This window comes from Hydrogenophilus thermoluteolus (genome assembly GCF_003574215.1).
GTDB classification, from domain to species: Bacteria; Pseudomonadota; Gammaproteobacteria; order Burkholderiales; family Rhodocyclaceae; genus Hydrogenophilus; species Hydrogenophilus thermoluteolus.
In genome coordinates this window covers 1-54404 of the sequence record NZ_AP018559.1, presented here as the reverse complement: position 1 = coordinate 54404, position 54404 = coordinate 1, and the positions used below count along the sequence as shown (strand labels likewise).

At 58.1% G+C, this 54404-nt stretch carries 61 protein-coding genes and 7 pseudogenes (1 of these 68 running past the window's edge); 45 read left to right on the top strand and 23 right to left on the bottom strand.

The window, feature by feature from the left end; translation table 11 throughout:
* The 5 genes from HPTL_RS11135 to HPTL_RS11110 all read left to right on the top strand — a co-directional run.
* Positions 1-629: the final stretch of a Piwi domain-containing protein gene (locus tag HPTL_RS11135; RefSeq protein WP_119336242.1), read on the top strand. 1639 nt of this gene lie to the left of the window's left edge; only the last 629 of its 2268 coding nucleotides appear in the window; its start codon lies beyond the left edge, outside the window; the stop codon is at positions 627-629.
* A gap of 256 nt (positions 630-885) precedes the next feature.
* Positions 886-1782, top strand: coding sequence for a plasmid replication initiator TrfA (trfA, locus tag HPTL_RS11130; RefSeq protein WP_217127043.1), 897 nt, complete (start codon positions 886-888; stop codon positions 1780-1782).
* 571 nt (positions 1783-2353) lie between these two features.
* Entirely contained in the window at positions 2354-2866 is a 513-nt protein-coding gene (locus HPTL_RS11120) for a hypothetical protein (RefSeq protein WP_119336240.1), read from the top strand.
* Positions 2863-3195, top strand: coding sequence for a hypothetical protein (locus tag HPTL_RS11115; protein WP_119336239.1), 333 nt, complete (start codon positions 2863-2865; stop codon positions 3193-3195). The genes HPTL_RS11120 and HPTL_RS11115 overlap by 4 nt, the downstream gene beginning before the upstream one ends.
* A gap of 131 nt (positions 3196-3326) precedes the next feature.
* Complete coding sequence (locus HPTL_RS11110) at positions 3327-4892, top strand: ATP-binding protein (RefSeq protein ID WP_119336256.1); 1566 nt, start codon at positions 3327-3329, stop codon at positions 4890-4892.
* 227 nt (positions 4893-5119) lie between these two features.
* Here the strand turns inward: HPTL_RS11110 and HPTL_RS11105 are convergent, their stop codons facing one another.
* Positions 5120-6070 carry a DNA-primase RepB domain-containing protein gene (locus tag HPTL_RS11105; RefSeq protein WP_170141370.1) on the bottom strand — a complete coding sequence of 317 codons (951 nt, stop codon included), beginning with the start codon at positions 6068-6070 and terminating at the stop codon, positions 5120-5122.
* 121 nt (positions 6071-6191) lie between these two features.
* Between HPTL_RS11105 and HPTL_RS11100 the strand changes: the two genes are divergently transcribed.
* The 16 genes from HPTL_RS11100 to HPTL_RS11315 all read left to right on the top strand — a co-directional run bounded on the left by HPTL_RS11100 (position 6192) and on the right by HPTL_RS11315 (position 19671).
* A complete protein-coding gene (locus HPTL_RS11100; protein WP_170141369.1) occupies positions 6192-7430 on the top strand; it encodes a tyrosine-type recombinase/integrase in 1239 nt (412 codons plus the stop codon).
* Positions 7431-7638: 208 nt separating this feature from the next.
* Positions 7639-8031, top strand: coding sequence for a hypothetical protein (locus HPTL_RS11235; protein ID WP_145981824.1), 393 nt, complete (start codon positions 7639-7641; stop codon positions 8029-8031).
* 122 nt (positions 8032-8153) lie between these two features.
* On the top strand, positions 8154-9419 hold the full coding sequence (urtA, locus tag HPTL_RS11095) for an urea ABC transporter substrate-binding protein (protein WP_119336237.1): 1266 nt from the start codon (positions 8154-8156) through the stop codon (positions 9417-9419).
* A gap of 115 nt (positions 9420-9534) precedes the next feature.
* Complete coding sequence (urtB, locus tag HPTL_RS11090) at positions 9535-11190, top strand: urea ABC transporter permease subunit UrtB (RefSeq protein ID WP_119336236.1); 1656 nt, start codon at positions 9535-9537, stop codon at positions 11188-11190.
* 1 nt (position 11191) lies between these two features.
* Entirely contained in the window at positions 11192-12325 is a 1134-nt protein-coding gene (urtC, locus tag HPTL_RS11085; protein WP_232000043.1) for an urea ABC transporter permease subunit UrtC, read from the top strand.
* Positions 12322-13164, top strand: a complete 843-nt coding sequence (urtD, locus tag HPTL_RS11080) for an urea ABC transporter ATP-binding protein UrtD (RefSeq protein WP_119336234.1) — start codon at positions 12322-12324, stop codon at positions 13162-13164. Before urtC ends, urtD begins: the two co-directional genes overlap by 4 nt.
* A 2-nt stretch (positions 13165-13166) precedes the next feature.
* On the top strand, positions 13167-13859 hold the full coding sequence (gene urtE / locus HPTL_RS11075; RefSeq protein WP_119336233.1) for an urea ABC transporter ATP-binding subunit UrtE: 693 nt from the start codon (positions 13167-13169) through the stop codon (positions 13857-13859).
* Between the two features lie 23 nt (positions 13860-13882).
* A complete protein-coding gene (locus HPTL_RS11070; protein WP_206202166.1) occupies positions 13883-14734 on the top strand; it encodes an urease accessory protein UreD in 852 nt (283 codons plus the stop codon).
* Between the two features lie 15 nt (positions 14735-14749).
* Positions 14750-15052: an urease subunit gamma gene (ureA, locus tag HPTL_RS11065; protein WP_119336232.1), complete on the top strand. Its 303-nt coding sequence runs from the start codon at positions 14750-14752 to the stop codon at positions 15050-15052.
* Between the two features lie 9 nt (positions 15053-15061).
* Positions 15062-15370: an urease subunit beta gene (locus tag HPTL_RS11060; protein ID WP_119336231.1), complete on the top strand. Its 309-nt coding sequence runs from the start codon at positions 15062-15064 to the stop codon at positions 15368-15370.
* Positions 15367-17067 (top strand): urease subunit alpha, encoded by a 1701-nt coding sequence (ureC, locus tag HPTL_RS11055; protein ID WP_119336230.1) that lies wholly within the window; start codon positions 15367-15369, stop codon positions 17065-17067. Before HPTL_RS11060 ends, ureC begins: the two co-directional genes overlap by 4 nt.
* A gap of 2 nt (positions 17068-17069) precedes the next feature.
* Positions 17070-17552 (top strand): urease accessory protein UreE, encoded by a 483-nt coding sequence (ureE, locus tag HPTL_RS11050; protein WP_119336229.1) that lies wholly within the window; start codon positions 17070-17072, stop codon positions 17550-17552.
* Positions 17549-18229, top strand: a complete 681-nt coding sequence (locus tag HPTL_RS11045; RefSeq protein ID WP_119336228.1) for an urease accessory protein UreF — start codon at positions 17549-17551, stop codon at positions 18227-18229. The genes ureE and HPTL_RS11045 overlap by 4 nt, the downstream gene beginning before the upstream one ends.
* 26 nt (positions 18230-18255) lie before the next feature.
* Positions 18256-18894 (top strand): urease accessory protein UreG, encoded by a 639-nt coding sequence (gene ureG, locus HPTL_RS11040; RefSeq protein WP_119336253.1) that lies wholly within the window; start codon positions 18256-18258, stop codon positions 18892-18894.
* Between the two features lie 21 nt (positions 18895-18915).
* Entirely contained in the window at positions 18916-19497 is a 582-nt protein-coding gene (locus HPTL_RS11035; RefSeq protein WP_119336227.1) for a HupE/UreJ family protein, read from the top strand.
* A 21-nt stretch (positions 19498-19518) separates the two neighbouring features.
* The gene (locus HPTL_RS11315; RefSeq protein WP_170141368.1) at positions 19519-19671 is read left to right on the top strand and encodes a hypothetical protein; all 153 of its coding nucleotides are present in this window, start codon (positions 19519-19521) and stop codon (positions 19669-19671) included.
* Between the two features lie 398 nt (positions 19672-20069).
* On the opposite strand, the pseudogene HPTL_RS11025 reads toward HPTL_RS11315, so the two are convergent.
* Positions 20070-20483, bottom strand: a pseudogene (locus HPTL_RS11025) (transposase); the annotation flags it as partial.
* A 268-nt stretch (positions 20484-20751) separates the two neighbouring features.
* Between HPTL_RS11025 and HPTL_RS11015 the strand changes: the two are divergent.
* Positions 20752-20931 (top strand): annotated as a pseudogene (locus HPTL_RS11015) (ATP-binding protein); the annotation flags it as partial.
* 95 nt (positions 20932-21026) lie between these two features.
* Positions 21027-22009: pseudogene (locus tag HPTL_RS11010) on the top strand (IS256 family transposase); the annotation flags it as partial.
* A gap of 187 nt (positions 22010-22196) precedes the next feature.
* Here HPTL_RS11010 and HPTL_RS11005 read toward each other — a convergent pair.
* Both HPTL_RS11005 and HPTL_RS11000 read right to left on the bottom strand, forming a co-directional pair.
* Positions 22197-24872: a restriction endonuclease gene (locus HPTL_RS11005; protein WP_119336224.1), complete on the bottom strand. Its 2676-nt coding sequence runs from the start codon at positions 24870-24872 to the stop codon at positions 22197-22199.
* Positions 24873-24874: 2 nt separating this feature from the next.
* Positions 24875-26764, bottom strand: coding sequence for a site-specific DNA-methyltransferase (locus HPTL_RS11000; RefSeq protein WP_119336223.1), 1890 nt, complete (start codon positions 26762-26764; stop codon positions 24875-24877).
* A 64-nt stretch (positions 26765-26828) separates the two neighbouring features.
* On the opposite strand from HPTL_RS11000, the pseudogene HPTL_RS10995 reads away from it, so the two are divergent.
* Positions 26829-27341: pseudogene (locus HPTL_RS10995) on the top strand (IS982 family transposase); the annotation flags it as partial.
* A 287-nt stretch (positions 27342-27628) separates the two neighbouring features.
* On the opposite strand, the gene HPTL_RS10990 reads toward HPTL_RS10995, so the two are convergent.
* The gene (locus HPTL_RS10990; RefSeq protein ID WP_119336222.1) at positions 27629-28612 is read right to left on the bottom strand and encodes an IS5 family transposase; all 984 of its coding nucleotides are present in this window, start codon (positions 28610-28612) and stop codon (positions 27629-27631) included.
* A gap of 157 nt (positions 28613-28769) precedes the next feature.
* Here HPTL_RS10990 and HPTL_RS10985 point away from each other — a divergent pair, with 157 nt between their 5' ends.
* The 7 genes from HPTL_RS10985 to HPTL_RS10955 all read left to right on the top strand — a co-directional run bounded on the left by HPTL_RS10985 (position 28770) and on the right by HPTL_RS10955 (position 32878).
* Positions 28770-30143, top strand: a complete 1374-nt coding sequence (locus HPTL_RS10985; protein WP_232000044.1) for an IS701 family transposase — start codon at positions 28770-28772, stop codon at positions 30141-30143.
* 73 nt (positions 30144-30216) lie between these two features.
* Positions 30217-30300 (top strand): helix-turn-helix domain-containing protein, encoded by an 84-nt coding sequence (locus HPTL_RS11685; protein ID WP_119336221.1) that lies wholly within the window; start codon positions 30217-30219, stop codon positions 30298-30300.
* A gap of 230 nt (positions 30301-30530) precedes the next feature.
* On the top strand, positions 30531-30788 hold the full coding sequence (locus HPTL_RS10975) for a cryptic plasmid protein A (RefSeq protein WP_145981823.1): 258 nt from the start codon (positions 30531-30533) through the stop codon (positions 30786-30788).
* 143 nt (positions 30789-30931) lie between these two features.
* Entirely contained in the window at positions 30932-31384 is a 453-nt protein-coding gene (parS, locus tag HPTL_RS10970; protein WP_119336219.1) for a type II RES/Xre toxin-antitoxin system antitoxin, read from the top strand.
* Positions 31384-31878 (top strand): RES family NAD+ phosphorylase, encoded by a 495-nt coding sequence (locus HPTL_RS10965; RefSeq protein WP_119336218.1) that lies wholly within the window; start codon positions 31384-31386, stop codon positions 31876-31878. The genes parS and HPTL_RS10965 overlap by 1 nt, the downstream gene beginning before the upstream one ends.
* Before the next feature lie 65 nt (positions 31879-31943).
* A complete protein-coding gene (locus HPTL_RS10960) occupies positions 31944-32600 on the top strand; it encodes an AAA family ATPase (protein WP_119336217.1) in 657 nt (218 codons plus the stop codon).
* 17 nt (positions 32601-32617) lie between these two features.
* Positions 32618-32878 carry a ribbon-helix-helix protein, CopG family gene (locus HPTL_RS10955; RefSeq protein ID WP_119336216.1) on the top strand — a complete coding sequence of 87 codons (261 nt, stop codon included), beginning with the start codon at positions 32618-32620 and terminating at the stop codon, positions 32876-32878.
* A 108-nt stretch (positions 32879-32986) separates the two neighbouring features.
* Here HPTL_RS10955 and HPTL_RS10950 read toward each other — a convergent pair whose 3' ends face one another.
* Together HPTL_RS10950 and HPTL_RS10945 are read right to left on the bottom strand one after the other, a co-directional pair.
* Complete coding sequence (locus tag HPTL_RS10950; protein ID WP_119336215.1) at positions 32987-33439, bottom strand: PIN domain-containing protein; 453 nt, start codon at positions 33437-33439, stop codon at positions 32987-32989.
* A 3-nt stretch (positions 33440-33442) separates the two neighbouring features.
* Positions 33443-33679 carry a type II toxin-antitoxin system Phd/YefM family antitoxin gene (locus tag HPTL_RS10945; protein WP_119336214.1) on the bottom strand — a complete coding sequence of 79 codons (237 nt, stop codon included), beginning with the start codon at positions 33677-33679 and terminating at the stop codon, positions 33443-33445.
* A 247-nt stretch (positions 33680-33926) separates the two neighbouring features.
* Between HPTL_RS10945 and HPTL_RS10940 the strand changes: the two genes are divergently transcribed.
* Complete coding sequence (locus HPTL_RS10940; RefSeq protein ID WP_119336213.1) at positions 33927-36218, top strand: Piwi domain-containing protein; 2292 nt, start codon at positions 33927-33929, stop codon at positions 36216-36218.
* Positions 36219-36582: 364 nt separating this feature from the next.
* Positions 36583-37710: an ISAs1 family transposase gene (locus tag HPTL_RS10930; protein WP_119334443.1), complete on the top strand. Its 1128-nt coding sequence runs from the start codon at positions 36583-36585 to the stop codon at positions 37708-37710.
* A 5-nt stretch (positions 37711-37715) separates the two neighbouring features.
* Here HPTL_RS10930 and HPTL_RS10925 read toward each other — a convergent pair whose 3' ends face one another.
* Complete coding sequence (locus HPTL_RS10925) at positions 37716-37922, bottom strand: RpnC/YadD family protein (RefSeq protein ID WP_119336211.1); 207 nt, start codon at positions 37920-37922, stop codon at positions 37716-37718.
* Positions 37923-38076: 154 nt separating this feature from the next.
* Here HPTL_RS10925 and HPTL_RS10920 point away from each other — a divergent pair, with 154 nt between their 5' ends.
* Both HPTL_RS10920 and HPTL_RS10915 read left to right on the top strand, forming a co-directional pair.
* On the top strand, positions 38077-38526 hold the full coding sequence (locus HPTL_RS10920) for a hypothetical protein (protein ID WP_119336210.1): 450 nt from the start codon (positions 38077-38079) through the stop codon (positions 38524-38526).
* Between the two features lie 158 nt (positions 38527-38684).
* On the top strand, positions 38685-39377 hold the full coding sequence (locus HPTL_RS10915) for a septum formation initiator family protein (protein ID WP_119336209.1): 693 nt from the start codon (positions 38685-38687) through the stop codon (positions 39375-39377).
* A 46-nt stretch (positions 39378-39423) separates the two neighbouring features.
* Here HPTL_RS10915 and HPTL_RS10910 read toward each other — a convergent pair whose 3' ends face one another.
* The 6 genes and pseudogenes from HPTL_RS10910 to HPTL_RS10885 all read right to left on the bottom strand — a co-directional run.
* On the bottom strand, positions 39424-40023 hold the full coding sequence (locus HPTL_RS10910) for a tyrosine-type recombinase/integrase (RefSeq protein ID WP_119336208.1): 600 nt from the start codon (positions 40021-40023) through the stop codon (positions 39424-39426).
* 9 nt (positions 40024-40032) lie between these two features.
* Positions 40033-40284, bottom strand: coding sequence for a hypothetical protein (locus tag HPTL_RS10905; RefSeq protein ID WP_119336207.1), 252 nt, complete (start codon positions 40282-40284; stop codon positions 40033-40035).
* Positions 40285-40293: 9 nt separating this feature from the next.
* Complete coding sequence (locus HPTL_RS10900; RefSeq protein WP_119336206.1) at positions 40294-40719, bottom strand: PIN domain-containing protein; 426 nt, start codon at positions 40717-40719, stop codon at positions 40294-40296.
* Between the two features lie 209 nt (positions 40720-40928).
* A complete protein-coding gene (locus tag HPTL_RS10895; RefSeq protein ID WP_119336205.1) occupies positions 40929-41360 on the bottom strand; it encodes a putative toxin-antitoxin system toxin component, PIN family in 432 nt (143 codons plus the stop codon).
* On the bottom strand, positions 41357-41593 hold the full coding sequence (locus tag HPTL_RS10890) for a ribbon-helix-helix protein, CopG family (RefSeq protein ID WP_119336204.1): 237 nt from the start codon (positions 41591-41593) through the stop codon (positions 41357-41359). Before HPTL_RS10890 ends, HPTL_RS10895 begins: the two co-directional genes overlap by 4 nt.
* A gap of 61 nt (positions 41594-41654) precedes the next feature.
* A pseudogene (locus tag HPTL_RS10885) lies at positions 41655-41799 on the bottom strand (IS256 family transposase); the annotation flags it as partial.
* 446 nt (positions 41800-42245) lie between these two features.
* On the opposite strand from HPTL_RS10885, the gene HPTL_RS11340 reads away from it, so the two are divergent.
* Positions 42246-42776: a hypothetical protein gene (locus HPTL_RS11340; protein WP_179949103.1), complete on the top strand. Its 531-nt coding sequence runs from the start codon at positions 42246-42248 to the stop codon at positions 42774-42776.
* A 112-nt stretch (positions 42777-42888) separates the two neighbouring features.
* Here HPTL_RS11340 and HPTL_RS10870 read toward each other — a convergent pair whose 3' ends face one another.
* Both HPTL_RS10870 and HPTL_RS10865 read right to left on the bottom strand, forming a co-directional pair.
* Positions 42889-43209 (bottom strand): helix-turn-helix domain-containing protein, encoded by a 321-nt coding sequence (locus HPTL_RS10870; RefSeq protein WP_119336203.1) that lies wholly within the window; start codon positions 43207-43209, stop codon positions 42889-42891.
* Complete coding sequence (locus HPTL_RS10865) at positions 43163-43576, bottom strand: type II toxin-antitoxin system RelE/ParE family toxin (RefSeq protein WP_119336202.1); 414 nt, start codon at positions 43574-43576, stop codon at positions 43163-43165. The genes HPTL_RS10870 and HPTL_RS10865 overlap by 47 nt, the downstream gene beginning before the upstream one ends.
* Positions 43577-43778: 202 nt before the next feature.
* Here HPTL_RS10865 and HPTL_RS10860 point away from each other — a divergent pair, with 202 nt between their 5' ends.
* The 5 genes and pseudogenes from HPTL_RS10860 to HPTL_RS10840 all read left to right on the top strand — a co-directional run.
* Positions 43779-44408: an IS607 family transposase gene (locus HPTL_RS10860; protein WP_119336201.1), complete on the top strand. Its 630-nt coding sequence runs from the start codon at positions 43779-43781 to the stop codon at positions 44406-44408.
* Entirely contained in the window at positions 44402-45676 is a 1275-nt protein-coding gene (locus HPTL_RS10855; protein WP_119336200.1) for an RNA-guided endonuclease InsQ/TnpB family protein, read from the top strand. The genes HPTL_RS10860 and HPTL_RS10855 overlap by 7 nt, the downstream gene beginning before the upstream one ends.
* Positions 45677-45832: 156 nt before the next feature.
* A complete protein-coding gene (locus tag HPTL_RS10850) occupies positions 45833-46054 on the top strand; it encodes an antitoxin MazE family protein (protein WP_119336199.1) in 222 nt (73 codons plus the stop codon).
* Entirely contained in the window at positions 46051-46377 is a 327-nt protein-coding gene (locus tag HPTL_RS10845) for a type II toxin-antitoxin system PemK/MazF family toxin (RefSeq protein ID WP_179949102.1), read from the top strand. The genes HPTL_RS10850 and HPTL_RS10845 overlap by 4 nt, the downstream gene beginning before the upstream one ends.
* Positions 46378-46483: 106 nt before the next feature.
* Positions 46484-46648: pseudogene (locus HPTL_RS10840) on the top strand (IS256 family transposase); the annotation flags it as partial.
* A gap of 94 nt (positions 46649-46742) precedes the next feature.
* Here the strand turns inward: HPTL_RS10840 and HPTL_RS11310 are convergent.
* Positions 46743-46886: pseudogene (locus HPTL_RS11310) on the bottom strand (ATP-binding protein); the annotation flags it as partial.
* 884 nt (positions 46887-47770) lie between these two features.
* On the opposite strand from HPTL_RS11310, the gene HPTL_RS10835 reads away from it, so the two are divergent.
* The 4 genes from HPTL_RS10835 to HPTL_RS10820 all read left to right on the top strand — a co-directional run bounded on the left by HPTL_RS10835 (position 47771) and on the right by HPTL_RS10820 (position 50425).
* A complete protein-coding gene (locus HPTL_RS10835; protein WP_119336197.1) occupies positions 47771-48154 on the top strand; it encodes a plasmid mobilization protein in 384 nt (127 codons plus the stop codon).
* Positions 48144-49808 (top strand): LPD7 domain-containing protein, encoded by a 1665-nt coding sequence (locus HPTL_RS10830; RefSeq protein ID WP_119336196.1) that lies wholly within the window; start codon positions 48144-48146, stop codon positions 49806-49808. Before HPTL_RS10835 ends, HPTL_RS10830 begins: the two co-directional genes overlap by 11 nt.
* A 73-nt stretch (positions 49809-49881) precedes the next feature.
* Complete coding sequence (locus tag HPTL_RS10825; RefSeq protein ID WP_119336195.1) at positions 49882-50112, top strand: addiction module antitoxin; 231 nt, start codon at positions 49882-49884, stop codon at positions 50110-50112.
* Positions 50099-50425: a type II toxin-antitoxin system PemK/MazF family toxin gene (locus HPTL_RS10820; protein WP_119336194.1), complete on the top strand. Its 327-nt coding sequence runs from the start codon at positions 50099-50101 to the stop codon at positions 50423-50425. Before HPTL_RS10825 ends, HPTL_RS10820 begins: the two co-directional genes overlap by 14 nt.
* Before the next feature lie 129 nt (positions 50426-50554).
* On the opposite strand, the gene HPTL_RS11225 is transcribed toward HPTL_RS10820, so the two are convergent.
* The 6 genes from HPTL_RS11225 to parA form a co-directional block, all read right to left on the bottom strand.
* The gene (locus HPTL_RS11225; RefSeq protein ID WP_145981821.1) at positions 50555-50794 is read right to left on the bottom strand and encodes a hypothetical protein; all 240 of its coding nucleotides are present in this window, start codon (positions 50792-50794) and stop codon (positions 50555-50557) included.
* 84 nt (positions 50795-50878) lie between these two features.
* Positions 50879-51409 (bottom strand): hypothetical protein, encoded by a 531-nt coding sequence (locus HPTL_RS10815; protein ID WP_145981820.1) that lies wholly within the window; start codon positions 51407-51409, stop codon positions 50879-50881.
* A 44-nt stretch (positions 51410-51453) separates the two neighbouring features.
* Entirely contained in the window at positions 51454-52620 is a 1167-nt protein-coding gene (locus HPTL_RS10810) for an IS256 family transposase (RefSeq protein WP_119334379.1), read from the bottom strand.
* A gap of 78 nt (positions 52621-52698) precedes the next feature.
* Entirely contained in the window at positions 52699-53082 is a 384-nt protein-coding gene (locus HPTL_RS10805; protein WP_145981819.1) for a hypothetical protein, read from the bottom strand.
* A 369-nt stretch (positions 53083-53451) separates the two neighbouring features.
* Entirely contained in the window at positions 53452-53667 is a 216-nt protein-coding gene (locus tag HPTL_RS10800) for a hypothetical protein (RefSeq protein WP_119336191.1), read from the bottom strand.
* The gene (gene parA, locus HPTL_RS10795; RefSeq protein WP_119336190.1) at positions 53664-54293 is read right to left on the bottom strand and encodes a ParA family partition ATPase; all 630 of its coding nucleotides are present in this window, start codon (positions 54291-54293) and stop codon (positions 53664-53666) included. The genes HPTL_RS10800 and parA overlap by 4 nt, the downstream gene beginning before the upstream one ends.
* Positions 54294-54404 lie beyond the last annotated feature (111 nt).

The window sequence follows — 54404 nt, the reverse complement described above, 5'->3', positions numbered from 1 at the left end:
CAGCGGCGTTCCTCTTTGCGCGCGACGGCGCACAACTCGGCTGGACACTCTGCGAACGGCAACGCGGCGAACGGCTCCAGGACGCCTCACTCGAACAACTGCTCGAACAGAGCATCGAAACCTACCGTAATGTGTTCGCCGACAAGCCGCAGCGGATTGTCCTCCACCGCGATGGAAAATGGCACGAGTCGTTCGATGTCATCACACGCTTTGAATCGCACCATGGCATTGCGATCGACATCCTGGAGGTAATCAAAAGTGGTTCCCCTCGTCTGTATCGGCGGTATCCTGGCAAAGAGCAAGGCAAATTTGCTTACACCAACCCCAAGGCAGGAGACGTCGTCTGGTTGCCCGACAGCGATACGGCAATTCTGGTCACCTACGGGCACGACGAATTCAATGAGGGATCGGTGCGACCGTTCAAGCTCCGCAAACGCTACGGAGAGACCGAATTCCCTGTGCTCGTAGAGCAGGCCTACCTGCTGAGCTACCTTCACGGTGCCTCACTTTTTCGCCACCCCCGCTTACCCATCACCGTGCATCACGCCGACCGCTTCGCCACTTTGCGACAAGAAAGCAATCTGAACGCGCTGGCGAAAATGGATCGGCGCTGCCCGGTCTACCTGTGAAGTTCGCGCAAACGTCCATCGAGACGTACATTGCCGTTGGCATCGATCTCGACGGCGATTTCCTCTGGCTACCGATCGCGCGCACCGCTTACGCGCCCTCGACGTACTCGAGAAAAGCGTGATTGCGTATGTTGCGCCAACTGAGCCCGTCGGTGCGTTGTGACCACTCGTTGTCGACCACGCCCAAAACCATCACCCCAAACGGTGCGGAAAGTGCTACTCTTTCGTCTTGCCACAACAAGAAGGAGGGCGGGTGGTGATCGAAACCGGTGCTTTGAGAGCCAAAGAAGACCCCATTGCCTGGGTCCAACAGAAAGCAGCCGAGGCGTTGCAACGCCTAGATCAAAAGATGGCCTCTCAGCCCGTGCAGATGTACCTACCGGGGTTCGATCTAGGGGCCTTTCCCAACCATGTGAACCGCTCCTCGCTCTTTGCGCCTATTGCGCGCGGCCGCCGCAAATTTCATCGACAAACGAAGATGGTCAGCCGCTCGGATGCTGTGATCGAATACACTGGAGAGCAGCTCGACGAAGCCGACTGCGACCTCATGATGGCGCTCATCTGGTTTGCCCAGAAAAAACCGTTAGGGGAGTGGGTGACATTGAACCGAGCGCAGCTGTTGCGGCGGATCGGGCGCGCGACGGGCAAGCAGAACTACGAGTGGCTCCATCGCAGAATGCGGGCGATGACCGAAGCGACACTCTACATCGAAGTGCGCAAATCCGACGGCAGCACACGCTACAAGATCGGCTACGCCGAGGCGTTTCACCTCATCAGCGGCTTTGCGTTCGATGAGAAAAGCGACGAGTACTGCTACCAACTCGATCCCCGCTGGGTACAGCTCTTCAGCAACCGCGAATACAGCCTGATCAACTTCGACTTGCGATTGCAGATCAAACGGGGTCAGGACATGGCGAAAACCCTGCAACGCCTCGTTGCTACTTCTTCCGACCCCATCCAGTCTTACGAACTCGAATGGCTCAAGAGCAAAATGGAATACACCGGAAGAATGCGCGATTTCAAAGAGTCGCTCTCCAAGGCATGCAATGAGCTGAAACGGTTGCACATCGTCAGTGAATACAAGATCACTCTGGACAAAAAGAAGCAACGGGAGCTGTTGAAGCTCTGGATCCCCAAAGCGATCACGGCATAAAAGCGGTGCGACACTGCACGATCAGAAAGTATTTTCAGTTACTCAAACACCGTTTTTTGTTGAAAAACAACGAATTGTCATCGGTATAGCGTCGCGCACCCGAGACGACCGACGGTGTCTGGCCATCGGTATAGCGTCGCGCTTTCTCCACCTCTTGAACAGTCGTTCGGCATCGGTATAGCGTCGCGCCTGCATCGGTATAGCGTCGCGCTTTTTCGGTATAGCGTCGCGCTTTTTCGGTATAGCGTCGCGCGGTTGTCAAAAAATCTATTATTATTCAATAAGTTACAAGCGGTTTTTGACCGTCTACTATATTTCTACTTATTTCTACTAGGAAGCGCCTGTGGATAACTTCGCTCTTTTCTACACAGCCCCTCAGCGGCGCAAGCGCGCCGCTGGGTAGAAAATTCCTATCGCAACGAACTGTCGTTCCTAAAAATAGGCTACTCGGTAAAACAACCGTATAAATGATGCCGCGTGCTCGGAGTCAACTCCAGAACGGCATCGGTATAGTGTCGCACTTAGCAATGTGCGAATATTTCATCGTTGAGCCGACTTTTGGAGATTGGTCATGGGAGATCCTCGGGTTGTCGAAGCGCAATTACGTGAAGGCCAGTTCGTTGGTGTCGGAGCTGGCGACCGATATCTGGGTGATCCGGACGTCGTCAATCGTTTGATCGCCAGCTACTGCACCGAGGTCGATACCGATCTGCGTCGGGTGCTTAGGGGCGAGCTGAGTCCGCGGGAGTCAGAGGCGCGCTACATGGAGCGTGCGAAACGGTACGCCGATATCATCGCGGGCCGGAACAAGGATTGGCAGATCGTCCGGGGTTATCACAACGTGACGCTCGATGGGAAGTTGCGCGCGGATCTTCGTGACTACTGGGCGAAGATCGATCATATTTCGGGCAACGATCCGCACCGCGTCTTTTTCCTGTGGCTGGGGGCGTTGATCGCCGACGCCTACAAGCGTTGGCCGACGGACGACATGCAGCACATGCGGACTGAGTTTTTGCGTCCGTTCATCCGCTACGCAGTCAAGGTACTGCTTGGCATCGAGGAACGCGCGAAGCCGGTGGAGTGAGTCGCGCACGTGCGGGACGACGACACCAAGCCGAAAGCCCGATCACCGTTGGACTTCGCTTGGTAAGCGCTGCCGCGCAGTTGTTGGTGTGTGCACGGCGCAAAAGCGACATCAAGCAGGTCTTTCCGGGCCACCCCATCAAAGAAACCCGCCACACCGATTACCGCTACCGCACGACGGTACCGCGCCACGTCGTAGCCGACACGATCGCCAACCGTATCCTTGCCATCGACTACGACAATTTCAAAAACAGTGTCGAAGATCATGACCTGCACGCAGCGTACGCGCGCGTCTGGGGGATCATGTACGCGTTGCAGCAAGGTTCATAAGTTCGATCTCATCATGCTCGCACTTACGTGGAGCGGCAAAGTATCGGAATGGAGTTGGCGACTTTGGCGCATGAAGGAAGTTTTCTATTTGTGCGAAAATGGTCGCAACAGGCGGCTTGCAGGAAACGACCATGACCAGCAGCGCGGCAAAGGCCGTGCGTCGCAAACTCCCGATCGGGATCCAAACCTTTCGCGAAATCCGCGAAGAGGGCTACTACTACGTCGACAAAACGGCGTACGCCTGGCGGCTTGTCAGTGAAGGGAAATACTACTTCCTCTCCCGTCCGCGGCGCTTCGGCAAAAGCCTCTTTCTCGACACGCTCGCCGAGCTGTTCGCCGGAAACGAGCCGCTCTTTCGCGGGCTCTTTGTTCATGACCGCTGGGATTGGAACGTCCGCTACCCGGTGGTGCGGCTGAGCTTCGCCGAAGGACGGCTGCAAACGGCCGCCGCGCTCGACGAACACATCCACGTGCTTTTGAGCGACAACGCCGAACGGCTGGGCGTAACCATCGAACCGCCCCCGACGGACACCCACCTGCGCTTCAAGCGGCTCATCGAACGCGTCGCGGAAAAAGCGGGCCGGCGCGTCGTGGTGCTTGTTGACGAATACGACAAACCGATTCTCGACAACCTCACCACGCCTGAGGTTGCGCGCGCGATGCGCGAAGGGTTGCGCAACCTCTACTCGGTGATCAAAGGGCAGGATGCGCATGTTCGCTTTGCGTTTCTCACCGGCGTATCCAAATTCAGCAAAGCCTCGATCTTCTCGGGCCTCAACAACCTCAACGACATCACCGTCGACGCCCAGTACTCGGCCATCTGCGGCTACACCGAGGAAGACCTCGACACCATCTTCGCCCCGGAGCTCGAAGGGCTCGATCGCGACCAGATCCGTCACTGGTACAACGGCTACAACTGGCTGGGGGAAGCGGTCTACAACCCTTTTGACCTGCTGCTCCTCTTTCAAAAGCGCGAATTTCGCCCCTACTGGTTCGAAACGGGCACACCCACCTTCCTGATCGATCTACTCAAAGCGCGGCGCTTTTTCACCCCACAATTGGAACGGCTCTATGCCACCGAGGAGCTCTTGTCGGCGTTCGACGTCGACGGGATCGAACCCGAAGCGATTCTGTGGCAGACGGGCTACCTGACGATTGGCGCGGTACACGTCAGCGCAGGCGTTACCGAATACGAACTGAGGCTACCCAACCGCGAAGTGCGCATGGCGTTGAATCGGGCGCTCACTGCGGCATTTTTGCCAGTACGACCAGTGGCTAGTGTCACAGCGCTCATCAACCTGATGCGCACGGGCGACCTGGAACGGTTGCGTGACCACTTCCAGCGCCTCTACGCGAGCATCCCGCACGACTGGTACCGCAAAAACTCCATCACCCACTACGAAGGGTACTGGGCCAGCGTCTTCTACAGCCACCTCGCGGCGCTGGGGCTGGAGCTCATTGCTGAGGACGTCACCCACCACGGCTGCATCGACCTCACGGTGAAGCTTCCGGAGCGCATTTACCTCTTCGAATTCAAGGTCGTTCCAGACGAACCCGAAGGAGCGGCGCTTGCGCAACTCCTGGCCAAAGGGTACGCCGAGAAGTACCGCGGGGAGCAGCTGCCGGTACATCTCGTCGGCATCGAATTCAGCAAGCGCGCGCGTAACGTCGTAGCGGTCGATGCGGTGCGTGCGTGAGGGCGCAGCATGACGAAAAAACACAAACTTTTTACCAAAATTCGGGACCTCTTGTGAAACGGGCCGATTTCGTGCCAAAATTGGGGAGGTCCCGAATGGAACGGGGCGGAAAGCCTTGCGCCACAAGGGATCTGAAAAGGTAGAGTCGACACCCTTATCCCAACCGGTTGGGATTCTCCTTTTTTGCGTTTTTTTACAGAAATAATGATTTCTTTATTTTTGTGAATTTACTTTTTCACGGGTAAATCGCTGTCGATCGAGCCGCCATTGGCAATTGCGTGCATCGCTTTTGTGACGGTGCGGGTTATGTAGTCGTCGATATGCCCCTTTTTCCTCTCCTCGAGAAGCGGTGAGGCTTCACGCATGGCGACTTCAACCGCTGCAACCGAAAATCCCTGTTCGAGCATTTCGGTGACGATCATCCAGTCAAGGCGGGAGTAGTCGGTGTTTGGGTAAAGCGCTTTGATTACTTTGGCTTGCCTGTGGTATTCCCGAATCGCTTTGGGGGCTTCACCTGTGTGGGCCATCCGCGTCTCGACGTGGCGATTCTCGCTATTGGCCTCTTTGTGCGGCAGGTTGGGGTTCGAGCTACTCAGCGCTTCGATGAGTGTTTCAGCCTGGGTCGCGCTTTTTTCTTGCATCATCACAATTTTGACGAATGGATACATGCCGTTGGGTCTGCGGTACTTCTCTTTGCGGTTGGTGAATCCTGCCAACCGGCCGTAGTGGTCCCCGTCGGCGCTATTTGGGTCGCCGTGGTAGGTCGCAGCGAGTTTTCTGGCAACGGCTTTGCGAATCGCGACCGCGACCGGTGTGCCAAGATGGATCCATGCCTGGTAGTTCCGTGGGCTCGTTTCTGTAACCAGACATGGTTCCCAGCCATCTTGCTGCATCTGTCCAATCGCTTCATGGGCGATGTCGTCTACCAGCACGAGCGGATGGCGTTCTCCCGCAGGCTTGATGTAGATGTGCGCTCCTTTGACATTTTCGTGCCGCAACCAGGAAATGGCTTGGTAGAGATCGGCCCAGGTGTAGTGCAAGTTGATCATCTTGCCGTCGGGTTTGAGTACGCCAACGAGGAATGCGCCGATTTTCATCGCCAGAAGCTGCCGAGCGATGGCCGCTACGGTGAGATTCTTGCTGGTGACCGCGATCGATAAGCTCGGAACCCGTTCCATCTTCGTTCCTTGTTCAATTGCATCCGTGCCATGCGCTTTCGCTTCCTGGTAGCAGATTGCACAGGCAGTGGCAATGGCTCCTGTCGTCGTTCGGTTGACAGTCATGATAATGGAAGTTATCATGAATCATAAAAGAAAAGTGGGGTTTTTCGTGACCGATTCACACTCCGATCCGTCGCGAGCCATCGTTCCGCTCGAAGCGTTCGACGAGCCACGAAAAAACAACTCAGAAGTTGCGGTTTATGCGGCAGCGCCTTTCCCGGCGCTGATCAATGCGACGAGCGACAAAGAGGCAGTGACACAGTGGTTGGCGATCAAGGGTGCGGGAAGTCCCCACACCTACCGTGCGTATCGCCGTGAAGCCGAGCGCTTTTTGTTGTGGTCACGGTTGGAGCTGGGAAAAAGTTTCGCTGAGCTCACCGTCGACGATTGCGCGCGCTATCGGGACTGGTTGTCGTTGCTAGGGCGTTGCTCAGAAAGTGAGTGGCCTTTCGCGATCGCGCAACACGCTTGGATCGGGAAACGCAACATCCCCCGCTACCATCCCGATTGGCGCCCCTTTGAAGGACCGCTTTCGCCCGTATCGGTGCGCTACGCCGTCACGGTGGTGATGAGCCTATTCGAATGGTTTGCGGCTGTGCGTTATCTACCGGCAAATCCGTGGGTGGCGGTAGGTCGCAAATCGGCAAGGTACGTCGATAGCAATGCAGAGATCGAGCTTACGCGGGTCTTTTCCAGAGATCAGTGGCAAGAAATCCTGGATTTTCTTTCCCAATTGCCTGAAAACGAAGCGACTGCCCGGATGCGCTTCGTGATGGTCTTTGCCAAAGCGACAGGTCTTCGCCTTGCAGAAATCGTGCTGTTGCGCGTAGCGCACCTCTACGTGCGACCGCTGCGCCGTGGCGGAACCAGGCTCATGGTCAAGGTGCTTGGTAAAGGGGGTAAATGGCGTGCGGTGCCCTTCCCTCCTTATGCTCAGAAGCCGTTGCAGGCGTACTTTGCTTTTCGTGGTCTTTCTCGGGAACTGTTACGCAATCCGCCAGAGACGCCGCTCGTTGCCGCGCTTGGTACCAATAGTCCGCTTTCCCCGAATGCTTTTTACAAAACCGTAAAAAAGTTTTTCCGTAATCTTGCCAATCGCGTGCGGCAAGAGGGAAACGAAAGTGACGCTTCGCATTTCGAGCGGGCCTCACCCCATTGGCTGCGCCACACCTGTGGTGCGCACCTTGCGGCAAGCGGCGTGCCGGTCAATTTGGTACAGCAGCTTCTTGGCCACGCGAGCTTGGCAACGACGAGCATTTATACGGTTAGCGACGAAGAGCGGCTATGGGAAGCCGTGGTTGTGGGGAGGGATCGATAGATACGCGTTCAAGAAGGATGCACCGAACCTCTTTCGTAATCGATACGCCAGCTGTGCCGAACGGATTTCTTGAGTTGTGCAAACGGACGCAGTGCGCCGGGCGAGCATCGAGGATCAAGACGCGGGAAATCCACAAAAACTGTGGATTGTGCTGTTGATTGCTGCGTAACCGTATCGTGGCACCGAGGAATTTTCTGACGGTCACCGCGTGACCGCCTTGGTGGTCGCGTTACTTGGCAAAGACCTCACTTTGGCCCAACTCTCGAAGCGTTCGGCCAACATGCTATCGACCTTCGGTAAGTCCGCCACGTCGGAGACATCGACCGTGGCTCTTCCCACTTTACACCGCAGCGATGTGACGCTTCGTCAATTCCTCGAGCAGATCGGGCCTGTGCGTGATCAACTCAGCGGTCTCCTCGGCAGCGTTCTCGCGGACAGTGGTGGAAACACCGATCGCCCCTATCCCGGTTTGGTGCAAAGGATTCCGCTTTTGCACCAAATTGTCGCACCGGCCTTTCGCTCTTCACCAAAATGGTGCTCAACGGTGCTAATTGCAGTGCGGCGACGCTGTCCGTTCCTCAGCTTCCAGTTCTTTGTGTAATTGTTTGTTTTTATGAAATTTTTTGTCTAATAAGGTAAGTTGGCAATATTCCTGGTACGCCCCTTGCTGAGTCACTCGTGGAGTAATCCATTCATCATTTACCTATCACGGAGGAACTTCTCATGAAAAGAAGGGATTTTCTCAAGGCGGTGACTGCTGCCGTTGCTCTTCCGGAGGCATTCGTCTCCCTGCCCAGCTTCGCTGCTGACACGATCAAAGTCGGAATCCTACACTCCCTGTCCGGCACTATGGCCATTTCCGAAACGGCGCTAAAGGAAACCGCGCTGATGACCATCGCCGAGATCAATGCCAACGGCGGCGTGATGGGCAAGATGCTTGAGCCGGTGGTGGTGGACCCGGCCTCCAACTGGCCGCTGTTCGCGGAGAAGGCACGCCAGCTGCTGACCCAAGACAAAGTGGCCGTGGTGTTCGGCTGCTGGACTTCTGTCTCGCGCAAGTCCGTGTTGCCGGTGTTCAAGGAACTCAACGGTCTGCTGTTCTACCCAGTGCAGTATGAAGGCGAAGAACTCGAGAGAAACGTGTTCTACACCGGTGCCGCGCCAAACCAGCAGGCCATCCCCGCCGTCGAGTACCTGATGAGCAAGGACGGAGGTTCCGTCGAGCGCTTTGTGCTGCTGGGCACGGACTATGTCTACCCGCGTACTACCAACAAGATCCTACGTGCGTTCCTGAAGAGCAGGGGCGTTACGGATGCAGACATCATGGAGGAGTATACCCCCTTCGGTCATAACGACTACCAGACCATCATCGCCAAGATCAAAAAGTTCGCCTCTGAGGGCAAGAAGACCGCCGTGATCTCCACCATCAACGGCGACTCCAACGTGCCCTTCTACAAGGAACTAGGCAACGCCGGTCTGAAGGCGACCGACGTGCCGGTGATGGCCTTCTCCGTTGGCGAGGAGGAACTGCGAGGCGTCGACACCAAGCCGCTGGTTGGCCACCTGGCAGCGTGGAACTACTTCATGTCCCTCAAGAACCCAGAAAACGACAAATTTATCAATATGTACCGTGACTGGGCCAAGAAGCGTAATCTGCCCAACGCCGACAAAGTAGTAACCAACGACCCGATGGAAGCTACTTATATCGGCATCAATATGTGGAAGCAGGCTGTGGAAAAGGCCAAGACCACCGACGTGGATAAGGTGATCGAAGCCATGGCGGGGCAGACTTTCAAGGCGCCATCCGGTTTTGTGGTGAAAATGGACGAGAAGAACCACCACCTGCACAAGCCGGTGTTCATCGGCGAAATCCGTCCTGACGGCCAGTTCAACGTCGTTTGGAAAAGCAAGGGCCTGATCAAAGCTCAGCCCTGGAGCCCCTATATCCCAGGAAACGAGAAGAAGAAGGACGAGCCGGATAGCAATTGAACTGAGAGAAAAATGAAGGGGCTAGAAGCCCCCCGATCAAGACAACAACCGGTCACTAGCCTGAATTAGGTAGCGAGCCATTGGCAAACGTGACCGAATAGGTGAGTAATCAAAGATGCACAAAGCATTTGTCCAATCACCTATTAGGAAGAGCGGTACTTTGAATTTCATAATTTCTCATTTGCTATCCCTACTTCTGCTGCTTGTGACGACCAGCGCTGCCGCGGCCCTTGACCCCGCCGTGCTCAGGGATCTTGCCTCCGACGATTCGGACAAGAAGATCGCTGCCATCGGCGAGCTGCTGGCCAGCGGCGACAAGCAGGCCGAAGCCGTGCTGCGTGCCATGAACGACAATGCATTGTTTGTGGCAAACGACAGACTCTTTTACCGAGTGGACGGCAAGGCGCTGGATGCCGCCACCGGTGCAGCCTTTCCTGACGCACCGGATTATGCTGACAGCGTCGTGGTGAACAACCGTGTGCGCGGCAAGCTGCAGAATGCGTTGGCCGCGTTCCAGCTGTTCAACCCGGACCGTGATGCGCGTCTGGCAGCGGCAAAGGAATTGCAGAGCAATATCGACTCGTCGCTGATCCCGGTGCTGAAGAAAGCGCTGACTCTGGAAATCGATCCCCAGATTAAGAAGCTTCTGGTGTTGGCTCATGCCCAGGCTAAGCTGCACAGCCCAGATCCGAAGGAGCGTCTGGTGGCAGTGCGCACCCTGAGCGAGAGCAACAGTGCGGAAGTGAAGTCGCTGCTACTGAGTCTGCTGCAAAAGAACGGCGACACCTACGCCGAGCCGGACCCGACCGTGCGGGAGGCAGCTCTGGCAGCGATAAAGAGCATTGAGTCGCACCTTGCCTGGGGCGAGGCGCTGAGCAACGTGTTCTCGGGGTTATCGCTGGGCAGCATCCTTCTGCTAGCCGCGCTGGGTCTGGCTATCACCTATGGCGTGATGGGCGTGATCAACATGGCCCACGGCGAGTTGCTGATGGTCGGCGCCTATACCACCTATGTGGTGCAGAATATTTTTCGCACACATTTTCCTGATCTGGCCGACTATTACGTGATCGCCGCGATCCCAGTGGCGTTCGTGGTTGCCGCGCTGGTGGGCATGGTCCTAGAGCGCCTCGTGATCCGCCATCTGTATGGCCGGCCGCTCGATACCCTGCTTGCCACGTGGGGCATCAGTTTGATCCTGATCCAGGCGGCACGAGTGCTCTTCGGTCCGCAGAACGTGGAAGTGAGAAACCCGGACTGGATGTCCGGCAGCATCGAGGTGCTGGCGAACGTGGTGCTGCCCTGGAACCGCGTGATCATAATCGGCTTTGCCGTAGGCGTGCTGGCGCTGGTCTGGCTGCTGCTGAGCAAGACGCGCCTCGGCTTGTACGTGCGCGCAGTGACCCAGAACCGGTCTATGGCAAGTTGCGTTGGTGTGCACACGGGACGCATCGACATGCTCGCCTTTGGTCTCGGCTCCGGCATTGCCGGTCTGGGCGGCGTGGCGCTGTCGCAGATTTCCAACGTTGGCCCCGACATGGGCCAAGGCTACATCGTCGATTCCTTCATGGTGGTGGTACTGGGCGGCGTGGGCCAGCTTGCCGGTGCGGTGTGGGCAGCGCTCGGCATGGGTATCCTGACCAAGCTCATAGAAGGCTGGACCGGGGCGGTGATCGCTAAGATTCTCATACTGGTGTTCATCATCCTGTTCATCCAGAAGCGTCCACAGGGACTGTTTGCCCTCAAAGGGAGGGCGGTTTATGGAGGTGTGTGACGTGAAGACCACGACGTTTTCCCGCACCCCGTTCGTGTTCCGCATAGCGCAGTCCCTGGACCGGCGTGCCTGGATCGCACTGGTCGTTGCTGCGCTGGTTGCCTTCGTGTTGATTCCGCTGCTGCATCTTGCCATCCCGGCGGACAGCATATTTCACTTGTCGGACTACTTCATTACGCTTGGCGGCAAAATCTTGTGCTACGCCATCGTGGCGGTAGCACTCGACCTGATCTGGGGCTTTGCCGGCATTCTGTCCCTCGGCCACGGCCTCTTCTTCGCACTGGGCGGCTACGCCTTCGGTATGTACCTGATGCGGCAGATTGGAAGGGATGGCAGCTATCAAAGCGACCTTCCTGACTTCATGGTGTTCCTCGGCTGGAAGGAGCTACCCTGGTACTGGTATGGCAGCGACTCCTTTCTGTGGTCGGTATTGCTGGTACTGGTGGTGCCGACACTGGTGGCCTTCGTGTTCGGCTTCTTCGCTTTCCGCTCGCGCATCAATGGCGTGTATTTCACCATCATTACCCAGGCTCTGACTTTCGCCGCAATGCTGCTTTTCTTCCGCAACGAGACGGGATTCGGCGGGAACAACGGCTTTACCGACTTCAAGCGCATTCTCGGCTTCTCCATCACTTCGCCAGAAACACGAGTGGTGCTGTTTGCGCTGTCGGCATTGGCGCTGATGCTCACGCTCGTTTTTGTCAACTATCTGATGAAATCAAAGTTCGGTCGCGTGTTGGTGGCGATCCGCGATGCCGAGTCGCGGGTGATGTTTCTGGGTTACAACCCGCTCTGGTACAAGCTGTCAGTATGGACGCTGTCGGCGATGTTGTGCGCCATCGCTGGCGCACTCTATGTGCCTCAGGTCGGCATCATCAACCCATCCGAGATGAGCCCAGCCAATTCCATCGAGATGGCGGTCTGGGTCGCTGTGGGCGGACGCGGCACGATTATCGGCCCAGTGATCGGCGCAGGCATCGTCAATCTTGCCAAGAGCTGGTTTACCGTGAGCTTCCCGCAATACTGGCTCTTTTTCCTCGGTACGCTGTTCATCGTGATCACGCTCTTCCTGCCAGATGGTCTAGTGGGTCTCTGGAACCGGCTGCGCAGGATGCGTGGAGGGGAAAGCGCATGAGTGACACGCAACTGACATTGGATCCGGAGGTCGGTGATGGTTACGGGGGTCCAGGTGAAGTTTTCGGCCACACGCTGCGCCCCGGAGAGCTCGACTTATCGCACAAGGTCATCCTGTATCTGGAGGATATTACCGTTAGTTTCGACGGTTTCAAGGCGCTAAACAAACTGTCGCTCACTATCGACGCTGGCGAACTGCGCTGCATCATCGGGCCCAATGGTGCCGGAAAGACCACCATGATGGATGTCATTACCGGCAAGACCCGCCCCGACTCCGGTAGGGTCTTCTTCGGTCAGACGCTGGACCTGACGCAGATGACGGAACCGGAGATCGCCAACGCTGGTATCGGCCGCAAGTTCCAGACGCCAACTATCTTCGACCGGCTTTCCGTGTTCGAGAATCTGGAGCTGGCAATGAAGGCGGACAAACGCGTCAGGAGTACTCTTCGGGCCCGGATCGACAGCGAGCAGCAGGATCGCATCGCTGAGACATTGGACCTAATCCGCCTCGGAGACCAGGCGCACCGGCTGGCTGGCCTGCTGTCTCACGGGCAGAAGCAGTGGCTGGAAATCGGCATGTTGCTGATGCAGGAACCGAAGCTGCTCTTACTCGACGAGCCGGTTGCGGGCATGACCGACGATGAGACCGAACGCACTGCGGAGCTTTTTCTGTCGTTGGCAGGCAGACATTCCCTGGTGGTGGTGGAACACGACATGGCCTTCATCCGCCAGCTGGGTGGCAAGGTTACGGTGCTGCACGAAGGTAGTGTGCTGGCGGAGGGCTCGTTGGACATGCTGCAGAACGACCCGCGCGTCATCGAAGTGTACTTGGGAAGATAACCGTGCTCTCGATCGAAAACCTCAACCAGTACTATGGCGGCAGCCACATCCTGCGTAATGTCAGCTTCAGAGCCGAGGCTGGCAAAGTCACCGTTTTGCTCGGCCGTAACGGCGTGGGCAAGACTACTCTGCTCAAGTGCCTGATGGGCCTGGTGCCAGCGAAGTCCGGGCATATCCAATTCGATGGCCGCGAGCTGACGCGCCTGCCGCCCTACGAGCGCGTGCGTGCCGGCATCGGCTATGTGCCCCAAGGACGCGAGATCTTCCCACGCCTTACGGTGGCGGAGAACTTGCAGATGGGCTTGGCCAGCCGTCCGCGTGGGAGTAAGTTGCCGGACCTCGTCTTTGAGCTGTTCCCGGTCCTAAAGAGCATGCTGCACCGTCGCGGTGGCGACTTGTCCGGCGGACAGCAGCAACAACTAGCGATCGGGCGTGCTTTGGCGGGGAACCCGAGGCTACTGATCCTGGACGAGCCGACCGAAGGCATCCAACCCTCTATCATCAAGGACATTGAGCGAGCGATCCGTACCGTGGCCGAGACCGGAGAGATGGCGATCCTTCTAGTGGAACAGTATTACGACTTCGCCCACTCGCTGGCAGACCAGTATTTGGTGATGGAGCGCGGGGAAATCATCGCCCGCGGCGCTGGTGTCGACATGGAGCGAGACGGCGTGCGGCAGCTGCTGTCGGTGTGATGATGTGGGTGAGCAGCCGACACATGAATAACGTTGTCGCCATTGCCGACTGCATGCGTAGCGGATGGAAGGCGCGCTTGGAGCTGGAGTTCGCGCGTCGGGAGCAGGCGACGATCCTGGTGCGACGCAAGCATTCGGGGCCACTGTGCATCCAGCGGCCGCTGTATCCAGAGGGCAAAGCGGTGTGCCATGGCATCGTGCTGCACCCGCCCGGCGGCATTGCCGGCGGCGATGAGCTGGAGGTGGAGATTAAGATAGGTTCGGGCGCCCATGCGCTGCTCACCATGCCGAGTGCGACCAAGTGGTACCGCAGCGATGCCTATCCGGCGCGGCAGAAGCTGGTTCTGCGCGTAGACCACGGCGCGGTAATGGAATGGCTGCCGCAGGAGTCCATTGTGTTCGATGGTGCACATGCGGAGATGAGCAATCGCATTGAGCTGGCGCGCGACGCGGTGTTCGTGGGTTGGGATGTGCTGTGCCTCGGCCGCACTGCGCGGGGCGAGACATTTACGCGAGGCATGCTGCGCATGCATACCGAATTGAGGCGGGAAGGTAAGCTAGTCTGGTTGGAGCGGGCAGTGATCCCAGGCGCCTCGCCGCTTCTGCATACGGCTGCGGGGCTGGCTGGACATGGTGTTGTCGGCATATTGCTCGCGGCGAGCGACAGGCTCGATGCAGACCTGCTTGTCGCATGCCGCGAGGTTGGGTTGGCGGGCGGACGCAGTGGCGTCACCCTGCTGCCAGGACTGCTAGTGGCCCGCTACCTAGGCGACTCGGCGGAACAGGCGCGGGACTACTTCACCAAAATCTGGCATGCATTGCGTATGCCTTTGACGCAAACGGCGCCGATGGTGCCGCGGATCTGGAACACATAGGGAGGAAACGACGCCATGGAACTGACCCCCCGGGAAAAAGACAAGCTGCTCTTGTTCGTCGCCAGCCTGTTGGCTGAGCGGCGCAAGGAAAAGGGCCTCAAGCTCAACTATCCGGAAGCCGTAGCCTATATCTCGGCGGCGATTATTGAAGGCGCGCGCGAGGGTCGGACAGTGGCCGAACTGATGAGCTATGGCGCGACCTTGCTGACCCGTGCCGATGTGATGGATGGCGTGGCGGAAATGATTACGGAAGTGCAGGTGGAAGCCACTTTTCCTGATGGCACGAAGCTGGTCACTGTCCACAATCCAATTGTGTGAGGAGATGACATGATTCCTGGCGAAATTGATACCCAGCCTGGCGATATTGCCATCAACGTCGGCCGCACTACGGTGAAGCTGAAAGTGGCCAACACTGGCGACCGCCCGATTCAGATAGGCTCGCACTACCATTTTTTCGAAACCAACGCGGCACTGGTTTTCGACCGACAGGCCGCATATGGCTTTCGCCTCAACATTCCAGCTGGCACCGCGGTGCGCTTCGAGCCGGGCCAGACGCGCACGGTGGAACTGGTGGCGCTGGCTGGTGCGCGCAAAGTGTACGGCTTCGCCGGTAAGGTGATGGGGGCGCTCGAATGACGACACTCTCGCGCCGCGCTTATGCGGAAATGTTCGGTCCGACCACTGGCGATCGCGTCCGCTTGGCGGACACAGAGCTTTGGATCGAGGTGGAAAAGGACTTCACCCTGTACGGCGAGGAAGTCAAGTTCGGCGGCGGAAAGGTCATCCGCGACGGCATGGGTCAGTGTCAGCTTACGTCTGACAAGGTTGCGGACACGGTTATCACCAACGCGCTGATCGTAGACCACTGGGGCATCGTCAAGGCCGACGTGGCGATCAAGGACGGTCGCATCTGGGGCATCGGCAAGGCTGGTAATCCGGACATCCAGCCCGGCGTGACCATTCCGATCGGCGCCGGTACTGAAGTGATCGCGGGCGAGGGCTTGATCCTTACCGCCGGCGGCATCGACAGCCACATCCATTTCATCTGTCCACAGCAGATCGAGGAGGCGTTGATGTCGGGCGTGACCACCATGATCGGTGGCGGCACCGGCCCGGCCACAGGCACCTGCGCTACCACCTGCACGCCGGGTCCTTGGCATATAAAGCAAATGCTGCGGGCGGCCGATGCCTTCCCCATGAACTTGGGCTTTCTTGGCAAGGGCAACGTTAGCCTGCCCGAGCCAGCACGGGAGCAGATTCGCGCAGGGGCCATCGGTCTCAAGCTGCACGAAGACTGGGGCACTACACCTGCCGCCATCGACAATTGCCTAGCGGTGGCTGAGGAGATGGACGTTCAGGTGGCGATCCACACCGACACCCTGAACGAATCCGGGTTCGTCGAAACCACTATCGCCGCATTCAAAGGCCGCACCATCCACACCTACCATACCGAAGGCGCTGGCGGCGGCCACGCACCAGACATCATCAAGGTCTGCGGCGAGGCCAACGTGCTGCCGTCCTCCACCAACCCGACGCGGCCCTACACAGTAAACACCATCGACGAGCATCTGGATATGCTCATGGTGTGCCACCACCTGGATCCGGCTATCGAAGAGGATATCGCCTTCGCTGAGTCGCGCATACGACGTGAAACCATCGCGGCGGAGGACATCCTGCATGATCTCGGTGCTATCAGCATGATTTCCAGCGATTCTCAGGCCATGGGCCGCGTGGGCGAGGTGGTAATTCGCACCTGGCAAACAGCGCACAAGATGAAGGTGCAGCGCGGCACGCTGCCACAGGACACGGCGCGTCATGACAACTTCCGCGTGAAACGCTACGTGGCCAAGTACACCATCAATCCGGCCATCGCCCATGGTATCAGTCATTTGGTCGGCTCGGTTGAAGTGGGCAAGTTGGCTGACCTGGTGTTGTGGAAGCCGGCATTCTTCGGTGTGAAGCCCGCGCTTATCATCAAGGGAGGCATGATTGCCGCGGCGCCCATGGGCGATGCCAACGCCTCCATTCCTACGCCACAGCCGGTGCACTACCGGCCCATGTTCGGAGCCTACGGCGGGGCCTTGAACACTTCCGTGACCTTTGTCTCTCAGTTTGCGCTGGCAGCGGGCATTGGCGAAGAATTGGGTTTGAGCAAACCGCTGGTAGCAGTGAAGAACACTAGACAGATCTCGAAGCGCGACATGGTGCACAACGATGCCCTGCCGCATGTGGAGGTCGATCCTGAAACCTATGCCGTGCGGGTGGACGGCGAGCTGTTGGTGTGCGAACCAGCGCAAGTCCTGCCCATGGCGCAACGTTACTTTTTATTCTGATCATGATTGTCATCGAACAACGCTACACCGGCAACGAGCCATCCCAGGAGTATTTGATCCTGCCCTTCGAGCTGCGCTGCAAAAGCCGCTTGCGAACCAAGCTGGCGAGCGGCGAGGAGGTGGGGCTGTTCCTGGAGCGCGGCGTCATTCTGCGTGGTGGTGACCGGCTGCGCGGCAACGACGGGCGCATTGTCGAGGTGGTGGCTGCTCTAGAGCAGCTGATCGAGGTGCGCACCGACGATGCGACGTTGCTGGCTCGAGCCGCTTACCATCTCGGCAATCGCCACATACCAGTGCAAGTGGGAGCAGGTTGGCTGCGTCTCGCCGCCGATTCGGTTCTTCAGACTATGCTCGAAGGGCTGGGCTTGAGACCGACTCAATTGCAGGCCCCATTCGAGCCAGAGGCTGGCGCCTATGCTCTTGGTCATCAGCATGGGCATTCGTCGGCGCTCTCCAAGATTCATCAGTACGGGGCGCACCCATGACTGCCTTTGTTCTATCGCGTTTGCTGCAGCTGGCCAGCCCTGCCCTGCCTGTGGGCGCCTACAGTTATTCCCAGGGCCTGGAGTTGGCAGCGGAATGCGGTGTGGTACGCGACGAAGCAACGGCCGGCGAGTGGATCGGCGGGGTATTGCGAGCCAGTGTCGGCAGCTTTGAGGCGCCGCTTCTGGTTCGCGTGATGGCAGCAGCGGAAGCAGACGACTGGGGACTTCTGTCCGCGTTGAACGAGCGCTTCGTCGCCAGCCGTGAGAGCAGCGAACTGCGCAATGAGACCCTTCAGATGGGCCATTCCCTGCACCTGCTGTTGGAAGCACTGCAGGACGTGCCGGCGAAGAAACGCGCTGGGCTACGCGAGATCGACGAATTGAGCTTCCCGGTAGTGTGGGGCTGTATTGCTGCAGCCTGGTGCATTCCGCCGTGCCAGGCGCTGACCGCCTATCTTTGGGCCTGGGCCGAGAATCAGGTGATGGCGGCCGTGAAGATCGTGCCGCTAGGGCAGAGCGCAGGCCAGCGCTTGCTGCTGCATCTGGGCGCCGCGGTGGAGCAGATCGCTGCTGAGGCGGTGAATCTCGACGAAGCGGAGTGGAGCAATTTTGCGCCGGGCTTAGCTATTGCCAGTTGCCAACACGAAACTCAATACACCCGACTGTTTCGCTCATAGGAGACGATATGAAGCAGACACAACTCCTGCGTGCTGGCCCATTGCGCGTTGGCATCGGCGGCCCGGTTGGATCCGGCAAGACCGCGCTGATCCTGGCTCTGTGCCGTGCCTTGCGTGAACGATATCAGCTTGGTGTTGTGACCAACGATATTTACACGGCGGAGGATGCGCAGTTTTTGGTGCGTAATGAAGCATTGGCGCCGGAGCGAATTCTTGGCGTGGAGACTGGCGGCTGCCCGCACACGGCGATACGCGAGGATGCCTCCATCAATCTTGAAGCCGTGGCGCGGCTCAATACAGCCTTCCCCGATCTGGACCTCGTGTTCGTGGAGAGCGGTGGTGACAATCTGGCGGCTACCTTCAGCCCGGAACTATCTGACCTGACGATCTATGTGATCGACGTGGCGGCCGGCGACAAAATTCCGCGCAAGGGCGGACCGGGCATCACTAAGTCAGATCTGTTGGTGATCAATAAGATCGATTTGGCACCAATGGTGGGCGCGTCTCTGGAGGTGATGGAGCGCGACGCGAAGAAAATGCGCGGCGAACGGCCTTTCATCTTCAGCAATCTCAAGACCGGTAAAGGCCTCGACGAGATCATCGCCTTCATCGAAACCCAGGGTCTGCTCACGGGCACCGATGCCGACGTTGCGCTGCAGCGCTGATCTGATACAGGAGACTTCATCATGAACGCACGCCATTTCATATTTTCTTCCCTCGTTGCCTTCTTGTCTCTGCCGGGCGTGGCGCTCGCTCACCCTGGCCATATTGAGGCGCCGGCTTTGCTGGCGGGGCTGCTGCACCCTTTCAGCGGTGCCGATCACCTACTGTTGATGATCGGTGTCGGCATTTGGGCCTCTATGCTGTCGCGGCGTTGGATCGGGTCCGTGGCGGCTCTGACTGCTATGGTGTTGGGCGTGTTGTGGGCTGCTACAGGAGGCGCTTTGCCCGGTCTGGAACTGCTGCTAGCGGGGTCGCTGTTGGTGATGGGCGGGGTACTTGTGGGTGTCCTGCGCGCGGTGCCGGGATTGACCGGGATGCTGGTCATGGTGCTGGCGGGCCTGCATGGCTACGCCCACGGTGTTGAGATGCCGCCGGGCACGCCGCTGTCGAACTATGTACTCGGGTTGGTGCTAGCGAGCCTCGTGCTGCAGCTTTCCGGGATGACGCTTGGTTGTGTCGCGAAAAAGCGTCTGGGCGAACGGCGCGGCCTACTCGGCCTGCCGCTGCTGGCGACGGGTGTATGGTTGTTGCTGGGTAGCGCCTGAGGCGCACGGTGTAGCGACTGTATGCTGAAACCGGTGGCCCAGGTACGCATGGATCAGTTCGCCCACCATGAGTCCATGCCGGAACGCGATCAGGATCAATGCTGTGTCGCGCTCCTTGTGACGACCAAACCTGCGTGCCGCCGTGCCAGCCACCATGGCATGGCTGCGGCCTAAGAAGCGGGGAGTCTCGTCCGATAGGGCGGTGAGAGGTCACTTTGTGATGCGCAACAATCGGCTGAGTAGCGGCGAACGCGACGCGACGAACGGGTTGACCACGGTGACGCCGCGCCAGGTAAAGCCATCGTGAAAATCTTCCGAGAACAGCAATCGGCAGCGGTTCTCTGCAGCGACGGCCAGGATCAGGGCATCCCATATTGGCAGCTGATGGTCGACGATCAGATCTAGGGAATCCCTGAACAAATCGATTTTTGTTGTTCCACTACCGCATCGCGAGTTGATTGTGCGATGCTGACCTTCGTAACCCCAAAAGCGGGCCCAAAAGCGGGCGTTTTTTCTCCGATTCGCGCCGTTTTTCCCGCAGTGGCGCCCCTCATCCCGGCTTTTTCCGGGAATCAGGACGCAATTTGGCCGTGTTGTGCCAAAAGTCGCCGCTTGACGAGAAAAAGGTTCGCCAGCGCAAAGAGGGTAAAAAGTTGCGCCGTGTTCTTCGCAAGCCCCTTGTAACGCACCTTGCGATGGCCAAAGCGGTTCTTGACGATGTGAAACGCGTGCTCGACTTTCGCGCGAATGCTCGCTTTGCGCCGCTCGGCAAGTCGTGCGGTTTCGTCGCAGAGCGCGCTTCGTTTTCCCGCGCGCAGTGCAACGTGCCAACATATCTTCAACCCTTGGGTCTCAGCACGCCTGTCAACGCCTCGATAGCCCGCATCGGCATATACGTCGCTCTCTTCGCCATGCACCAGGGCGTGTGCCTGGGTCACGTCATGGACGTTGGCAGGAGTGGTCACCAGGTGATGTGTCAGCACCGATGGTAAATGTCCGCAAAACACCGGTTTGAGATGTCCTCCCGACAAAGCTGGTGCATCCTTGTGTTGTGTCAAGAAGCAAGGAAAGCGCCATGCTCAACCGAGAGGACTGGCTCATGATACGCGAAATGCGAGAAAAGGGGTGTTATCTCCGTGAGATTGCCGAAGAAGTGGGATGCTCGGAGCGAACCGTGCGTCGTGCGCTGTGGCGCGGTGGGCCACCTCCGCGACGGTGAAGCGGGATTCGGTCCAGCAAACTCGACCCTAATGGTTTGCCGACTGGGGCGAGATCTTTGCCGACCAAGTGGTGGCCACGGCCATTCTCGACCGGCTGCTGCATCATGCCACCACCCTCAACATCAAGGGCGAGAGCTTCCGGCTCAAGGAAAAGCGCAAAGCCGGGCTCCTGACCAAAGCGGCCAACCTACCCCAACCAGAAGGAGACAGGTAGCCCACCACCTACGGCCTGGGCAGCCAAGCAGCATTCCGTTGAAAACCGGACATCTCGAATCGGTGAAAAGCGGTCAATTGTGGTCGGTGTTGACACAACCCTATGCCCGCCGTCAGGTGGACGTGGGGGAGGTGGCCATTGCCCTTTACGCCGCTGGGGTGAGTCAACGCAAAGCGGCGGAGGTGATGAGCCTCTTGCTGGGCCACCGGTACACCCACGAAACCATCAGCGCCATCACCGACCAGGTGCTGGAAGCGGCCGAGGCTTTCCAGAAGCGGCCTTTGCCGGAGGAGATGGCCTTTGTTTACCTGGATGGCTTTTTCTTGAAGGTGCTCAGGGAGGGACTTGGGGTGGAGAGGGCGGCCGTATACGTGGCCCTGGGGGTGACCCCCAAAGGGGAGAGGCAGGTTCTGGGCTTCTGGCTCCTTCCCACGGAGAACGCCCATGCCTGGGGGGAGGTGCTGAAGGAGCTTTGGGAAAGGGGGCTAAGGCGGGTGTTGCTGTTGGTCACCGATGGTCTACCTGGGATAGAGGAGGCCATCAGGAGGGTTTATCCCATGGCGGGGTGGCAGCGGTGCGTGGTGCACATGGTGCGCTCTAGCCTGGGGCAGGTGCGTTCCCGGGACAGGGCTCTTTTGGCCCAAGACCTGAAGGGGGTGTACATGGCGGGGAGCCGACAGGAAGCCCTGGGTGCTTTGGAGAGGCTGAGGGAGGCCTGGGGTGCCAGGTACCCTTCCCTGGTGGCCTCCTGGTGGGAGAACTCGGGGGCTCTGCTCCGTTTCCACGATTACCCCCAGGTGCTCTGGCCCTATCTGCGGAGCACCAACCTGATGGAGAGGTTCATCCGGGCTCAGCCCGCAGGGCTAGCGTTCTGGTGAGGCGTGGGACGAAGGTGCGGGATCATAAGTTCCCCCGACCCGAGTCTGTGTTTAAGCTCCTTTACTTGGAGGCGGAGCGTCAGGAGGGGAGGTGGTCTGAGCGGCGATTGAAGGGCTTTGCTGAGGTGCGGGAAGTGCTGGAGAAGATGCTTCTGGAGAGGTATGCCCCCCGTACACAGACGCTTACACATAAATCTTGACACGACCCCAACTCCCGGCCGTGGAGCATACCTTTTGGGTTAAGGGGGCTAAGGCCATGGCCGAGGGCAAGCCCCTGCCCGAGGTCATCCGGCTCACTGCGGAGGGGGAGAATGCGCGGAAAGGCTAAGGGCCCACTGCCCCGGCCTGTTTTCCGTGCCAAACACGGTCAGCCGGGACGGGCAGGTGTCATTCGCTACCTTGGCAGCTCGATCGGACGCGCTCGGGGCTCAGCTCGGCCGCGGAGGTCTCCACGACGTAAGGGACCTCGAGCTCCCGGAAATGGGCCCTGCCGCTCTCGATCTTGAGGCGCTCGCTGACGCGCAGCTTGGTCACGTCCTTGCTGCCCTTGGTCTCGCAGATGAAGTAGAGCTTCTCCTGCTCACCGTCCACCATGACCACGGCCCAGTCGGGGCGGTACTTGCCCAGCGGGGTGTCCACCTCGAACCAGTCGGGCAGCTTGACGAAGAGCTTCACGTCCTCGCGCCTGTCCAGGGCTTCGGCGAAGCCCCGCTCGACCTCCGACTGGAAGATCACCCCGTCGTAGATGGAATTGCTCACCTCGACGATTTTGTCCAGATAGCCGATGAGTTCCTTGCTCTCGAAGAGCATCATGTCGTAGGCCTGTCCCTCGAGCCGTTCGTACTTGATGCCCTCCACCATCAGCTCCTCGAGGGTGTTCCTGACGGCAGACAGGGCCAAGTCGATGAACTGCTGGGGGTTCACCTTGGCATCCGCCAGCCGCCCCGACTCCTTGAGGATGCGGGCCAGGGTGCCGCGGGTCAGCTCGGTCTCGCGCTGGAGGTAGGCCAGCAGGTCGGGGACGGCGGGGCGGAAGTCCGGGTCTTCGGTGTTGACCCTGGCGAGTTCGGTCTCGAGGTCTTTGCCAAGCCGGACGATGCGCCCCTTCTCGATGCGGTAACGCGGGCGCTCGACCTTCGGCATCTCCCGGATGGCCTTGGCGGCCCGCCGCACCAGGTCCTCGGTGTCGAACTCCACCCGGTAGCGGGTGTGGTGCTTGATCCGTTCCCAGAGCGCGCGGAAGTCCTCGTTGAGCTCCCAGCCCTTCTTGAGCTTGAGGGTGCGCCGCTCGCGGCTGTTTTTGATGCGCTCCTGCCCGAAGGCGATGCCGGTCTCTTCCTCGATCTCGGTCTGCAGGGCCTTGGCGAAGTCCCTGTAGCTCTCGTTGGCGATGACGGTCAGCCGGTTGACCCGGGCGTCGAACGAGCGTTCCCCGTTCTCGCGCACCGGCAGGCGCAGACCCCGCCCGATCTCCTGGCGTTTCTTGATCTCGGAGCGGGTCTCGTTGAGCGTGCAGATCTGGAACACGTTGGGGTTGTCCCAGCCCTCGCGCAAGGCCGAGTGGCTGAAGATGAAGCGCAAGGGCTCCTCCAGCGACAAGAGCCGCTCCTTATCGCGCATGATCTTCTCGTAGGCCTCCTCGTCGGCCTGGGTGTTGCCCGAGGTGTCCTTCCACCCCGTCCTGTCCTCGGCGAAGTAGCCCCCGTGCACCTGCTCCACCGGGGGAAGGTTCAAGGAGGCGTAGGCCGGGAGCGCGGAAAGCTCGAGGTAGGCCTCCTCGAACCAGCGCCGGAACTTGGCGTCTTCGCCCCGGTAGTTGGCCACCCGGTCGATGAAGAACAGGGACAGCACCTTGAGGCGCTGTCCCTCCGGCAACCGCGCGACGGCGAGTTCCTTGTTCAGGTGTTCCCGCACGGTTTCGCGGATCTGTGCCCGCATGAGCGCGTCGGCGCCCACCCCCTGCTCCTGCCCCTCCTCCAAACGCACCCCATTGGCGAAACTCACGTACTTGAAGCCCGCGTCGATCTCGTCCACCACGTAGCCCCGGTACAGCTCCCGCCCCCCCGACAGCTCGTAAAGGTCGGAGCCCTGCTTGAGGGTCACGGATTTGCGCTTGGTGGCGCTCCCGTCCCAAACGTCGAGCTCTGCTTTCGCGCTGATGCTGCTTTTGGTGGCCTTGACCTCCTTCAGCTTCAGGTAGGGAACGTTGAAGTTCTCCTCCTCGAGCACCGACGTCACCTCGATCTGCTTGACCAGCCCGAGGTCGTAGGCCCGTACCGGGTCGAGCCGGTAGAGCAGGTTGTAGGGGTTGCGGTGGGTGGCCGAGTAACGCAGCGTGCAGAGGGGGTTCAGGCTTGCCAAGGCCCGTTTCGCCAGGTCGCTCTCGAAGTTCTGCGGCTCGTCCACGATGACGATCGGGTGCGCCGCCCGGATGAACTCGATGGGGCGGAAGCCCGAGAGCCGGTCGTTGGGGAGAAAAATAACGTTGTTGCCCGGCTTGTTGAAGGCGTCGATGTTGATGATGAGGATTTGCAGGGTGCTCTCGGTGGCGAAGGAGCGCAGCCGCGAGACCTGCTTGGAGTCGTAGACCCAATAATCCACCGGCACGTTGCCGTAGAGGGCGCCGAAGTGCTCCTTGGTGAGGCGCAGGTTCGAGAGCACCCCCTCCCGGATGGCGACGTTGGGCACGGCGACGATGAACTTCTTGAAGCCGTAGAGGTGGTGCAGCTCGTAGATAGTGCGGAGGTAGACGTAGGTTTTGCCGGTCCCGGTCTCCATCTCCACCGAGAAGTTGAGCGCGATGCCGCCATCGGGGATCTCGATGGCCTCGAGCCGCTCGCTCAGGGGCAGCCCGTTTGCTTCTTGCACCCGGCGGACGTTCTCCAGCACAGCCTCCGGGCTGAGCAGCAGTTGGTTAGCGTAGGCGGCGATGCCGTAGAGTTCGTCGGACTCCATGCTCAGGGTGTAGAGCCCCTCGCCCAAGGGCTGCCCTTCGAATACCCCCGTCACCGCCCGGATGGCCTCGAGCTGGTACTCCTGGTCGCTCTCGAACTTGATCTTCATGTTTACACCGTGCGGAAGCGGATGCCCCGGTCCCGCATCTCCAGGGCGATGTTGGTCTTGAGCGCGTCGTCGCCCGAGAAGGCCACGTCCAGGCACACCACCTGAAGGGGCTTAGGCTCCAGGGCCATCATCGCCCGCAGGGTCTCGGCCCGGATGGGCCGCTCGAGGCAGACCAGCAACTGCCCCTCCGCCACCGAGTACACCTTTTGTCCCTGGATCTCCTGTTCCTGAATCTTCGAGGATAGAGGCAGACCGGCCTTGAGCAACAGCTCGAAGAGCACGTCCTCCTGGCTGCGCCCCTCGACGAGGTTATCCACGAGCGCCTCGAGCTGGCCCTGAATGTCCTCGGCCTCGCCGTCCCAGAGCTTGAAGTTGCTGGTATCCAGGCTGAAGACCCTGAAGCCCAAGTCCTGGCCGTCCGGCTCCAAGAGCCGGACTGCTGATTTTTCCTCCCCCGACCTGATGCGCTCCGCCGCTTTTTGCACCCGGCCTCGAGTCACGCTGCTGATGGTCGGATAGTTGGGGTTGCGGGTGGGTTCGGGTAGCTGGACGAGGACGAACCTCCGGTTGCCCCCATCCTCCTGGTTCATCTCCAGCACGGCCTGACCCAGCGTGCCTGACCCCGCGAAGAAATCAAGGACGATATCCCCGGCATCGGGCTCGGTAGCGAGCTGAAGCAGCCGCTTGAGCAACCTCACCGGCTTGGGCGTATCGAAGGCGTCGGCGTCCTCCCCGAACAACGCCTTGAATTCTTTCTTCGCTTCGTCGGTGTGCCCGACGTCGGTATGCTCCCACCAAGTATCGGCCACTACCCCTGCAACCTCACTCAAGTAGCGCTTATAGCGGGGTGTTTCATTTTCTTGGTTCAGCCCCCACCAGACACGGCCTTCTCTAACATTTTGTTCGTGCCTTTCTCTGCTGTAGCGCCAAACGGCAGTTCGGCTCGGCCATATCTCCTTGCCGGTCTTGGGATGAATGATCGGATAGTAAAGGTTGGGCCGCTGTTCCGCTGTCTTGTTGCACGTATAGTCCCCAGACATCCACGGCCCTCTGGGGTCATTGTCAGGGTTTTTATAAAGCCGGTTCTGCTCTTCCGTGCGCTCCATTCGTTTGAGCGTCGCCACGGCTTTCCCTTGCTCGTTGAACCGGCGAGACTTCACGTAGGAGAGCAGATAGTCATGGGTGTAGGAAAAATCGGTGGTGTCATTCGAGGGGGCATACTTTTTCTGCCAAAGAACGGTGGCGAGGAAGTTCTCCTCCCCGAAAATCTCGTCCATGATCGCCCGGAGGTTGTGCAGCTCATGGTCGTCAATGCTGACGAAAATCACCCCGTCGTCCCGCAGGAGGCTTCGGGCGAGTTGCAGCCGGGGGTACATCATGGACAGCCACCTGCTGTGGATTCGTCCTCCTTCTTCGGGTGCGGTGGTCAGCCTGACCCCATCCTCGGAGAGTTGCCCGGTGAAGCGAAGGTACTGCCGGACGCCCTCCCGGAAGTCGTCGGGGTATACGAAGTCGTTGCCGGTGTTGTACGGGGGGTCAATGTAGATCAGCTTGACCTTGCCGTGGTAGGCCTGCTGCAGCAGCTTGAGCACCTCGAGGTTATCCCCCTCGATGATCACGTTCTCGGTGGTGTCGAAGCCTACGGACTGATCCCGCCTGGGCCGCAGGGTCCCGCTGCTGGGGATTTGCACCGCGCGGATGGCCTCGGACTTCCCGGCCCATGACAGCCCGTAGCGCTCCCGCCCCGTTTCCACCCTCTCGCCGAGCAGCAGCTTGAAGGTCTCCAGGTCGAGCCTCCCCTCCTTGAAGGCCTCAGGGAAGAGTTCGCGGAGGGCCTCGATGCGCTCCTCGATCGGGTTCGGCGTGGTGAGGAGAAGCTTGTCGGGTACCATGATGTAGAGTCTATCATAACCCAAGTTGCTACCTATCCCGAGGCCTGAAAAAATAGTGGCCGCTATGCTGTCGCGCATCATAGCGGCCTTTTGCATTATAGACGATGCCCTCCAGGCCCTGGGCTACAAAGACGACCCCCAAGCCAAGACCCCAGCCTCCGCCATCCTGACCCTCGCCATCCTGGCCGCCATGGAACTGGGCGGCAAGCACAACAAGGCCCTGGCCCTCGCCAAAGACCTGCGCCTCTTTACCTACGTCCCCTCCCCAAGTCGCTTCAACCGCAGACTCCACGCCCTATACCCCTTCTTCCTCCCCCTTCGCAAGATAGCCCCTTCGGGGCTGACCCACCTCCTAGCCCAGGCCTGGAAAAACCTCCACCAGGCCCAGGCCTACGCCTTGGACACCTTCCCCCTCCCCGCCTGCGAGAATATCCGCGCCCCCCGCTCCCGCCTTTGCAAGATAGCCCCTGCAGGGCTGACCCCAGACAAGGCCTACCGCGGCTTCATCCCCAGCAAACGGGTCTACTTCCACGGCCCCAAGCTCCACCTCCTGGTGGACGACGGGAAGTTTATCCATGGTCAGCCCGAAGGGCTACCTTGTAGGGTCGTGTAAGGAATTATGTGTAGGGGTTTGTGTATAAAAGGGGGGGGTACCAGGATTAGGAAGGAGGTACCCCGTGGACCAGGATACCTTGCAGGTGATGCTAAGGACACGCTGAACAAATCAGCATTTGACTGGAAATGAGCGAGAGTGACCGTATCCCTTCGACAATCACACTTTGGTGGGCAAGAAATGTCTTTTTTGCCGCCATTTTCGGCTGGCTTTCGCCCCGTTTCTCGGCGAATTTCCTCATTTCGCCCCTCTCAGGACGCACCTTGGGCGTTGAGCGCAAACAATTGCCGCTTGGCGATCAGCAGATTCGCCAACCCAAAGAGCGTGTAGAGCTGCGCAGTGTTCTTCGCCAATCCCTTGTAGCGTACCTTCTTCATGCCGAAGAGGTTCTTGACGATGTGAAACGGGTGCTCGACCTTGGCACGCACGCTTGCCTTGAGTTGCTCGATCTTGTCGATCAATCTGCCCATCGCCGTCTTCGGCAGCGCCTTGCGTTTGCCCGGACGCATCGCGACTTCCCATCGAACCTTGCCGTTGCGGTTCTCTTGCCGCTTCTCGACGCCCTGGTAGCCCGCATCGCCAAAGGCCACTTTCTCTTCTCCATGCAGCAGGGCATGGGCTTGGGTGACATCATTGGTGTTGGCCGGGGTGGTCACCAGCGTGTGGGTGATGCCGGTTTCGGCATCGACGCCAATGTGGGCTTTCATGCCAAAGTACCACTGATTGCCCTTCTTGGTTTGATGCATTTCCGGATCGCGCTTGCCGCTTCGGTTCTTGGTCGAGGACGGTGCGGCGATGATCGTGGCATCAACGACCGTGCCTTCCTTGAGGATCAAACCCTTCTGCGCCAGCACGGTATTGATGGCGGCGAAGATGCGCTCGGTCAGATGGTGCGTTTCCAGCAGGCGGCGAAACTTGAGCAGGGTGGTGGCATCGGGCGCAGACTCCCGCGACAGGTCGATGCCAACGAAGCGCCGGATGGCCTGGCTGTCGTAGATGGCGTCTTCGATCCCTTCATCGGACAATCCGAAGCACTGCTGGGCAATATACATGCGCAGCATGCGTTCCACGCCAATCGGCGGCCGGCCTCGTCCGGTTCCCTTCGGGTAGAACGGTTCGATCTCAGCCACCAGCGCCGACCAAGGCGTTACCGCGTCGATTTGAGCAAGAAACCGGTCACGCCGCGTCACTTTCTTCTTGCTCGCATATTCAAGTTCGGAAAAGCTCGCTTGCATCGTCAAGTGCCTATCAAATGTCAGTACTTCAATTCTCGCATGTCAGGGATGAGTTCGGCCCATCGATCTGCGAATAAATCAGTGTGTCCCTAATTTGACTGTGTCAAAAAAGATGCTAGACTCTTCCTATCTTGACCCCTTCCGAAGGAGCCCCCCGATGACACCAATCGATGAACTGGAGTGCTACCTCACAGAGCTTACTGAGGTGCTGGGCCACGCCGATCGACATGCGGGGCTCAAGGACTACTGCCGGGGGCTTCTTTTGCCGATTGCGCGCAAAAGCATCGAACCGATTGCCGCGCACCTTGACCCTGAGCGGGTTCAGGCCAAGCATCAGGCGCTACACCACTTCGTGGCGAAATCTCCGTGGTCGGACGAAGCGGTATTGCGCAAAGTGCGCGAAATCGTCGCTCCGCACCTGGCACTCGATGAGGCGTGCTACTGGATCGTCGATGAGACCGGCATTCCCAAACAGGGTCGCCACTCGGTGGGCGTTGCCCGGCAATACTGCGGGCAGGTGGGTAAAAACGAAAACTGCCAGGTCGCTGTGTCGCTCTCTTTGGCAAGCGAGAAAGGAAGCCTACCGATTGCCTTTCGTCTCTACCTACCCGAAGCGTGGGCCAATGACCCCGAGCGGCGCAACAAAGCGGGGGTGCCGGAAACGGTGACGTTTGCGACGAAACCCGAAATCGCACTCAGTCAGATCTCGGAGGCGCTTGCCGCAGGCGTTCCCCCTGGGGTCGTACTTGCCGATGCGGTTTATGGCGACACCACCCATTTTCGCGATCAACTCACCGCGTGGGGTCTTCGCTACGCGGTAGCGGTACGGGAAGCGACCACCGTGTGGCCGCCTGGGGTCGAACCCTTACAACCGGAACCGTACACAGGACGGGGGCGACCGGCCAAAAACCTGCGTCGTAGCCCTGGGCACGAACCGGTATCGGTCAAGGCGCTGGCACTGAGCCTTCCGCAGAGCGCCTACCGGACGGTCACCTGGCGCGAAGGCAGCAATGGGGTGTTGCGCTCACGCTTTGCGGCGGTGCGGGTACGAGCCGCGCACCGTGACTATTGGCGATCCACCCTTCGCGAACCCGAGTGGCTGCTCATCGAATGGCCGGAAACGGAAAGCGAACCGAGCCACTACTTTCTCTGCACGCTTCCCGAGACCTACCCATTGACGCAGCTGGTTCATACCGTCAAGATGCGCTGGCGCATCGAGCGCGATTACCGCGAACTCAAACAGGAAGTGGGGCTTGGCCACTACGAAGGGCGCAACTGGCGCGGGTTTCACCACCATGCTACGCTCACGATTGCCGCCTACGGGTTTCTGCTCCTGCAACGACTCAAAGGCCGGGATAAAAAAAACGGTCTTTTCCCACAAGCGCCTGCCTTACCCCACTGGTACGTCCCCCGGGGAAGCCCCAAGGGCACAACGCCACGTACCCGACTCGATCGCAACGATTCGCTATTGGATTGCCCAACACATCGCCCGACAGCTCTTGAGGTGTCCCTGCTGCGGGAGAGCGCGTAGGTAGGGGGTGAAGAAAAATTTTGTGACACAGTCAAACTAGGGGAACGCAGAAAAAACCGCCAGAGCGCGGGGATTGAGGGCGCAGGGGATGAGTTATCGGAAGATCGCAGAAGCATTAGGGGTGGATTACAGAACAGCGTTGAGATGGTGCAAATGAGAAAAATTCTCGAATGATGCTTTTCCGCAACTTGTATACCCGCCCCGTGGGGGGCGTTCCCTAGAGGTGGGGTAAGGAGAGAAGAGATATCAAAAACTCATGGGGGCGCTCGCGAGCACGCGAGCGAGGCGCGGAGCACCGCGCCGTCCCCCCGCCCCCGGAGCCGAGCACGGCGAAGGGGGCGCATCTGGCGAAGCGCGAGCACGCGCGAAGCCACTACAGTGGAGGCGATGATGGAAGACTTGGGCGTGATCGTTGAGAACGAACGGGACCGGCGAACGCTGCGGTGGCTTATCGACACCGTTGGCCGGGACGCGATCCGAGAGGCGATCCAGCGTATACCTGGAAACCGTCGGCCGTATGTGTCCAATGTGGCCAAGGTTTTGGGGGTAACGCCTCCCAAAAGTCTCGAGATCGCCGATCGCGAAACCGCGTTACGTCACATCGATGCAATCCGACGGCAACTGGCGAATAAAAGTGTATTTTAATTGTATTTTCATATATTTTTGCATGTTTTTTTGATTTTTTATAATTTGCTTTTACTCTTTACTTTTTTGTGTTCATCACCTCCCCGATTTCTGCCGCTTTTGACTATACTTGAATGCCAATTGTCTTTTTATGGGGTGGTGCGATGACAACGGCACGATTGTCTTCTTCGGTTGTTTCGGCGGCAGACCTCCTCGGTGGTGAGGCTGTACTTCGTACTCGGCCTCGCTTGAGTCTGGATTGGATCCCTTTGGTCCGTCGGGGGCTTCCTTCGGCTTCGGTAGATGCGATCGTGCGACTGACGCGGATCACGCAAAGTGAGCTCGCCCGCGCACTGGGTATCCCCGAGCGCACGCTTGCCCGGCGCAAGCGCGAAGGCGTGCTCTCGCCTGATGAGTCAGCGAAGCTCGTACGTTTTGCCCGTGTGGTCGAGCGGGCAGAAGCTGTTTTCGAAGACAAAGAGGCAGCACTCGAGTGGTTGAGGAGCCCTAACGCAGCGCTTGGAGGCGAAGCACCTATTTCACTCTTGGATACCGATATAGGAGCCGACAGTGTGCTCGATGCCCTGGGTCGGATCGAGCACGGAGTATTTGCGTGATGCGCACGGTCTGGCGTATCACGACTGCGCGTTTCGTCAATTCTGCCTTCAGTGGCGAAGGCGCCAGGCGCTATGGTGGGCGTTGGAATCCGAAAGGCTGGCCAGTCGTCTATACCGCTGAATCCCAATCATTGGCTCTGCTCGAACTGATGGTCCAAGACGCCGCTTTGAGGGCGCATTACGTCTTCATTCCTGCGTACATCCCTGATGCGCTTGCGCAAACGGTCATCGAGGTTCAGGACCTCCCGAGCGACTGGCGAACTCTTGGCGCAAGAGATATGTTGCAAGCATTGGGTCTAGCCTGGCTCAAGGGTGGGCAGACGGCCATTCTGAACGTTCCTAGTGCCGTCGTCCCGGGAGAGCGGAACTTCCTACTCAATCCGAATCACCCAGATTTTGCGCAGATTGTGATCGGAGAGCCTCAAGATTTCCAAGTGGATATCCGTTTGCTGCGCAACCTGAATGCTCGTGACGCGGAACAGGGTGATTGGTGAATAGAGGTAAAATAATCCAATAGAAAGTTAATTCCTATTTCTTTTCACTCTAAAAGAATTGTAAAATGATCCTGACAGTCGGAAACACCAAAGGCGGGGTCGGCAAGACCACTCTTGCATTTCAGATCGCGATCGCCCGGGCACTTGCCGGTCGCGATGTCTGGCTGATCGATGCAGACCGTCAGGGAACCGCCGCCGCAGCGGTTTCGGCACGAGCCGAATCCGGGCGATCGCCTGGCATTTCCTGTGCACACTACCCCGATGGACCGACGTTGCGGGCGCAGGTACAACAACAACGCGGCAAATGGGAAGAGATCGTGATCGATGCTGGCGGGCGGGATTCAACCGCGTTGCGTGCCGCGCTCGTTCTCTCGGACGTTTTGTTGGTTCCCTTTGCGCCGCGTTCTTTTGATGTGTGGGCGCTCGAGGACATGGCCAAACTGATCGACGAAGCCAGAAGTATTCGAGACGGCCTTGTGGCGTACGCCGTGCTCAACCAGGCAGACCCTGGATCGCGTTCGGATGACAATGAGGAGGCTGCACAAGCGGTCGCAGCGTTTCCTCAATTCGTCTATCTGCCTACGCCCGTTCGGAGACGGAAAGCTTTTGCCAATGCGTGCGGAGCAGGGCTTTGCGTCAGCGAACTCACGCCGAAGGATTCGAAAGCCATTGCTGAGTTAGAAAGCGTCATTTCATCGCTATTTACTATCCAAAAGCAATGAAATTAGAGGTAAAAAACATGGCTATTCGTCAGAAACCACGTATCCAGAACGAAGCGGTCGATGCGTTCATCCAGGGAGCGCCCGATGCCAAGTCTTTGGCCGACGAGCCCTACGACAAAGGTGTGCCTAAAGGACGTAAGCGTCAGATCACCCTGACGATTGCGCCCGAGCTGCTACGCCGGGTCGATGAAACGGCGCAGCGTACTGGCCAGACCCGGGCGGCGATCATCAACATGGCGATCTTTCATGCCCTCGAGCAGGGTCTGTTTGGTAAATGAACGCGGGACTACCTACAAACGTCCGTTGCTGATGGGTGACGTCCCTGCCGCCTTGGAATGGCTGCGGCCTAAGAAGCGGGGAGTCTCGTCCGATAGGGCGGTGAGAGGTCACTTTGTGATGCGCAACAACCGGATGAGCAGCGGCGAACACGACGCGACGAACGGGTTGGCCACGGTGACGCCGCGCCAGGTAAAGCCATCGTGAAAATCTTCCGAGAGCAGCAATCGGCAGCGGTTCTCTGCAGCGACGGCTAGGATCAGGGCGTCCCATATGGGCAGCTGATGGTCGACGATCAGATCCAGCGCCGACTGGAAAGCACCCCAGGTGGAGTCGACCACTGCAAAGCTGTCTGCCCAACTCAACACGGCTTCGCGCGTCTGCTCGGCAGAGCGTTTGGCTTTGCTCGTCAGAACCCGAGAGAGTTCTCCCAACGTTTGAGCCGGCAGCACCACTTCATTGCTGGGCAGTTGCTCGACCAATTGGATGGCCATACGGCAACGTCGTTCATCGCCGATCCCTTCGGCATAGGCCAGGATGTTGGTGTCGAGGGCGACTCTCACCGATCAGCCCTCGTACAGTTCATCGCGCGTCCAATTGCGAGTACCGCTGGGTTTTTGTTGACGCAGCCGCTCGAGTAAAGCGCGCTTGGCCGATTCACGTTCGGGCTCGCCAGAATGGGCGGGGGAAATGGTGGCCACAGGCTTACCGCGCGACAGCACGGTCACGACCTCGCCGGTTGCAACATCGCGTAGCACGCTGGAAAAGTGGCGATTGGCGTCGCCGGCAGAAATCGTTTTCATCGGGTTTCCCACAAGTAGTGCGTAGCACTACATTACTTTAGTGTCGAACGTGTCGTCAAGGAGAGTGCCACCCTCTCCGTCGGCAACTCGGACGGTGTGTATCGTGTGATAGGTGGCACACCTCGGTCGAAGTGAGACTGCGGCAGTACCGGTCAAAGCGCACGTTCAAAAAAACATGAATTTCATGCAAAATAATCTCTGGGAATTCATGGTTTTTTTTGGATACACGAACAGTAGGAACGCGTCGATGACAGAGAGGGAAGGAAGCGCCGACCTTGGTCAGATCGGTATCGCTGCCTTGGCGCTAGACCGCAAACTGGACGCGGTCAAAGCTTACGCATACCGCGTGATCTTCGACCAGCAACCTGACGGACCGAGCTTTGCCAACCCAACCGAAGAAGACCCATTCAGAAGGATTCGACGTGCGGCGAATCAGCTCCGCTATGCCAACGGCCGTGTCCCCATCACCAACCTGGATGCCTGGAACGTGGTGTCGTTGGTTCCGCTGAACGTACGGTTTTCCGACTGGAAGGGCCTCAAGTGCCGAGTCATCGACGAGCGCGTCGTAGTGCTCAGAAGCGAGAACCCTTGCGAGCGCGAAGCCATCCAACGGCTGCTCAATCAGTCGCTGATGCAAGGTGCGATGGCTCTGGCCAAAAGCAAAGGAAACAGTATGGAGGCGGGCTATGGGACTGACGACCGCGTCGAACTGAGAGAATTGACCCCATCCGATCGCGTCCCGATTCGCGGTACCTATCTCGAAGCGTTCAAGACGGTCACCCTGATCCCCGAACTCCTTCCAGACGGCACGGCGCTCATTACCTTCAACGTACGCCATCGCCTCATTCCCACACCGAATATCACCATGGACTGGGTGATTCGCCGCAGGCCGCAGTGGCTGGAAATCAACGGCATTCGCCGGGTGAAGCACCGCTACGAGCTACCGGGAAAAGGATATTTGACTGCCGAATGGCTCGGGGTTGCCGAAGGGATGACCCCAATGAGCACGTTTCACACCGCAGAAGGGGAGACCACCTATTTCGATTACCACCGCAAGGCGGGGAACATCCCCAAAGATGAAGAGGAGCTCGCCAGAAAAACCTGGGTGGTGACGGTACGCTACGACACGAGGACACCGCCAAGGCATCATTTGGCCTCTCTCCTCCAGCCGATATTCGATTTCGAGACGCTGCAACAGATCGACAGCCCTTTGCTCAACCAAATCGCCAGTCGCCTCAAATGGTCGGTTCATGACCGTCTGCACGCTGCGACCAAAATGGCCCGCGGCATTGAGATCCCCCACTGGAACGCCGCCCTGCGCACCATCGAAGATCTGGAAAAACGAACCCGCTCCTTGAAGCCTACCGTGCGCCTCAAGTTCGCCCAAGGAAAATGCGCCGACAACGAGAAAGCGGTCCTGCTACTGGGGGCGTACCGAGGCATGAACCGCAAGTGCATCGTTCCTATGACCGTTGGCGCAGAGCCGGCCGAAATCGCAAGCGCACAGCGCCATTTCCGCAAAGTCAAAGAGATCTGCGACCGCTGGTCGGGCGGCACGAAACCTGCGTGGACAGAATCCATCCATTTCAAAGACGCCGAGGAACTGGAAGCGTATCTTGTCGGGGAGTCGTTATCCGACAAGATCCTTCTGATTGCACTCGGGAAACCGGCCGACAAGCGCCGCATACGGGATATCGCCTTTGGTTACGGCATGGCGACCCAGTTCATGCGCCTCGATCACCCTGCGAGGACCTATCAAGACCCTTACTACAACAACCTTGCCGCAGGCCTATTCAGCAAAGCGGGAGGCATGATCTGCGCCATCGACGAGATGCCCGGCGACACCGAATTGTTCATCGGGCTAGATCTGGGGGGTACGGGGCAACGACTGCCTGGAATCGCCTTCTTGTTTACCCGAGAAGGTGCGCAACTGGGCTGGCAGCTTGCCGAAGCGCAACGGGGCGAGCGTGTCAGCGACGAGGTGCTGAAAGAACTCCTCGAAAGAAGCCTGCAATCCTTCAAGAAAGCCCATCAAGGCAGAACACCGAAGCGGATCGCCCTGCATCGAGACGGTCGTTTCTTCGAATCGCTTTCGGTTATCAAGGAGTTCGAAAAAACGCATGATGTGGGCATAGATGTGCTCGAAGTCGTCAAAAGCGGCGCCCCGCCTCTCTATCGCCGAACGATCGGCCCCAACAAGGAAAAAAACTTCCGCAACCCAGAAGTGGGCGACGCTTTTGTACTGACGGGACTAGACGAACTGATCGTCTCTACCTATAGCGGCGACGAACTCGGGTCGAAGTGGGGCCAATCGGTCACCGTTCACCCCTTGCGCCTTCGCAAACGCTATGGCGAAACAGACCTGGAGACGCTTGCCCAACAGGTCATTCTCTTGAGCCGGATTCATGGCGCCTCCCTGTATCGCCACCCTCGCCTACCGGTCACGATCCATCATGCCGACCGCTTCGCCACCCTCAGACAAGAATGCAATCTCGACGACCTATCAAAGATGGACCGCTTGTGTCCCGTATATCTTTAATCAGCGCCGAATGCGCCGGACCTCCTCCGCAATCGATTCGCTGTGCTGGCGAGAAACGATGGCCACGATGCGGGAAATCCACAAAAACTGTGGATTGTGTTGTTGATTGTGACGTAACCAGGGTGTCGCGCTGGAGAATTTTCTGACGGTCACCGCGTGACCGTCCAAGCGGTCGCGTTACTCGGCAAAGACTTCGTCGAGCGTGTGCGCATCGAGCACCCGATCGAGCCAACGCTCGACAGGGCAATCGCATGAATGCCACTGTCGTGGACTGCTGAAATAGTCGTTCACAATCAATGGGTTGCCAAGGGGGCTATACACAGTGTCTTGATTTGTGTAGTTTTCTGTCTTTTTGGGGTGGCCCATGGAGACGGGGAACAGGCTGCGGTTGGCGGATGTATTCGTATCGATCCGTGATCCGAGGCAAGCGGGCAAGGTCAAACACGACCTGGTCGAACTGTTGGTAGTGGCGGTCAATGCGGTGCTGGTTGGCGCCGACACCTTCGTCGAGATCGAGCTGTGGGCAAAGGAGAAGCTGGAGTGGCTGCGCCGCTACCTCAGGCTGGAGGCCGGCATTCCCTCGCACGACACCTTCGGACGGCTGTTTGGTCTGATCGATCCGACGGAATTCGAAGCGGCGTTCCGGCGCTGGGTCGGTGCGATCCTGCCGGCTCTGGGCGCAGACACGGTGGTGGCAGTCGACGGCAAGACCAGCCGACGCACGGGCAAGGTGGATGCCACGCCACTGCACCTGGTCAGCGCGTTTGCCGCAGGTGCGGGCTTGGTGCTGGGGCAGCGGGCAACAGCGGCGAAATCGAACGAGAAGACGGCGATTCCCGAACTGCTGGCCACGCTGGCGCTGGAAGGCTGCATCGTCACCATCGATGCGATGGGCACCCAGGCCAACATTGCCCAAACCATCCGGGATCGTGGTGCAGACTATGTTCTGGCGGTAAAGGATAATCAGCCGACGTTGGTCGCTTCGATACGAGACTTCTTTGCCCAATTCCAGGCACACCCGACACTTACCCCGCACACGGCGGCCGAAACGGTCGAGAAGGATCATGGCCGCCTGGAAACGCGCCGTTGCTATGCCTTTGATCAACTGGACTGCCTGGCCAGACCCGAGCAATGGCCGGACCTGAAATCCTTCGCAGTGATCGAGACGGAACGCTGTATCAACGGCAAGACCTCGCTTGAACACCGCTTCTACATCAGCAGCCTGCCTGCCGATGCCCACCGCCTGGCTCGGGCGGTACGCGCACATTGGGCCGTGGAGAACCGCCTGCATTGGTGTATGGATGTTGCCTTTGCCGATGATCAGATGCGCGTTCGCACCGGCCATGCTGCTCACAATCTCGCCGTCTTGAAGCACATCACCCTGAATCTCATCCGCCTCGATCCCGTCAAACGCAAGGGCGGTATCAAGGCCAGACGCCTCATCGCCGCTACCTCCGACATCTACCGCGCTCAGCTCCTCGGCCTGCAGTGAGCCGTTCATGCGATTGCCCTGCAACGCTCGATCTCTTCCCGGCTCGCGGTGCTCAGGCGCACCTGCACCGCTTGCGGCAGCGGCCCGAAGCGTCTGGTGAGCTGCCGCTGCAAGGTTTGCAGCTCACCGAGGTAAAAACCCTTTTCCTCACCTTGCTGCAACCCCTGCTCCCACCACTCCTTGGTCCAACTCTCGATGCGTTCGGCCAACATCGTATCGACCTCCAATCAGTCCGAGACGTCAGGTACTTCGACCATGATTGTTTCATTCTATTTGGCTTTGCAGCGCAGTCTCATTGCAACTACCATATCGATAACCCACGACTTCAGCCGCTGGCGTCGAGGTCGATGAGGAGAGGAGACCATATTGCAAGCGATCATCAAAGTTCGCCCTTATACATTAGCGCTCGTTGCCGATTACGTACTCAACGACTCGATCGAATACTTTCCGCACTACATGAAAGAGTTCATCGACGCGCGCTCGCACCCACTCAATCGCCCTGTCGAGCGGCAACGGGCGATGGTCGAAGAAGAACCGGCGCTACTGCCGGAACCCGTCTACAACGTTTTCCTGGCGGGGATTGCCGAAGCGATCGCGCAAAGCGTCGGGTTCGAGCCACCTGCCTGGGTCGAAAAACCCGAGCGCTTTTTGCCACGTCCCGTGATCCTCGGCGGCTCCAAAGCCACGAAAGCCTACATGGTCGCGGAAACGCAAGGGCCGTTTCGTCGCCGCAACCTCTTTTGCGGGTTCGTGTTACTGAGAAACGAACGGTGGCGAGAAAAGAACTACCAAGATCAGACCGAAACGTCGCCATGAGGTTAGCGTCCCGATCTGATGGCTGATGTCACCATAGGGTCACGCCGCCAATAGCGAAAGCGTTGATCTGGTTGCCAAAAACGAGACAAAATTCCGAAGAATTGCTATAAATATCGGAAACTGCGGTGCGCAGCGAACGGGAGCGGAAGGAGTGAATCATGGTATTTCGCACGAAAGAAGAGCGTGAAGCGTTCGTAAACGATCTCATGGCAAGCGGCGGTTACGGCCAGGCGGCTGGACTGAACCTGATGGCGCTGGACGTTGCCGCGAATTTCGTCGGCGGCATTGCGCGCAGTTGGATTCAAAATTCGTACCTCAAGACGCTCAAGAAGCAGGAAGAATACTACGCGCAGAGCGCGGCACGGCGCGCCGAACGCATCAAGCAACTCGACAAGGAGATTACGCAACTCGACAAGGAGATTACGCAACTCGACAAGGAGATTGCGCAACTCGACAAGGAGATTGCGGAGCTCGACGAAATCTCGAAAAAAGCCAGGCAGGACCTTTACGAAACGCGTGTGAGAAATTACATCGAGCATTTTTACAAAGCGCGCGACAACATGGCCGAGATTCAGAAACTGCGTCCCGAAGCGTTGCGTCTTGGTCTGCACGAGGTCGTCGCCAAAGTCGACAAGTGGCTCAACCGAGTTTTCAGCAAGCGCTTTTACGCGCCCAAGGACATGAGTCCTGCGTCGATCGTGGCCTTTGCGCACGAATGCGCGCGCCGTAACAGCGACACCGAAAGTCTGGGGATGATCGCGGTCGCGTCGGTGACAAGGCAAAGCAAGGAAAACTTGGCCGAGGCAATCCGGGCGAAAAAACAGGAGCTGGGAACCATCGAACTGGGGTGAGCGGCGAAAGGAAGCGCACGACCCTGCGCACGGGGAGCTGCGCTTACTAATCCGACCAGAAGCGCTCGAACCGCCCGGGCGCCAGCGCCGTGTAGCGCACCGTGTGTTGAATCGACCGGTGCCCCAGGTACGCCTGGATCGCCCTTGTGTCCTCCCCTCTGGCGGCCAAGTAGAACCCCGTTGCGTGGCGCAGCATGTGCGGATGCACCGGAAAGTCTAGTCCAGCCGCACGCCCTGCCCGCTCGACGATCTTGCGCACCGCAGCTGCCGAAAGCGGACCGCCGCGCTCCGAGACGAACACATAGCCGCTGGCCAACGTCCCATAGCGCCGTTCGAGCGCGCGCAAGAGCCGCAATTCCGGCCCACGCAACGGCTGCACCGTATCGACCCCGTTCTTGACCCGGCGCACGTGCAGAAGACCTGCGCGCAGATCGACCTGTGCCCAACGAAGCGCCACCAGTTCGCTCACCCTGAGCCCATGGCGAAACGCGATCAGAATCAACGCCGCGTCGCGCTCCCCGTGGCGGCCGAGCTTGCGAGCCGCTGCGACCAGGCGGTCGACCTCCTCGGCGGTCAAGTACTCACGTGGGCGACGAGCGGCGTTCGGCACGCGACGCGGTGGAAACTGCTTTTCACCTGAAGCCATGGGCATCTATCATCGAACATCGGTTTCCATCGGTGGCGTGTCCGCTGCCTTGGCAAGAACTGCGAGCGCCTCATCCTTGCTGGTTCGTGCCGCGAGCGCGCGCAGCCGCGTCATGTAAAGCATCTGCTCGCGTATCAACAAGCCATCGTGGATGAGCTCGGCGTAGAGGCGGTTTTCCGAGACGCCCAGCTCCTTGGCCAGGCGCTTACCACGGGCCCGCTCCTCCTCAGGAATCCGCAACGGGAAAGAGAGTTTGCGCATGGTTACCTCCTAATGGGTCAAAGCGCGCAGCAACTGCCCTGGGGTACAGAGGGCGATATGCGGAAAGCGCAGTTCTGCCCGAACAAAATCCCTGACATTGTGGGTGACGATCGTGCAGGGCCAAGCTGCCACGGCGATCTCCATGATGAAATTATCGGCTTCATCCTCGAGGTTAGGGCGCCACAGGTAGCGCACCTCGACCTCATGAGCGCTGGCCACCAGGTGGGCAAGCACCAGTTCGACCTCGTCCCAAGAAAGCCCCGTCTGCGCCAAAATCTCCGGACGGCTGAGCACCGCACGGTACTCATAGACCAGCTTGTGATGAACGACCAACGCGAGATCGCCCGTCAAGGCGCGACGGACAATTGCGTTGCTCGCCCCGTTTCTCGACCGGAAAGCGGCGACCAAGACATTGGTATCGAGCAGATAGCGCATTGCTGAATGATATCAGTATTGATATCCATTGGAAAACATCCTCGGGTGTTGCTCGATCCTGTTCGGCAAAGCTCGATACTTTCCCGTTTTCGTTGGTTGGCGGGTGGTGTCGGGCATGGGCGGAATTCCAAGCGCAGCCGGGTAGTCAATCGGAAGACTTTACCAAAAAGGGATCTTTTGGGGAAAGTTACGCTGTGGATGCTTACCTGCTAAAGCCCCAGCAACACCGCACATGCTGATGCAGTGATCACGACACGACCCGAACGAGGATTGTCGAGTAACAGCCGATCACCCGTGACCAGGATGGCATCCGGTTCGCTGTCGAGTAGCGCCCATAGATGATCGTCACCGGGATCCGGAGCAGACTCGTGCGAATTTTCGGTAGGTTCGCGCCACAAGGCATTAGCTGTCAGCTCCGTCAGCAACCGATCGATCTCATTGTCACCGAGCCGATGCAGCCGCACCAGTTTAGGGCGCAACAGCACCTGCCGGTACTCGCGTAAAAGTGCGGGCGAAAGCAAAAAAAGCAAACGCCCCTCCAGCATCGCATCGAGCACCTGAGCAGTTGGACTCGACGGCTGCGACGTGATCAGGCCGGCTACGATAACATTGGTGTCGATGATGAACAGGCGTACCGTCATTTCTGGCGCACCGCACGCGTCTCCTCGACCGCGATATTGAGCGCCTCATCTTCGTCACAAGCCGCATTGCTCCGAGCTCGCGCAACCAACTGCCGCGCACTCTCCATGGGTTTGATCCCCCGCAGAATCAAGCTTTCCTCGATGATCTTCCCGATTGAGCGCCCCTGGCGGGCAGCGGCTTCCCTGAGCGCCTGATGAACGGAATCATCGAGCGTAATGGTCAATCGGCTCATAACCAGTCTCCATGTGGCACCCGGTACATGTCACCATAACACTAATGTGCAGCTTGATCAATCCCCGGATCCGCTGCCAGCGTTTCTCCGCGCTCATCCTCAGTTTGTACAACATCGCCAGCATGGTGTTGCGGCTCACGCAGCCCTTTGGCCTGGTCACTGCGACGACGAATCGTGGCAAAGGACGACTCAATGGTTTCGATGGTCACGCGGCTAATCGCACTAGCGCGTGCTTAATAGAGAGGTGGACTTTTCCGTGTTCATCCGTACCACGACACGACCCGAACGACGATCGTAGCGGGCAGGCACTACGTAACCGCTCTTTCTTTGCACCTCGACCGTTCGTTGGCTTCACCGTACTGACTTTCAGTAATCGACATGGATCCTTTTCCATTCGTCACACATTGTTGTCAAGTGTCGCGTCAGCTCATTCTGGATTGCATTCAAATCCGGTAAGGTGAATCCGTAATTTTCGCGAAGCTCGATTGATCCATCTGGGCAGTTCAAGAAGCCAATAGGATAATCGTCGGCAAATGGCTCGCCGTGCGGTTGCCTGGCTTACTCAAGAGGAGGAGAAATGGCACCTTGGGTTTTCATTTCCACATTGGTGAAACATTATTCCGCTATACCCGCTTCGGACTGGAGAAAGACGATGCACGACCTGCTCAATGACCCGCTCATCGGCGTGCGCATGCCCCGGGGCGAGCGCCGCGTGAGCCTGCCCGAGCTCCTCGCGGCGCTCTCGGCCAACGAAGTGGAGGGCTACACGGGCCTGCGTGCCCATCAGGCCGACCCGTGGCATGTATTTCTGGTACAGCTGGCGGCCAGCATCCAGGCGCGATGCCCGACCAACTCGCTTCCAACCGACCGGGAATATTGGTGCAATGGGCTTCTGAATCTGGCAGATGCAAACGCCTGGCATCTGGTCGTGGAGGACGTCACCCAGCCGGCGTTTTTGCAGCATCCATGTCTCCCCCGCGCACGCGGGGATCGACCGCCTGCGTGCCTCGATTCGTCGTTTGCGCTCTCGTCTCCCCCGCGCACGCGGGGATCGACCTTTGAATCTTTTGGGGAAAGTTACGCTGTGGCCCACGAGCTTCGACAGAAGCGCTCGCAGCAAAGAGCGCGTACCCGATCGATCACGCGCTTTTCGTGCGCGGCCTTCCGCCTTTGCGTCCGTTGATGCGGGCACTTGCCGCTTTGACGGGGGTGCGGGCTTTTCCGCCTGCGGCGCCAAGCTGGGCAGCCATCCAACTCGGGGAGCCGAATTGGCCAGCCGCTAGCGCTTCGTAGCTTCAAAGCACGGCATCCAACCCTTTGCGTTCAATCAGGTTGAGGAGTTTCAGGGACGAGCCGCTTGGCTTCTTTTCACCCACTTCCCATTTCTGCACCGTAGACAAGCTGATGTTGAGCACGGCTGCAAAAACCGCCTGGCTCAGGTTCGCCTGTTCGCGCAGCGATTTAATCCGCTTCGGCGTCATTTCGTGGACATCGAGATGGCACAAAGCATCAAACTCCCTCATGCGGCGCTTGCTGATGAGCCCAGCGCTGTGCAGGCCGCTTGCGGTTTCATGCATCTCGTCTAGGATGCGACTCTTGCGTTTGGTCGTTGCCATTGCATATCTCCACAATCTCGCCTGACGTCAGAGCGATTGCCAACTGGCGGTCGTCAAAACCCAGGAGGTCTTCTGCTACCTCCTGGAGCACCTTCAGTTCGTCCTTGTCGATATTGGCGCGTTCATTTTTTCCAAAACCGTAGAGGAAGAACCACCGATCGGCCAGTTTGGTCGCGACGATGGTACGCGCGCCGCCGCGTTTTCCCTGACCTGGTAGTGCAACTCGCTTTTTCACCACATGGCCGCCCAAATCAGCGTCGATAAGACCCTGAACCATCTCGGAGACGGCGTCACAAAGTGCCTCATCTGTCAGACCGGTCCGCCGCATCCAACGGGTGAAAGTTCGGGTACGAAACACTCTCCTCATTGAGGAATCGTATCACTTAGTGCAATAGATTGCCAATACAATGCGAACCCTAGGATGCCCGTCTTCGGGTTTTTTTGCCTAGTAAAGCTTGTGAGAACAGCCGTCCCAAGCCCCAGGAGTCGATCACGGCAAGGGATTTTTTGGGGCTTTAGCAGCTCAACGATTAGTTGCTCAATCTTGCGCGTTATTGTATATTTTGCGCATGTCTCGCAAACTTGTCTCGATTCGCGAAGCCGCTGAAGCGCTGGGCGTTTCGGCGCAAACGCTGCGGCGCTGGGAACGCGAAGGCAAGCTCCTGCCCGATGAACGCACAGCAGGCGGGCGCAGGCGCTATGACCTTGCGCGGCTGCGTCCTGAGCAGTTTCGTGCGGGTGATGCGCCTCGCCGCACCATCGCCTACGCCCGCGTCTCCAGTCACGACCAGAAGGACGATCTGGAGCGGCAAAAGCAGGTCCTTGAACGCTATTGCGCCCGGCAGGGCTGGACGTTCGAGGTGATTGCCGACCTGGGCTCCGGCATGAACTACCACAAGAAGGGCTTGAAGCGCCTGCTGGACGCGATCATCGAAGGGCAAGTCGGGCGCTTGGTTATTACGCACAAAGATCGGCTGTTGCGCTTCGGCGCGGAACTGGTGTTTGCTGTTTGCGAAGCGAAGAATGTTGAGGTGGTGATCCTCAACCAGGGAGAGGACACCACCTTCGAGGAAGATCTGGCCAAGGACGTGCTGGAAATCATCACGGTCTTTAGCGCCAGGCTCTATGGCAGCCGCTCGCGCAAGAACCAGAAGCTGCTCGAAGGCGTCAAGGCCGCTGTGGAGGCGTCGCAATGCTGATCGCCCACAAAATCGCGCTCGATCCGAACAATGTGCAGGCCACCTATCTCAAGAAAGCCTGTGGTGTGGCGCGCTTTGCCTATAACTGGGCGCTGGCCGAATGGCGGCGGCAGTACGAGGCATGGAAAGCCGACAACACGCTACCCAAACCGTCGCAAGCAGCGCTGCGTCGCCAGCTGAACGCCATCAAGCGCGAACAATTCCCGTGGATGCTGGAAGTCACGAAGTGCGCGCCGCAGATGGCGATCATCCAGCTTGGAGCGGCGTTCAAAAACTTCTTTGCCGGTCGTGCCCGCTACCCGCAGTTTCGCAAGAAGGGGGTGCATGATCGCTTTACGCTCACCAACGACCAGTTCACCGTCGAGGGCTGCCGCATCCGCATCCCCAACCTTGGCTGGGTGCGCATGCGCGAGCCGTTGCGTTTCACTGGCAAGATCATGTCGGCCACGATCTCCCGCGTGGCTGACCGCTGGTTTGTCAGCATCACCGTGGACACGCCCGACGGTTCGCATCTTCCCCTGGCCGAAAACGAGCCGCAAGACGAAAACCAAGTTTGCGGCGAGTTTCGGCGCAGCCAAAACCAAGGCGCGGTAGGTGTCGATCTGGGTGTGTCGGCGCTGGCAACGCTCTCGACGGGAGAAAAGATCGCTGGCTCCAAACCGCACAAGGCGCTGCTGGATCGCTTGCGCAGGCGCTCCCGGAGCTTGTCGCGCAAGGCCAAGGGATCGGCCAACCGACGAAAGGCCAAGGCCAAACTGGCGAAATTGCATGCCCGCATCGCCAATATCCGGCAGGATGCCCTGCATAAGCTTACGTCCGATCTCACGCGGCGGTTTCACACCATCGTCATCGAGGATCTGAACGTGCGCGGGATGATGGCGAACCGGCATCTGGCCCGTTCTATTGCCGACATGAGCTTCTTCGAGTTCCGGCGGCAGTTGGAGTACAAGGCTGCGATGCGCGGTGGTATGGTGGTGGTGGCGGATCGCTGGTTCCCGTCGAGCAAAACTTGTTCGCCTTGTGGGACGGAACAGGAAAAAATGCCGCTGGCAATACGCCAGTGGACTTGCCCGGACTGTGGAAGCATCCACGATCGGGACGTGAATGCAGCCAGAAACCTACTGGCGCATGGCTTGGCCGCCCCAAGCGGCTCTACGGCGAGTTCCGCCGGATGTGAAGCCTGTGGAGAGGAAGGCTCTGGCCGCCGTCGCAAGACGGCGGTAAAACCGGCCTCAGTGAAGCAGGAAGTCAGCTTTGTTCCTGTTTAGGCAGGAATGAGTAAGTCTGACGGAACGGAAAGTTGTCGGTTACCAGCAACGTTTCGCCCTGTTGGCCTCAAAAGTTCGAGTCCGTTATTGGTATTTCCATACCAACTCAAACGGGATATAATGTGACATGTAACATTTCTCGATTGAGGAACGACAATGACAGTACCGGTCAAAGCGCGTGTTCAAAAGTATCGCGACGCGCTGCGCCGCTCGGGTTTGCGTCCGGTTCAGATCTGGGTACCGGATACCCGCCGCCCGGGCTTTGCACAAGAGTGTCGCCGCCAGTGCCTGCTCGTGACCCAGGCAGACGCCGCTGATACGCAACTCCAACGACTCATGGATGAAGCCTTGGCAGAGATTGATGGCTGGCAGGCATGATGCGCGGCGATTTGGTAACGATCGTTACCCAGGGCGACTTTGGCAAACCAAGGCCAGCGTTGGTGATCCAGTCCGATCTGTTCAACGAGCTCAGCAGCATAACCGTCTTTCCTGTAACCAGTACCATTGTGGATGCCCCGTTGTTGCGCGTCACGGTTGAGCCAACCCCGGAAAACGGCTTGCACAAGCGATCACAGGTGATGGTGGACAAAATTATGACCGTGCGGCGGGACAAAGTCGGTCAGATCATTGGACGTATCGATACGACTACGCTGACAACGATCGAGCGCTGCTTAGCTGTCTTCTTGGGAATCGCGAAATAAGAGGCGAGCTATGCTCGAAACTGGTGTACGGAGTGATTGAAAAGGGCGGCGTACTCTGCTGAAATCGGTTTTGCCCAACTGATGAACAGCAAAGGAGCACGCCACCATGGGTAAAGATAACACTGTTGCCTTGTCGATGCCAGAGGGTATGGAGGATCCATTGACGGAGTTGCTGCGCAATGGCGCCAGGCGACTGATTCAGCAAGCGATCGAGGCGGAGCTGGCCGAGATGCTGGCAAAATATGAGGGGCAGGCAGACGAACAGGGACGCTGTCAACCCCGACCACAATTGACCGCTTTTCACCGATTCGAGATGTCCGGTTTTCAACGGAATGCTGCTTGGCTGCCCAGGCCGTAGGTGTGGGTTACCTGTCTCCTTCTGGTTGTGGTAGGTCGGCTGCTTTGGTCAGGAGCCCGGCTTTGCGCTTTTCCTTGAGCCGGAAGCTCTCGCCCTTGATGTTGAGGGTGGTGGCATGATGCAGCAGCCGGTCGAGAATGGCCGTGGCCACAGCGTCCCTGCTCCAAGACGGCGGCGCCTGGCACCATCACGAGCACGCTCACCCGGCGATCGTCACTTCACCGCTTGAACACCAGCGAACGACGGAAAAGGGAGCGCGGAAGCCCATCCCAATTGTCCCCGTGGTCCGCACCGTCTGGGGGAATGCAGAAAATAGCGCTAAATTTAGCGCTAAAAATAGTGCCGAATTTAGTAGCACTAAATTTAGCGCTAAATTTGGCGTTACAAGCGCTTTTTGCTCTGATTTTGCGCCAAAATTGTGGCGTTCGGCCCTTTACCGCAAAATTTAACGATAAAAATAGCGATAAAAATAGCGATAAAAATAGCGATAAAAATAGCGCTAAATTTAGCACTATTTTTGGCAAAAAGTGCCCGGCTCGGCCACAACCACGCAAGACAACCTAGCAAAAAAAACCGACACACACATTCTTGACGACGAACAAGGCCCCGAAGGCCCATACCTGTCACTCACCGGCTCGAAATCGAACCAAAGCAGCGCTATACCGCCCCATGAGATCGCCTTCTGCGCCGATTTCTCGAGGTGGTCAATACCCAACAGCTATCCTCCAAGCGCCCCAACAATAGCCTGGCCTACGTGAGGGGAGCACATAACCCAGCAGCACCGCCGCCCCAAGCGGCGGCGGACAACAAAAGGCGAGCAAACGCACCCCTTGAAAACACCGCCGTACACTGAACCCCGCCTCTTGTCGTTGTCCTTCTGGTCTTGATCTTTGCCCGCGGATCCTCTATATTTTCTCATAAAGCCAGCATAGCACGTGGCCCTGACGGCCCCCGTGCGCTGGCAAGGCGGGGCTACCGCCCCCCTTGACCCCCCCCTCCACCCTTGACGCCAACTGAAACAAAGAGCGCCGCACCATGATCCCGACCCCGAAACCCACCAAAGCGCAGCGCGACGTCATCGTCAAAATTCGCATGACCGAAGCAGAAAAAACCCAACTCAAAGAAGTCGCCAAACGCGAACGCACCACCCTTGCCCGCCTCATCCGTGAAGCCGTCCTGCAAGAAGCCAAAGATCGGCACAAAAATGTCACCTACAAACAAGTGATCGTCCACGCCGCCGACCCTGCGCTCGTTCGAGAAGTCGCCCGCATCGGCAACAACATCAACCAGATCGCCCGCACGCTCAACACCCTCAACAAAAACGGAGCGCTTACCCGCTCAGAGGTTCTCGAAAGCCTCATCACCCTGAAAACCATCTCCGACCACCTCCAGAACCTCGTAGCGCAACATGCTGAATAAATTCTTCCCGCACGGCACCGGCATCGGCAAAGAGCCGATCGACTACCTTCTTGGCGAAGACCGCAACAGACCCGGCGCCACCATCCTACGCGGCGACCCGGATCTCACTGAACAACTCATCAACACCGCCCCTGGGCGCTACCGCTACACCTCAGGCGCCCTCTCCTTTGCCGAACACATCGACGACGCAACCGCCGAGCGCATCATCGACGAATACGAACGCTTCTTCTCCGCGGACGGTGCCGCCGAAATCAACATCCTCTGGGTCAAACACACCGACAAAGGACGAACCGAACTGCACTTCCTCATCCCCAACGTCGAACTCGCCACCGGCAGAGCCTACTACCCGTACGTCCACACCCTCGACGAACGCACCATCGACGCCCTCAAAGACAAGATCAACGCCGAATACGACCTTGCCGACCCCAACGACCCCGCACGCAAACGCCTGACCGCCTCTGCGGCCGACTACCTCAAACAGACCAAAGACAGAAAATCGCTCCTGGCCGTGATCGACGACCACATCACCCAACTTGCTGCCGCCCACGTCGCCCGAGGAAACGTCTGGACCCGAGAAAACACGATCCAAGCCCTGCAAGAACTCGGGCTTAGTATCGAACGCCGAAGCGACAAATTCCTCAGCGTTGGCCACCCCGACCACAAAAAAAACCTGCGGCTGAAAGGTTGGTACTACGAATCCGATTGCCGCATCGACCACCGACACGCTCACAAAATCGCACAAGCCTCGGAACGCTACCGGGCAGAACGCCACGAGCGAGCCCAGATAGCCGCAAACCGATACGAAGAGCTATTACGCAAGCGCCACCAGCGCATTGCCAACCGCTACCGAAACGACAAAGCGGCACAAAAGACCCTGGGCGCACACCCCCCCGAGCCCGCGGAAACAACCCCCTTGCCAGCGCCAACCGACCGCCACGAACCACCCGACGAAACACCACTACCCTGCCCGACACCGGAGCCTCGACCCAAACCAACCCGAATCGCGACCAACCCGAAAAAGCAAAAACGAGCGGCATGGAACCCGGTGCATCGTCATCCCAAACGGCAGACCCCGCAGACAGAGCCACCCGACCGCGGACGACCACTGGAAAGCCCGCACGCGCCCATATCGATCCCGATCTACTTTCATGGCAGGCTGATCGGCATGCTCATCGACCACGGTGACCTCATCGAAGCGCAGCAAATGAGCGCCAAAGCAGCCGCGTTCAACCTCGTCAAACGTGCGCTCGAAAAAGGATGGCAGCAGATCCAATTCAAAGGCAGCGACACGTTCCTCTACCACGCCATGCGCATCGCGCTCGACCGTGGGCTCGAAGTGATCCCCACCGACGAACACCAGAAAAAGATCCTCGCAAAAGTCGAACAGGAGAAAGCAGAAGATGACCGAGCTCGAGCGACTCTTGATGCAAACCTTGACCGCGCAAAACAAGCAAATCGACGCCTTGGCGCAGCAAGTCGAACACTTGACGAAACGCTTGAACGAACTCGACGCACGTATGATCGACTGGAGCAAACAGGTGGCCAGCTTCGACGTGCGACTGAACACCTTGATCGACTCGCTAGAGCGGTTGAACGAATAAAGACGCAGCGTCACCGCGACGCTGACAACGACTACGACGGCCCATCCTTCTGATAACGGGCAAGTGCTGCCAGACGTTTTGTAATCAATTACAATGTTGTACGTATTCAGTGTAGATGAGGTGATTATGCACCGGAAAATGACGATCACGCTCGACGAAGAAGTCTACGAAGGGCTTTACCGAATGGTAGGGCGGCGCAAGATGAGCCAATTCATCGAGGACTTACTGCGTCCTCACGTCTTGGATAGGTCGCTCGATGAAGGCTACCGGGCGATGGCAGCCGACCAGGAGCGAGAAGCAGAAGCGATCGAATGGTGCAACGCCCTTGCCAGAGACATGTCCGATGAAACGCGGTGAAGTGTGGTGGGTTGAATTCGACCCGGCGGTTGGCAGCGAAATCCGCAAGACACGCCCGGCTGTGATCGTGAGCAACGACGCGGCCAACAGGAATCTGTCGCGCGTTGTGGTGGTGCCCGTGACCAGCAACACCGGAAGACAGTACCCTGGCGAAGCCGTCGTGACGGTTGCCGGACAGAGTAGCAAGGCGATGGCCGATCAGATCATGGCCGCAGACAAGTCTCGGCTCAAAAATCGGATTGGTGTGCTATCCAAGGCGGATATGTTGGCCGTTGAGGATGCGATCAAGGTGCATCTGGCGCTACCGAGGTAGCACGGTCATCACCGATGACAAAGCTGGGCTTCTAACCAAAGCGTCAAACCTATCCCGACCTGAAGGAGACGAGTAACCTTCACCTACGTCCTGGTCGGACAAGAAAAAATTTCGTTGCAGACGGGAGCTCTACCATTCATTAAAAATATCGTCGTTGTCGAAAAGATTATCCATGCTGCTAAAATCTGTGCCATATGGATTTCCTTCAATATCAACTCCGCCAACCATCGGAAGGCCATTTGCAGGATTTATTTCGTTGTTGCACAAAAAATCAATTTCATCGACCATGTTATCAAATGAGGTTCCAGTGTTGTCGTTATTCGTGTTCGACGTATTATTGAAAAAAGAAAACCATTTGATAAATCCCATTTTTATGTCCCCTCTCGATCTGACAGAAAACGAGGATATGAAAAAACATCAATCAGACTGATCGATTTAAATCAGGAAAACATATCATCCCATCAGCAAATTATAAAAAGTATGCCACCAATTGCTTCTCGTTTCTTCAGAAAATAATGTTAATATCTGTAATGCAGAAATGAGGCCCAAGGCAAAACCGATCCATTGCCAACGCTTGTTTTCTTTGTCGCATTCCATGTCAGATATAATCCGATAAAGTACTTGTGTTTGTTCAATGAGCTCTTTATTGAAGTTTTCGATGCGCAAGCGATCGATGATCGCATCCCAAATAAGCGGAAGCTCGCTATTTTCCATTTTAACTGGGTGACGGAAATAGCATTGGGCATTGAAAAGTAGTGCATTGTGCACAAGATTCTCCAACTCTTTTTTGTTAGGCTGGCAATCGCTCAGCATGTTCATCAGCTTTTCGATTTGAATGCGATAAGCGACAGCGAGAGAAAGCAGGATGATGGCTCGCTCGAACGTTTTTTTCTCAAATGTTTTACCTATCATAGAAATACCCATTCCATCAATGCAGATATAGCGGTTGGAGCGCTCTTCGTAATCTTTTTGTTGGTTGTGCAACCTTTTTTCTGTAAATTTCCGTGGTGTTGGTCATGACGCCGGGGTTACGGGTTGAGGTTGAGATAGACCTTGCCGGTCATCCACTCGTCGTCGAGTTCGGCCAGCAGCGCCGAGACCAGGCGCAGGCAGGAATCCATGTTGGGGAAGATGCTGGCCACCCGGGTGCGTCGTCGCAGTTCCCGGTTGATGCGTTCCAGCCCGTTGGTGGTACGCAAACGGATACGGTGCGCAGCGGGGAAGTCGAACACCGTCAGGGATTCAGGAATCGCGGTTTCGGCCCACTCGGCCAGTTTCGGATGCTCCTTGCGCCAGGTGTCCAGGGCGGCTTTCAAAAGCCGCTCGGCTTCTGCCTTGTCCGGAGCATTGAAGATCGCGCGCAGTGTCGCGGCGACGTGCTTTTTCGCCTCCTGTCGGGTGACGAACTGGCCGGCGTTTTGCTGCAGATGGAACTGGCAACGCTGCCAGGGAACAGAAGGGAACACCGCTTTGCGGGCAGCTTTGAGGCCCGCATGATCATCCGCGATGATGAGCTTGATCCCGTGCAACCCTCTGGCCAGGAGGGATTCCAGGAAACGTCGCCAATTGATCTCGGCTTCCGACGTGGCCACCGTGCAACCGAGCACCCGCCGTTTGCCCGTCGCATCGACGCCGACGGCGATCAAGACGGCACAATCGACGATTCGCCCTTCCAGCCGCACTTTCTCGTAACGGGCATCCAGAAAGAGATAGGGCACTTCGCCCAGAGGACGCTCGCGCCAGGCCGCAAGCCCCTCGTCGAGCCTGGCGGCGGCACGGCTCACCTGGGCGGTGGAGAGCGAAATCTCCGGCCCCAGCAGGCGCTGCAGTACCTCGATCACCCGGCGGGTGGAGACCCCCTGGACGTACATCTCGGCCAGGGCCAGATGCACCGCCTGATCGGTGCGGGTGCCTTTTTCGAGGGCAGAAGGGTAGAAGTCGCCGCAACGCACCTGGGGCACCTGAAAGGTCAGCTCACCAAGGCGGGTGAGTACCGTCTTGGGTTTGTACCCGTTGGCGTAGTCACGCCGTCGCTCACTACGTTCATAGGGCGCCGCTCCAAGGAACTGGGATCGTTCGATCTTGGCGGCTTCATTGACGAGGATGCGCAGAGCCTCGCCGGCACCCTCCAGTCCGTGTTCGAGCAACACAGCATAAGCCATTTCCAAAGGATTGGTTTCGACACGCATCGCCATGATGGGCATACTCCTTTCTCGAAGTCATGGCGTCAGACCGAGCGCCGCGCACTTCCTGCCAGAGGCGCTAAACGGAATTTACAGAAAGGATGGTACACAACCTTTTTGTTTGAGTGAGTTGGAATCTCTCAACCATTGAGATGCATTTTTGTAATGCTCTTCGTTTGGTTCTTGGTTTTGATCGAGATCCTGCCATATTGCCCTTGCAATAGCATTTTTGTCTTCTGGCTTCGTTGGGAAGAAAGTGACAAAAATGTTTGTCTTGAAAGCCGTGTTGCCGAAGAACTCTAGGCGCCAGTATTTTTTGTTGGTGATTGGCTTGACCTTTTGCTTTCCTTTGAATCCTTTGATCAACGGGTTTTGAAGGAAGTTTATCGGTTTTCCGTCGATTTTCAATTCCTCCCATTCGGTTTCATTGTATTCTTTACCAATCTCTTTGTTGATTTTTACGTGCATCGTCATCGCTCCTTGTTTGCTTTTTATGGTTACGAAGGTGCCAAGATCATGAATGGCACGGGACGTCAAGTCATTGACCACAAGAAATTTGGAAAAGGAAAGCCATCATCCGTGATCCAACCAGTTGAGCTTGTGTCACTGATGTAACGACAATGCGACTAAGTTTTTCAATCGTCGCCCCTATCCGAACTACTTGACTGGTAGGTTCTGGCCCTGTGTCTTCGTGAAAAATGCTGCAACTGAAGAAAACGAAGAAACAGACCACCTTTGTGCGCGGTCAGCCGAGCGCACAAAGGTGATCGTTGCCGTGTAGTGCGTTGCTAATCAACCTGTGATGGCAATTCCAAGACGAAGCTCTGTCCACGAAATCCGCAATTACTGATTTCCGTATTTCTCGAAAAGCAGCTCGCGGATCTCATCGACGATCTTGTTGCCCCGCATCGCGCACTGCGCTTTGATCTTGCGGTGCAGGCTTTCGGGAATGTCGATGGTGAGCCGCTTCATCGGCTCTTTATGGAGTTCGCGGTTTTTGACCCAAGAATCGGCGGCACCTGCGGTGGGTTTCGGTGAGATGGTGATTTTCTTGCTCATGGGGCAAACCTCTGCAATTCGTCACGCAATGCTTCGATTTCGGTGGTGGCGGCCCCGTTGGGGTCGGCCTCATGCACGGAGAGCCCCTGCGCGGCCGCCTCGGCAAACACCACCCGTTGTGTGATCGTCGTCTCGAAAACCGGAATGGGGTATGCTGCGAGCGCCTCTTTGACATCGCGCCCGATCACCGTGTTGGCAATGCGGCGGTTGATCACGAACGCCGATTTCAGTGCCTCTTTATAGATGGCTGCCTCTTGGATGAGCGAGACCACCTCGGCAGCCGCCCAAATATCGTACGGGGACGGCTGGACCGGGATGAGGACGACTTCTGAGGCCATGATCACCGACCGGGCAAGATCGGTGACGCGCGGCGGGCCGTCGATCACGATGTGGTCGTACCCGTGCCCCAAGTGGTTGAGCTCTTTGTGAACGGTGGCCCGGGGAAACCCCACCACTGTAAAGAGCGGTTCACCTTGTCGCGCAGCGGCCCAGTCGAGCGCGCTGCCCTGGGGGTCGGCGTCGATCAGCAAGACACGGGCGCCTGTCCGCGCCAGGCTTGCCGCCAGGTTGACACTCAGGGTGGTTTTTCCCACTCCCCCTTTTTGGTTCAACATTCCGATGATCATTACCGGCTCCGTTGTCGGTCGTAATTGAAATTTTACAGAAAAAATGATATAAGTGAAACATCAGACCATGTTTTCTGTTTTTGCGGCATGCGAGCGGAATCCGCAGCAAAA

Bases quoted from the DNA above. Each gene is read 5' to 3' on its own strand.
- HPTL_RS10810 (WP_119334379.1), bottom strand. From the start codon at position 52,620: ATGGCGATGCGTGTCGAAACCAATCCTTTGGAAATGGCTTATGCTGTG.
- HPTL_RS10850 (WP_119336199.1), top strand. From the start codon at position 45,833: ATGACAGTACCGGTCAAAGCGCGTGTTCAAAAGTATCGCGACGCGCTG.
- HPTL_RS10955 (WP_119336216.1), top strand. From the start codon at position 32,618: ATGGCTATTCGTCAGAAACCACGTATCCAGAACGAAGCGGTCGATGCG.
- urtA (WP_119336237.1), top strand. From the start codon at position 8,154: ATGAAAAGAAGGGATTTTCTCAAGGCGGTGACTGCTGCCGTTGCTCTT.
- ureA (WP_119336232.1), top strand. From the start codon at position 14,750: ATGGAACTGACCCCCCGGGAAAAAGACAAGCTGCTCTTGTTCGTCGCC.
- HPTL_RS10870 (WP_119336203.1), bottom strand. From the start codon at position 43,209: ATGGCAACGACCAAACGCAAGAGTCGCATCCTAGACGAGATGCATGAA.
- HPTL_RS10895 (WP_119336205.1), bottom strand. From the start codon at position 41,360: ATGACGGTACGCCTGTTCATCATCGACACCAATGTTATCGTAGCCGGC.
- HPTL_RS10825 (WP_119336195.1), top strand. From the start codon at position 49,882: ATGCACCGGAAAATGACGATCACGCTCGACGAAGAAGTCTACGAAGGG.
- urtB (WP_119336236.1), top strand. From the start codon at position 9,535: ATGCACAAAGCATTTGTCCAATCACCTATTAGGAAGAGCGGTACTTTG.
- HPTL_RS10820 (WP_119336194.1), top strand. From the start codon at position 50,099: ATGAAACGCGGTGAAGTGTGGTGGGTTGAATTCGACCCGGCGGTTGGC.
- HPTL_RS11045 (WP_119336228.1), top strand. From the start codon at position 17,549: ATGACTGCCTTTGTTCTATCGCGTTTGCTGCAGCTGGCCAGCCCTGCC.
- HPTL_RS11100 (WP_170141369.1), top strand. From the start codon at position 6,192: ATGAATCATAAAAGAAAAGTGGGGTTTTTCGTGACCGATTCACACTCC.
- HPTL_RS11110 (WP_119336256.1), top strand. From the start codon at position 3,327: ATGACCAGCAGCGCGGCAAAGGCCGTGCGTCGCAAACTCCCGATCGGG.
- HPTL_RS10805 (WP_145981819.1), bottom strand. From the start codon at position 53,082: ATGACGATGCACGTAAAAATCAACAAAGAGATTGGTAAAGAATACAAT.
- ureC (WP_119336230.1), top strand. From the start codon at position 15,367: ATGACGACACTCTCGCGCCGCGCTTATGCGGAAATGTTCGGTCCGACC.
- HPTL_RS10905 (WP_119336207.1), bottom strand. From the start codon at position 40,284: ATGCGCAAACTCTCTTTCCCGTTGCGGATTCCTGAGGAGGAGCGGGCC.
- HPTL_RS10945 (WP_119336214.1), bottom strand. From the start codon at position 33,679: ATGAAAACGATTTCTGCCGGCGACGCCAATCGCCACTTTTCCAGCGTG.
- HPTL_RS11000 (WP_119336223.1), bottom strand. From the start codon at position 26,764: ATGGTACCCGACAAGCTTCTCCTCACCACGCCGAACCCGATCGAGGAG.
- HPTL_RS10890 (WP_119336204.1), bottom strand. From the start codon at position 41,593: ATGAGCCGATTGACCATTACGCTCGATGATTCCGTTCATCAGGCGCTC.
- parA (WP_119336190.1), bottom strand. From the start codon at position 54,293: ATGATCATCGGAATGTTGAACCAAAAAGGGGGAGTGGGAAAAACCACC.
- HPTL_RS11340 (WP_179949103.1), top strand. From the start codon at position 42,246: ATGCACGACCTGCTCAATGACCCGCTCATCGGCGTGCGCATGCCCCGG.
- HPTL_RS10985 (WP_232000044.1), top strand. From the start codon at position 28,770: ATGACACCAATCGATGAACTGGAGTGCTACCTCACAGAGCTTACTGAG.
- HPTL_RS10990 (WP_119336222.1), bottom strand. From the start codon at position 28,612: ATGCAAGCGAGCTTTTCCGAACTTGAATATGCGAGCAAGAAGAAAGTG.
- HPTL_RS10835 (WP_119336197.1), top strand. From the start codon at position 47,771: ATGATCCCGACCCCGAAACCCACCAAAGCGCAGCGCGACGTCATCGTC.
- HPTL_RS11070 (WP_206202166.1), top strand. From the start codon at position 13,883: ATGAATAACGTTGTCGCCATTGCCGACTGCATGCGTAGCGGATGGAAG.
- HPTL_RS11060 (WP_119336231.1), top strand. From the start codon at position 15,062: ATGATTCCTGGCGAAATTGATACCCAGCCTGGCGATATTGCCATCAAC.
- HPTL_RS11105 (WP_170141370.1), bottom strand. From the start codon at position 6,070: ATGGAACGGGTTCCGAGCTTATCGATCGCGGTCACCAGCAAGAATCTC.
- HPTL_RS10800 (WP_119336191.1), bottom strand. From the start codon at position 53,667: ATGAGCAAGAAAATCACCATCTCACCGAAACCCACCGCAGGTGCCGCC.
- HPTL_RS11225 (WP_145981821.1), bottom strand. From the start codon at position 50,794: ATGGGATTTATCAAATGGTTTTCTTTTTTCAATAATACGTCGAACACG.
- HPTL_RS11315 (WP_170141368.1), top strand. From the start codon at position 19,519: ATGCTGAAACCGGTGGCCCAGGTACGCATGGATCAGTTCGCCCACCAT.
- HPTL_RS10915 (WP_119336209.1), top strand. From the start codon at position 38,685: ATGGTATTTCGCACGAAAGAAGAGCGTGAAGCGTTCGTAAACGATCTC.
- urtD (WP_119336234.1), top strand. From the start codon at position 12,322: ATGAGTGACACGCAACTGACATTGGATCCGGAGGTCGGTGATGGTTAC.
- HPTL_RS10865 (WP_119336202.1), bottom strand. From the start codon at position 43,576: ATGAGGAGAGTGTTTCGTACCCGAACTTTCACCCGTTGGATGCGGCGG.
- HPTL_RS10900 (WP_119336206.1), bottom strand. From the start codon at position 40,719: ATGCGCTATCTGCTCGATACCAATGTCTTGGTCGCCGCTTTCCGGTCG.
- HPTL_RS10925 (WP_119336211.1), bottom strand. From the start codon at position 37,922: ATGTTGGCCGAACGCATCGAGAGTTGGACCAAGGAGTGGTGGGAGCAG.
- HPTL_RS10965 (WP_119336218.1), top strand. From the start codon at position 31,384: ATGCGCACGGTCTGGCGTATCACGACTGCGCGTTTCGTCAATTCTGCC.
- HPTL_RS10845 (WP_179949102.1), top strand. From the start codon at position 46,051: ATGATGCGCGGCGATTTGGTAACGATCGTTACCCAGGGCGACTTTGGC.
- parS (WP_119336219.1), top strand. From the start codon at position 30,932: ATGACAACGGCACGATTGTCTTCTTCGGTTGTTTCGGCGGCAGACCTC.
- HPTL_RS10975 (WP_145981823.1), top strand. From the start codon at position 30,531: ATGATGGAAGACTTGGGCGTGATCGTTGAGAACGAACGGGACCGGCGA.
- HPTL_RS10855 (WP_119336200.1), top strand. From the start codon at position 44,402: ATGCTGATCGCCCACAAAATCGCGCTCGATCCGAACAATGTGCAGGCC.
- HPTL_RS10960 (WP_119336217.1), top strand. From the start codon at position 31,944: ATGATCCTGACAGTCGGAAACACCAAAGGCGGGGTCGGCAAGACCACT.
- HPTL_RS10940 (WP_119336213.1), top strand. From the start codon at position 33,927: ATGACAGAGAGGGAAGGAAGCGCCGACCTTGGTCAGATCGGTATCGCT.
- HPTL_RS10930 (WP_119334443.1), top strand. From the start codon at position 36,583: ATGGAGACGGGGAACAGGCTGCGGTTGGCGGATGTATTCGTATCGATC.
- HPTL_RS10860 (WP_119336201.1), top strand. From the start codon at position 43,779: ATGTCTCGCAAACTTGTCTCGATTCGCGAAGCCGCTGAAGCGCTGGGC.
- HPTL_RS11035 (WP_119336227.1), top strand. From the start codon at position 18,916: ATGAACGCACGCCATTTCATATTTTCTTCCCTCGTTGCCTTCTTGTCT.
- HPTL_RS10830 (WP_119336196.1), top strand. From the start codon at position 48,144: ATGCTGAATAAATTCTTCCCGCACGGCACCGGCATCGGCAAAGAGCCG.
- HPTL_RS11120 (WP_119336240.1), top strand. From the start codon at position 2,354: ATGGGAGATCCTCGGGTTGTCGAAGCGCAATTACGTGAAGGCCAGTTC.
- HPTL_RS11005 (WP_119336224.1), bottom strand. From the start codon at position 24,872: ATGAAGATCAAGTTCGAGAGCGACCAGGAGTACCAGCTCGAGGCCATC.
- HPTL_RS10910 (WP_119336208.1), bottom strand. From the start codon at position 40,023: ATGGCTTCAGGTGAAAAGCAGTTTCCACCGCGTCGCGTGCCGAACGCC.
- ureE (WP_119336229.1), top strand. From the start codon at position 17,070: ATGATTGTCATCGAACAACGCTACACCGGCAACGAGCCATCCCAGGAG.